The sequence below is a fragment of the Paenibacillus sp. FSL k6-2145 genome, assembly GCF_037976585.1.
Classification (GTDB): domain Bacteria; phylum Bacillota; class Bacilli; order Paenibacillales; family Paenibacillaceae; genus Paenibacillus.
Genome location: NZ_CP150267.1, coordinates 6,516,648 through 6,574,318, shown reverse-complemented (window position 1 = coordinate 6,574,318; position 57,671 = coordinate 6,516,648). Strand labels below are relative to the sequence as shown.

Here is a 57,671-nt window from a genome sequence, read left to right as displayed (position 1 = left end):
CACGCAGTAGGCCATGTGTTTGGCCTGTTTAGAGTACGCGCCAATGGCTGGAATAAGGGTAACTCCACGATCCATATCCCGTGTGATCTGGTCGGCAATCTCGGGTGCATGGTCACTAATGATCATAAATGCCCGGGCAGAATATGCACCTTCCTGAATAAAGTCGATGACTTTGGAGGCTATGAATACAGCTACGAGCGTATACAGAATTTTTTCTTTGGGGATGTAGATGAGAGAGAGCCCGATAATGACGAAGTCGATGCCCAGTAATACTCGGCCCATACTCCATCCATACTTGCGGTTGAGAATACGGGCAATGATGTCCGAACCGCCCGTCGTTCCGCCCCAACGAAATACAATGCCAAGGCCGGCTCCTAGGGTGACACCTGCATATAGGGCTGCGAGCAGGAGGTCATTCTCGGTATGTAATGGTTCAATCCACCCCAGATGAATCAACTTCTCAAACAACCATAGAAAAACGGTCAGTGCCCCGATTCCGATACCCGTATAGATCATCTGTCTGCCGCCCAAAATTTTGAGCCCGATCAGAAAGAGAGGAACATTCAGAATTAAGGTTGTAAGTGAAGGTGAGATGCCAAAAGCGTAATTGATCAGCACCGTAACCCCGGTGAGGCCACCTTCCATAAGCTGGTTGGGGATTATGAAATAGAGGAGCCCAAAGGCATATAAGGCTGTACCCAGCACGATGGGAAGAACCAGTTTAACTTGAATCCAGGTTTTGGCAGTGCTCATAAGATCCCTCGCTGTAGATAAATTAGAATGAAGAAGCAATCATTCCCATCTAGTATACCTGTTTATTGATTCTTTAAAAATGATTTGTCGCTGATGATGGTGGAAGTGAATCTAAATAACTGATATTATTAGGAACAAATACGACATCATTTCTAAAGGAGAATCCGTTCTCATGGAGAAAAGCATCGCAGAAATGCAGCGTGAGGTTGATCAGTATATCTCCCAGTTCAAGGAGGGGTATTTCAGTCCTCTGGCCATGTTGGCCCGGATGTCTGAAGAGGTTGGAGAGCTCGCCAGGGAAGTGAATCATGAGTTCGGCGAAAAGCCGAAGAAATCTTCCGAAGCAGCCAATTCCATTGAACTTGAGCTTGGAGATATTTTATTTATCACGATTTGTTTTGCGAACTCACTGGGAATTGATCTGGCTGAGGCGCACGATAAAGTCATGCATAAATTTAACACCCGCGATGCCAATCGGTGGACTCCCAAAAACACCGATTAGGCGTAGATTACATATGCTGTACCATCACCCGATCGGGGAGGGTCAGCTTAATGATGAAACCGGAAGAATATATGCAGCAGGCTTACCGCTGTATATTGCAAAATGATTTTGAGCAGGCGATTCGTTGGTTCGAGTCAGCCATTCGCGCTCATCCAAAACATGCGGAGTTATATTATCGCTGTTCCATTACACACGCCCGCAGCAAACATCTGGTTCCAGCGCTTGAATATGCACGTAAGGCGGTTGAATTGTCGCCAGGAACAGAAGAGTATATCTTGCATCTGCAGACGTTGGAAGCAAAAGAGTTGACCTCCAGAGCGAAGTTGCTGTTGGAGCAGGCGGGTATTGCAACACAGGAGCGGTATGTGGAAGCGTCTACGCTTCTGCAAGAAGCGGTCAAACTTGATCCGCTCTCAGTGGAAGCTCATGTTATGCTTGCCCTGGCTTACAGTGATTTGAATGAATTTGAATATGCAATTCAGGCGCTGCGTGAGGCAATTTTGCTGGACCCGCAGAATGGGCAACTGCATCAGATGTTACAGGAAATCAAGCAACGTATGAAATCCATTCAATAAGAATTCATTTTACAAAGATTTCTTTCGAGTTGAAATGGATTCTACGATATGATCCAACATAGCGAGGAGATGCAGTCAATATGAGTGAAGTAATCAGAGTTGCCGTGATCGGAGCGGCTGGCCGTATGGGCCGTGAAGTTGTGAAATTGGTACTTCAGGACCCGGAATTGGAGCTTGCAGCGGCTGTCAACCGCTCCGGAGCAGGCACGGATGCAGGAACCCTTGTTGGTTTACCAGAGTGTGGGGTGCTGGTGACTGATGATATCGAAATGGCTTTTGCCGAAACAAAACCGCAGGTTATGGTTGATTTTACAGTGCCGCAATATGCTTTTACACATACCGAGATCGCGATCCGTCATGGAGTCAGACCTGTCATGGGTGTTACCGGCTTTACGCCGGAGCAGATTGAACAGTTGGACAAGCAATGTCAGGACAAAGGAATTGGAGGGCTTATTGCCCCTAACTTCTCGATCGGTGCCATTTTGATGATGCGATTCGCAGCACAGGCTGCCAAACATATGCCAAATGTGGAGATTATCGAATATCACGGGGATCAGAAGCTGGATGCTCCTTCTGGAACAGCGATCAAAACTGCTGAACTGATTGCTGCCAATCGGGAAGAACTTCGTCAGGGTAACCCGAATGAGGAAGAAACCATTGAAGGATCACGCGGCGGTTATTACAACGGCTTCCGAATTCACAGTGTACGATTGCCTGGCGTATTCGCGCAGCAGGAAGTTGTTTTCGGAGACTATGGACAGTCACTCAAAATTCGGCATGACTCCTATGAGCGCGCAGGTTATATGCCTGGTGTTAAGATTGGTGTGCAAAAGGTTATGGAATATACAGGAATGATCTACGGATTTGACCACTTTATCGACTAAAGGAGATTGTCATGTTGAAAATAGCATTTATCGCCCATGATCGTAAAAAAGAAGAGATGGTTAACTTCGTGACGGCATATGAGCCTGTTTTTACGGACCATCAATTGTATTCTACAGGAACAACAGGCCTTCGTATTATGGAAGGAACGTCGCTGAAGATTCATCGATTCGAATCAGGCCCACTGGGCGGAGATCAGCAGATTGGAGCTTTGGTTGCGCAAAATGAGATGGATCTGATTATTTTCTTGCGTGATCCACTGATGGCACAACCTCACGAGCCGGATATTAATGCGTTGCTGCGTCTTTGTGATGTGCAGGGAATTCCACTTGCCACCAATATCGCAACCGCTGAGATTCTGGTTAAGGCTCTGGATCGTGGTGATTTTGCCTGGAGAGAGCTGGTACATAAATACAAGCCGGAGGCTGGATTGAATTCGGGTGATACCGAATGAGTCTGGATATTCTCATCTTTGGAGCACATGCAGACGATGCGGAGATTGGTATGGGTGGAACGATTGCCAAACATACCGCTGCTGGCTTGAAAGTAGGCGTGTGTGATCTGACTCGTGCTGAGATGTCTTCCAACGGAACAGTAGAGCGCAGAACCGAGGAAGCGGAGCAAGCCTCCCGCGTCCTCGGTCTTTCGTGTCGAACGAATCTGGGGCTTCCTGATCGTGGCTTGTATCTTACGCCTGACCATGTACAGGCGGTGACGGCTGAGATACGGCGTCATGCCCCTCGGATGGTGTTTGCTCCGTATTGGGAAGATCGTCATCCGGATCACGTCAATTGCAGTAAGCTTGTGCAGGAGGCTGTATTTAACGCCAAGCTTCGCAACTATATGCCGGACATGCCTGCCGTGCAGGTGAAGGAACTTTATTTTTACTTTATTAATGACATCGGGCCTACGGATTTGATTGTCGATATTACGGAACACTATGAGCAAAAAGAAGCCTCATTGCTCTCTTATCGTTCCCAATTCGAACTGGGAGACGGAGCGGTCTCGACGCCATTGAATCAAGGGTATATCGAACGTGTAAGAGCCCGTGATTCCTTGCTCGGACAACGCAGTCTCATCCCGTTTGCAGAAGGTTTTGCTACAATTACACCTTACGTGGTTCATCAATTTGGCTCGGGTGCCCAATAAACGTTTAATGAAACGAAGGGTTTCATTATTCCATTGCATTATATCAACCTGCATGAAGCGGGAGATCAAAGGAGCGTCCACAGGATGGATAAAAAGCTAAAAATCGGCATCACCTGTTATCCGTCCCTCGGCGGGTCTGGCGTTGTCGCAACGGAGCTGGGCAAATTACTTGCCGAACAGGGGCATCAGGTTCATTTTATTGCCAACAGTATCCCGTTCAGACTGGGTACGTTCCAGAAAAATATTTTTTATCACGAAGTTGAAGTAAATGATTATTATGTTTTCCGTTACCCTCCGTATGACCTGTCACTGGCAACAAAGATGGCTCAGGTGGCTAAGTCACAGCAGCTCGATCTGCTGCATGTTCACTATGCCGTGCCACACGCAGTATGCGCCTTTCTTGCGAAACAAATGGTAGGGGACGGCCTTAAAGTGGTTACCACGTTACATGGAACGGATATTACGGTTCTGGCTCAGGATGAATCTCTGAAGGATCTGATCCGTCTAGCCATTAATGAAAGTGACGCGGTTACTGCCGTATCACAAGATTTGATTCGAGAAACGGTCGAACTGCTGGATATTCAGCGCCCAATCGATCTAACCTATAATTTTATTGACAAACGAATATATTATCCGCGGGATGCTGCCAGTCTGCGAAGAGACTTCGCTGCGCCCGACGAAAAAATATTAATGCACATCTCCAATTTCCGACCGGTGAAGAGAACTCAGGATGTGGTAGAGGTCTTCCGTCAGGTACAGGAGCAGGTTCCTGCCAAACTGTTATTTGTTGGTGAAGGACCTGATTTGCCGAAGATGCAATGGAAAATTAATGATCTCGGGTTGAATGATAAAGTTCATTTCCTTGGCAAACAGGATGACATTGCTCAGGTCATTTCCATGGCAGACGTGTTGATGCTTCCATCGGAGAAGGAAAGTTTCGGACTTGTGGCGCTCGAAGCAATGGCTTGTGGCGTACCCACGATCGGTTCACAGGCCGGAGGAATTCCGGAACTGGTATTACACGGTAAGACGGGATTCTTATCCGCGATCGGGGATACACAATCCATGGCCGAGAACACAATCCGTTTGTTAACAGATGATCGTTTGGCTGCGGAGTTCAGGGAAGCGTGTCTTCAACGCGCACATCACGACTTTTGCAATGATGCCATTCGGCATGAATATGAACAGATTTATTACCGGGTGCTGGGAAGGGAAGTTCCGAACTTGAAGCCGGTTTGCGGTTAATCAATTTGTTTGACGAAATTATACTGTGCATACCACAACAGGCAAGAGAAGAGGTGATATGTGGTGGTTCAATGGACACAGGTAGATCGTGAAATGGCAATTCAAAGTGAGAATGTACTCACAACATTAAACAAACATGGCTACAAGGCATATTGGGTAGGTGGTTGCGTTCGTGACGAATTGCTGGAACGAGTTGTAGACGATATGGATATCACGACATCTGCTTCTCCTCAGCAAGTCATGGAACTGTTTGACGATTGTATTCCTACAGGTTTGCAACACGGTACGGTTACCGTTCGTTCAGGCGGTTATTATTTTGAAGTGACCACCTTTCGAACAGAATCCGAGTATCAGGATAACCGCAGACCAGCTGCGGTTCAATTTGTTCAGGATATCAAGGAAGACTTACAACGGCGTGACTTCACGATGAACGCTCTTGCTATGGACGTCACTGGGACAATCGTTGACCCGTTTGGTGGACAGGCAGATATCAAGGAAGAGCGAGTCAGGTGTGTGGGTTCTGCGATGGAACGATTTGGTGAAGATGCACTGCGGATGCTCCGCTGTGTCCGGTTTGCTTCCGTATTTGATTTCAAAATTGCCCATAACACGTGGAAGGGCCTTGTAAGGCAGAAAGACCTGCTTCAACATATAGCGATGGAACGAGTACGCACCGAGATGGTAAAAATGATGTCGGGACCCCATCCATTAAAAGGATTGGAGCTGTTATACAGAAGTGATGCGCTTGCGCACATCAAAGCGCCAGTTAGCTCGGCGCGTTTTAACAAGACGTTGTTATCCGATCTGGAACAATTGTCAGGTCAGCATGTGTTGCTTCGTTGGTCACTCATCCTGATTGCTGGCGGTTATAGTAAGGATGAAGCAGATGTATTATTACGTCAGTGGACATTCTCCAATGAACATCGTTCTCGAATAACAGGGGTCCTTCAGGTGGAACAGTTGATTCATACTTCCGTTCAGGAGCAGAAGGATACGGTCAGTCTCCGTTCCGATTGGATCGTTACTGTTCTGGCTTGTGGTGTTCAGGCGGCGGATGATTGGCTTCAAATACAGTCTACACTGCCAGCAGGATGGCGGAATCAGTCCGAACAGGCAGCAATGCAGGTTGTTTTGGTTCAAGAACTTGCAGCCAAATGGAGTCAATCGATCCCTGTGCATGACTTGAAAGAGCTGGATATCACAGGGGAACAAGTGTTACAAATGGTGCAGCGCAAAGGCGGGCCTTGGCTGGGTCAACTGATGAAACATTTGTTACGAGAAACAGCGATTGGAACGATAGAGAATCAGCATGCAGCACTAAGTGCAGAAGTGAAGCGGGTGGTTCAAGATGACCAAACATGAAGATCTGTTACATATGTTATTAAATGCAGAAGGACGATTCGTATCAGGTGAAGAGATCAGCCGTAATCTGTCCATCAGTCGGACCGCTGTGTGGAAACATGTGAACAAGTTACGAGACATGGGTTATGAGTTTGAAGCTGTATCCCGCAAAGGATACCGTCTGGTAACGAAGCCGGATAGCATTGACGCTACTGGCCTCCAATTGGCTCTGGATACAACCGTTTTTGGCCGTAAGGCTGTTTTGTTGACTTCGACCCTGTCTACGCAAGGGGATGTTCTCAAGCTAGCTGAGCAAGGGCAGGCAGAAGGTGCTGTGGTCATTGCGGAAGAACAAACAGGAGGAAGAGGACGTTTCGGTCGACAGTGGTTCTCTCCTCCGGGTAAAGGAATCTGGATGAGTGTCCTGTTACGCCCTGATCTACCACTTCAGCATACGCCGCAGTTAACTTTATTAACAGGAGTGGCTGTATGTCGTGCCGTTCGAGCTTGTTCAGGAGCTGATGCAGGCATCAAATGGCCAAATGATTTATTGATTGATGGGCGCAAGGTATGCGGCATATTGCTTGAATCCACGGTGGAAGATCATGAAGTCAGATATTGTATTGCAGGTATAGGCGTTGACGTGAATTTTGATCCCGAGGATTATCCGGAAGATCTGACCACAATCGCTACTTCGCTCAAGATGGAGACGGGTCAATCCGTTGATCGTACCAAACTAACGGCTGCCATTCTGACGGAGCTTGAACAGTTGTATTTTTTGTATCAAAAAGAAGGATTTGGTGTGATCTCAGCTCTATGGGAGGCACTGTCCGTATCGATGAATCGAGAGATTACAGTGACGAATCCTCATGGTGTCATTGAAGGGAAGGCAATTGGTCTTGACCCTTCTGGAGCACTTATCGTGGAGAAGCACGATGGAGAACATACACTAATCATCTCTGGTGAGATTTCTTGGAAATCATAAACAATTTGTCGAATTTTCACTGGTAAAATGAACATAAGACGTGAAGTTTGAGCAGAACTTTGGTATACTGTGTTCGTGAGGCGATATCGGCTAATGCAGACCGAATTGCACTCCCGTAACAGTAACCTTTGTTCTGCTTTGATGTGTTTTATATAAGCAGACCACAGTGCAAGAATGAAATACGTTTAAGTGAGTTGTTGGATTCTGCTCTGAGCCGAAGAGGACCGAGACAGAAGGGACGATCGCAAGTGACTCTTTTTTGACTTTTCGGGACTTTTTAGTGGAAAACTAAAAGGTTTTTTTGTTGCGTTTATTTGAAAAGAAGAAAGGAGCCATGAGAGAAAATGGCGAACAAACAAGCGTTGAATATTGTGAAAATGAAAAAATATAAGCAGGATGGCGTGCCGCTTAGTATGATCACGGCTTACGATTATCCAACAGCGCTCCTCGCAGAGGAAGCAGGTATCGATCTGATCCTGGTTGGTGATTCACTCGGCAATGTAGTACTGGGTTATAACTCGACGCTTCCGGTGACCATCGACGACATGGTGTACCACACACGTTCCGTAGTGCGCGGTGCTGAGAAGACGTTTATTGTGGCTGATATGCCTTTTATGACCTATCATGGCAGCGTGGATGAGACGCTTAAGGGTGTACGTCGACTGATGCAAGAGGGGCATGCCCATGCGGTTAAAATGGAAGGCGGAGTCGAGATTGCGGACACCGTTAGAGCAGTCGTGCAAGCAGGCGTACCTGTTCTTGGGCATATCGGACTGACACCTCAATCGGTTAATCAGATTGGTGGTTACCGCATTCAGGGCAAGGATGCAGCGGATGCGAAACGTTTAATGGACGAAGCCAAAGCCCTGGAAGCTGCTGGTGCGTTTGGTATCGTGCTTGAACTGGTTACGGAAGAAGTTGCACGGGCGATCTCGGAGGAACTGTCCATCCCTACCATTGGAATTGGAGCAGGTCGAGGCTGTGATGGTCAGGTACTGGTATTCCACGATGTGGTTCAATACGCCTCTCCGTATACGCCCAAACGATTTGTCAAAACCTATGGAGATGTGGGTACATTAATCAGAACGAGCATCGAAGCTTACGTGAAAGAAGTTAAAGATCGTTCGTTCCCGGCCGAAGAGCATGTATTTAATGCTGCGGATGGTGTTCTGGATCAACTGTACGGCGGACAACGCAAGGAAAAGGTGGGGAGTAACTCATGAAAGTATTACGGACAATCGCAGAGTTAAGACAGGAACTAAGCTTGAAGCGTCAAGCGATTCGGTCCAGTGCGTCCGTTGTAGGTCTGGTACCGACAATGGGTTATCTGCATCAAGGTCATGCAAGCTTGATGCAGGCAGCCAGACAACAGAGCGATATCGTGGTATTAAGCATATTCGTTAATCCGATTCAATTTGGCCCTAATGAAGATTTTGACAGTTATCCGCGGGATGAAGCCAGAGATGTGGAAACAGCACGCTCACAAGGAGTGGATATCGTATTTATTCCCTCTGTTGAAGAGATGTATCCACAGGCAACGCAAACGACGGTATCTGTCTCAAAACTGACGGAGCGCTTATGTGGCGCTTCACGTCCAGGACATTTTGACGGAGTAACAACTGTAGTCTCCAAGCTCTTCAACATCGTACAGCCGCAGCGTGCATTTTTTGGAATGAAAGACGCTCAGCAGGTTGCGGTCATTCAACAGATGGTGAATGATTTGAATATGCCTGTAGAGATTGTACCTTGTCCGATTGTTCGCGAAGAGGATGGTCTTGCCCTCAGTTCACGTAATGTCTATCTTAGCGCTGAACAGCGTACACAGGCGTTAGTTCTGTCGAAGGCACTGCGTGCAGCTCAGGATGCCGCAGATACAGGTGCAGCTACAAACGCCGCAGATATCCGTCGTATTCTGCGCGAGCAGATTGCAAGCTCACCGCTTGCCGTTATCGACTACGCCGAGATTCAGGCTTTTCCAAGTCTGGAGCCACTCGCAGATCAGGAGGAAGTTCAAGGACGTGATGATCTGCTCATCGCACTTGCGGTGAAATTCGGAAAAACAAGATTGATTGACAATATAAGGCTGCAAAAATCGGAGGTACTGTCCCATGTTTAGAACACTGATGAAATCCAAAATTCACCGGGCTACGGTAACGGAAGCCAACTTGAACTATGTGGGTAGCATTACCATAGATGAAGACTTGATGGAAACATCCGACTTGATGGAAAACGAAAAAGTGCAAATTGTGAACAACAACAATGGTGCACGTCTGGAAACTTATGTGATTCCAGGACCACGCGGAAGCGGGGTCATATGTCTTAACGGCGCAGCTGCACGTCTGGTGCAGCCTGGAGATAACGTCATTATCATTTCTTACGCCATGATGTCGCAAGAAGAGGCAAATACTCACAAACCAACCGTTGTATTTGTAGATGGACAGAATAAACCTGTACAAACGATGAAACAGGAAGTCCACGCAACAATTATGTAATCGACTGGTAAGGAGAATGAAATCGGCCCTTGAAGCAAAAAATGAGTACAGGTCACTGCACTAATCCATTTTTTCAAGGGTGGGGATGCATCGATGTTCCAGCATGTTTTCGCAGAAATGAACGACATGTTAGATGAAATTATCAAGAGCTATCCTTCCGCTGAAGGCCTGAACAAACAGGAATTGCTGCAAAAGTGGAACTTGCTTAAGCGGATGAGTGACGGAATGCTGGATGAATGGCTGATGTTTGAAGAAAAAATGAGCCAGGTGAGGGAGCGGGAGATGGATAAGCCTGCTTCCCTTGAACCGGAACAGGAAGCTGTTACCGCTCTGCCTGAACTCCATCTGGAATGTTTCAGTCGAGGTCAGGGCTATTTCAAATTACAGATGTATCCGCAGGCGATCATGCAGTTCTCCCGGGTTGTGACCGATCATCCGGAGAGTGCATTGACTCGTTTTTACCTGGCGCTCGCGTATCTGAATTTGGAACAAATGGCGGAAGCCGGGACACATTTGCAGCAGATCATGTACCTTAAGGGTTCACCTCGCTTGAAAGGGCTTGTATGTAACGCCCTGGGCTGTATTCAAGCCAAGCTTGCGAATCCCGAAGCTGCATGTTCACTCTTTGCACAGGCCCTTCAGTATGACCCGACATTGACCGAACCACTGTACAACATGGAAGCTTGCAGGTTGAACAGGGGAAAATTGCAATATGCTAATCAGCTGACGACCCTTCATTAAGCGGGAATTCGGCGACAAAAAACGGTGTTCCCTCCTTTGGCATAGCGGCGGGGACACCGCTTTTTTGTCAGTTAATTTTCAAATCCCCTTTTTTTTGCTATGCTGTAACATAGACTGGAATGGAAGGGACCGTACATTGCAATGAAATTTGCCGTATTGGATTTCGAAACAACCGGCACGCAGTCCGACGGTGAGATTATACAGGCCGGACTTGCCATCATAGATCATGACTACAGCATAACTCAAATATATAGTTCTTATGTGAACCCTGGTGTACCGATTCCCCCGTTTATTTCGGGGTTGACGGGTATTACCGATGCAGATGTGGCGGACGCTCCTTCACTCGAAGAGATGATGATGGAGATGGTTCCGCTACTTAATGATGTGGTGCTTGTTGGACACAACGTCGCTTTTGATTTTCACTTTTTGCAGAATGCTCTTGACCGTTGCGGTTATTTGCCGTTCACTGGCCGCATTCTGGACACGATTGATTTTCTGAAGATCACATTCCCATCACTGGGTTCTTATCAACTCGGTTATGTGTCTTCCGAATTTGGATTTCAACATGATCGCCCTCACCAGGCAGACAGTGATGCACTGGCGACAGCCTATGTGCTGCTCAAGTGCCTGGATGAGTTAAAGGAATTACCGCTCATAACGATTCAGCGCCTCAGTGACCTGTTTGCACCAGAAGACAGTGACTTGGGCTGGTTCTTGGACGGAATGCGCAGTGAGAAGGAAGCAGAGCCGATTCAGGATCTGGACGGACATACCTATTATCGTCAGCTTGCTCTTAATGTAAGTGATTGGACCGATATTGGTGCACCACGCGATGAGCGGGAGGCTAACCCCCTTGATGGTGTAAGCTTCGAACAGTTTATGGACCAGGTTCGGGAGAACCTGAAGGATACGCTGGATCATTACGAAGAGCGTGAAGCGCAGACTCAGATGTTCAGCAGTGTAAGGCAAGCCCTGGATGAAGAGAAACATCTCTTGATCGAAGCAGGAACAGGCACCGGTAAATCTCTGGGTTATCTCTTGCCTGCTATTTACGAAAGTGTGAAGCAGGAACAGAAAGTTATGGTCAGCACGCATACGATCAATCTGCAGGAGCAATTGAGAGAGCGGGACATTCCGATGCTGACTCAAGTGGTTCCGTTCCCGTTTAAGGCTGCTGTATTCAAAGGACGTGGACATTACCTGTGCCTGCGCAAATTTGAACACAAAATCAATAAACGTGAATTCGCTACACCCAAAGAGGATTATTTCACAGCTGCTCAGATGATTGTCTGGCTCACGCAGACCGAAACCGGAGATGATGAGGAACTTAACCTTAGCGGACGCGGAGGGGACTTCTGGGAGACGGTACAGAGCGAATCCGAGTCCTGTCTGGGAAGATCATGTCCATGGTTCCGCAAATGTTTCTACCATCGTGCCAAACATGAGGCCGGGTTGTCTGATATTGTAATCACCAATCACTCCAAATTATTTACGGATGTGAAAGCCGCGCATCAGCTGCTGCCAGCCTATGAGAGTCTTGTGATCGATGAGGCACATCATCTGGAGGATGTCGCTGGTAAACATCTTGGAATGCATATGAAATATTTCACCTTGGTTCATACACTGACCCGCCTGTTTAAAGACAGTCGTAATGGTCAGCTGCCTATGCTTCGTTCCCAGTTATCCGGGCATGAAAATTCGGTTCAATGGGGCTCCATGGTGGATCAGATGTTCCCGCTGGCTGTTGAGGTCAAGGAACTGTGGGATCGTATGAGCGATGCCTTGTTCGGTTTGTTGCCTGAACGAAGTGATGCTTCACCGGGAGAGACGGGGCAATTTTCACTGCGTCTGAAAGCTTCTCAGAAACCTGCAAAATGGCAGGAGTTGCAGGATCTGGAGAACCAGATCTATGTGACTCTGGGCGATTTGGTTCGCAAAGGGGACAAATTGCTGCTTGAGGTGAAAGAGGATCAGGATGATTATCAATCGGATAGTCTGATCACGGACATTACAGGATTGCTGAAAGATCTGACCACATTGAAGGAGAATCTACGTTTCTTCATGCGTATGGATGATGCCAAAACGGTGTACTGGATGGAAGCCAGCGGTCAGTTCCGAAGTAAATCTCTTCAGCTGTATGCTGTACCTGTAGATGTCAGTGCACAACTTAAGGATTTATTTTTTGATAAAAAGAAAAGTGTTGTACTTACATCGGCTACGCTTTCGGTAGATAAGTCATTCCAGTTCATGATTGAACAACTTGGCTTGCAGGAAGCTTCCGAGAATAATCGGTTGTTAACTTCGATGCTGCCATCACCTTTCAACTATCGCGATCAGGCACTTCTGGTGATTCCGCGTGATTTCCCGAGTGTGAAGGGCAGTGTGGGTGATGCGCACTTTGTTAATATGCTGGTGCGATCACTCGCAGAGACGGCAATTGCCACGCGTGGACGCATGATGGTTCTGTTTACTTCATACAAGATGTTGCGACAGGTCTATGATCCGCTGAAGGAAGCACTGTCTGGTAACGACATCTCGTTGCTTGGGCAAGGCGTTGACAGTGGAAGCCGCTCCAAGCTGACTCGCAGGTTCCAAGATGCCAAAGCTACGGTACTTCTGGGTACAAGCAGCTTCTGGGAGGGTGTAGATATCCCGGGAGAGGCGCTAACCTGTCTCGCTATTGTGCGACTGCCTTTCCAGCCACCGAATCATCCGTTGGTGGAAGCCAAGAGTGAGCTGCTTCAGGAACAGAAGAAAAATCCGTTCATGAAACTGTCCGTGCCGCAAGCGGTCATTCGTTTCAAGCAGGGATTTGGCCGGTTGGTGCGTACAGCGAAGGACAGAGGAATTGTTATTGTTTATGATACACGGGTGATTGAAGCGTACTATGGTAAATTCTTTTTATATTCTTTACCTGGTCCCAAAATGGAACACATGCTCACGGAGCAGATGGTTCCACGAATTACCGAGTGGTTGGAAAAACCTGCTAATGAACAAAAATAATGGTTGTTTTGTTCGTTATATTATTGCATGACACTATCGTTTGGCGTTAAACTTTATTAGATATTTCCGTATCCGATTAAAGCAGTTGCACGTAAGAACTTATAACCTAAATTACAAGGAGCATTCTGTATAAAATGTCACGTTTATCTTTGAGTTTATACAGGATGCTCATCTTTTCATCTATTATTTTATCGTGGCCTTGGTAAGGGGGAGCAAGAATGAAATCGGATAAAATTTCGGAAGCGGTGGTACGCCGTCTGCCTGTATACTTGCGTTATTTGAACGAGTTGCATCAGCGTGAGGTGGCTACTGTTTCTTCTCAAGAGCTTGGACAGAGGCTGGATCTGAATCCGGCCCAAATTCGTAAAGACCTGGCTTACTTCGGTGATTTTGGTCGTAAAGGGATCGGGTATGATGTATCTTATTTGATTGAGAAAATTCGTCACATTCTCAAAATCGATCAGCAAATTAATGTAGCTCTGGTAGGCGCGGGTAATCTCGGTCAAGCCTTGTCCAACTACAACGCATATCTGAAAGACAACATGAAGATTGTTGCTGTATTTGATGCATATGGACCGAAAATTGGTAGCCAAATCAACAGTTTGACGGTAAAACCAATGAATGAATTGACGGAAGCGGTTAAAACGGAAAACATCCGCATCGGTATTATCACGGTTCCGGATACGGAAGCCCAAAATGTTGCGGATCAGCTTATTGAATCAGGAATTGAAGCGATCCTTAATTTTGCACCAACAATTCTAAAAACACCGCCGCATATCCGCATTCACCATGCTGACTTTACAACGGATCTGCTTAGTTTGGCCTATTACTTGGAGACTGGAAAGGACGACGAGGAAGATGACAACAAATAGATGGGTAATTCACAACGGCAAATTTGCCGTTAATGAAGGCGGCACAACATGGAACGTGGTTCAAGGATACATGGTTGTCGAGGATGACAAGATTGTGCATATTGGTGAGACATTGCCGGATGGAGACAAAAATTGTACCAAAGTGGATGGAAAAGGACTGTTCTTCCTGCCGGGTCTGATCAATACGCATGGTCATGCAGCAATGTCGTTGCTCAGAGGGCACGGAGACGATCTTGCGTTGCAAGTATGGTTGCAGGAAAAAATGTGGCCGATGGAAGCAAAAATGACTTCAGAAGATGTATATTGGGGAACTTCCCTGTCGGTGCTTGAAATGTTGAAAGGCGGAACTACAGCTTTCCTGGACATGTACGATCACATGGATCAAGTTGCCAAAGTTGTGGAGCAATCAGGCGTTAGAGCAGCACTGGCACGTGGTGTAATCGGGCTGTGCTCGGAAGAAGAGCAACTGCGGAAGCTGGAGGAGTCGGCAGCGTTTGCACGTGAGTGGAATGGACAGGCAGATGGTCGCATTACAACCGTAATCTCGCCACATGCACCATATACATGCCCTCCTGACTACATAGAGAAGCTTGTGCAGGTTGCGAACGACCTGAACCTTCCTCTCCATACACATATGTCTGAAACGCTTCGTGAAGTGGAGCAGAACGTGGCTGATTATGGACTGCGTCCTGTGGCACATCTGGAGAAACTGGGCTTTTTCTCCCGTCCATCCCTGGTTGCACATGCGGTGCATCTGAATGACGAAGAGATTGAAATTTTGGCCCGTCATGATGTGGCTGTATCCCATAACCCGGGAAGTAACCTGAAACTCGCTTCAGGTGTTGCGCGGGTTCCTGCGTTACTGAAAGCAGGAGTTACCGTGTCACTCGGAACAGACGGACCGGCAAGCAACAACAACCTGGATATGTTCGAGGAAATGAGACTGGCTGCATTGATCCACAAAGGTGTATCTGGTGACCCGACGGCAGTGCCAGCAGGCGAAGCGTTACTCCTCGGAACGTCATACGGTGCCAAATCCATCTTCTTGAACAATACCGGAGCACTCCAGGTTGGCATGAAGGCTGATTTTATCGCTTTGGACATTGAACAGGCACATTTCTATCCACATACAGACCTGATCTCGCATACCATCTACTCGGCTTCTGCCAAAGATGTAGAGCACGTATGGGTGGATGGAAAACAAGTGGTGAAACACGGCGAATGTCTGACGCTGGATGAAGAGCGCATTTTGCGTGAGTCTCAATTGGCATTTGATGGTCTGCTTGCTCGTTAATTGCAGGACAGAGCATCATAGGGAAAGGAAGTTCGGCTTTTGAAGAAAAAAAAGAAGTGGATATGGATTTCGCTGCTTGCACTGGTTCTGATTCTGTTTGGACTTCAGCGTTATTACGTCTATGTCACACAGGACCAACGTAAGGAAGAAGCGCTCGCCATACAAGCAGCACAGAAGCAACTGGGCATTACATCCTATGATGAATTGCGCAAGTACATCTGGGGAGACAAAGAAGGCTCTGACAACATCTACTGGACCCTGATCGGTAAAAATAAGGATAACCAGGATGTTATGGTCTGGGTTAAATTCGATGCAAACAATCAACCGGCTAAGGGTGCAAACGCTGTACACAGTGAGCTGCTGCAGAATGGCATGTCCGAAGCGCAGATCCGCAATCGCTTCAGTTCTGAAGTTCCTGCCGGCGAGATTAAGCGAATCATGCCCGGAGTTGTGAATGGAATATATGTGTGGCAAGTGTATTATAAAGACGGTACGCATAACCACTATCGCTTTTATCGTTTTAGCAACGGAGAACAGGTGGACCTGGTCTACACCCTCCCGAACAGCTAGAACAAATAGAGTGACATAACTAGAGAATTAGAGAAATGAAAGAACCGGCAGACGGATATCCGACTGAACCGGTTCTTTGTGTTGTCTGTAAACATTTTTGATTTAAATAGTTAAAATTAATAATTTATTCATATTTTCGCCTTCGAAAATGTATATACGATGTGATATACTCAGATATGTACTCAAAGTTACATTCAAAAACAAATAATCCTGTCAAAATTCTCGCAGGAGTCAATGTGCACATATTCGTATATACCAATAAGCCAGTAGGTTAGGCCAAAATCTGGGAGGGGTAATTCACTTGAAGCTAAAAGTATTGCCTATTGCTTTAACTGCCGTCATTTCAGCCGTTGTGTTGTTTGGAGGTTGGTTTGTATATCGTCAGGTGGCCGTGCAGAATCCGATTGAAAAGATGGTTACCCAGTACGATGGAGTCAATGACGTTCAATTAACTATTAACCGCAATGACGTACAATTGAAACTGGATCTGCAACCTGATGTTGATTTGGGCAGACTGGTACAATATATTCACAAAGAAGGACAGACGTTAATTGGAACACGTTCACTAAAGTTGGATGTTGTGGATCATTCCAGTGAAGCACTGGAAAGTTGGTGGGGGGATGCGATGTTTACCGTAGCTCAGGCGATGGAGAACAAGCAATACACCGAGATTACACCAACGTTGTCAAAGATGGCGACGAATGGAATTAAGGTAAATACAGCGATGGATGACAACAACGTATATGTCAGTCTCAGAGACGGAGATGCCAGCAAGTTTATTATTCTGCCGCGTGTGCCCGGTCAGATAGGAGTGTGGCCTAATGCCTAAGTGGACAAAAGAAGTTGCCATCGGATTTTTTCCCGTATTGATTATTTTTCTTGCTTTTACTGGTGTTAATATTGTTCCGATTCTGATTGCAGCGGTGTTTGTCGGAGCTTTGCTGTTCATGATGCAAATGCGTGGCGGAATTACAGTAGGCGCTGCACAGGAACGTAAACGGAAGAAAAAAGGACCTTCCAAGCTTACTTTTGAAGAAATTGGCGGACAGGACAGTGCCAAGCAGGAATTGCGTGAAGCGCTTGACTTTCTCATCAAACATGAAGAAATTCGGAAGTTCGGGATTCGTCCGTTAAAAGGGATCTTGCTGACGGGCCCTCCAGGGACAGGGAAAACGTTGATGGCCAAGGCTGCTGCCCATTACACCGATTCTGTTTTTGTAGCAGCATCGGGTAGTGAGTTCGTGGAAATGTATGTTGGTGTGGGTGCCAGCAGAATTCGGGATTTGTTCAAGGACGCAAGAACCCGTGCCACCAAGGAAAATAAGGAAAACGCTATTATCTTTATCGATGAAATTGATGTCATTGGGGGTAAACGTGAAGGTGGTCAACAGCGTGAATATGATCAGACCTTGAATCAACTCCTGACGGAAATGGATGGAATCTATTCTTCTGATACGCCAAGAATCCTTGTTATCGCTGCAACAAACCGCAAAGAGATGCTGGATAGCGCCCTGACGCGACCGGGACGTTTTGACCGCCACATTCAAGTGGACTTGCCTGACAAAAAGGGCAGAAAGCATATTTTGGAACTGCATGCGGTGAATAAACCTCTGATGAAGGAAGTTAATCTGGAGAAAACAGCTGAAGAATCGTATGGTTTCTCCGGTGCACAGCTCGAAAGTGTGATGAACGAAGCAGCAATATACGCCATGCGGGACGGGCTGTTGAACATCGAACAGCGGCACTTGTCCCTGGCTATTGATAAAGTCATGATGGGTGAGAAGACAGACCGTGAGTCCAGTGTGGAAGAGAAGAAAAGGGTCGCCATTCATGAATTGGGACATGCCATTATGGCAGAACTTGTTCGTCCAGGCAGTGTTAGTCAAGTGGCACTTAGTCCGCGTGGTCAGGCGCTGGGATATGTACGTCATAACCCGCAACAGGAACAGTTCCTCTATACGAAGCGCTTCCTGGAAGAGCAGATTATGATTGCACTCGGAGGAGCAGCTGCGGAGGAAATGTACTACGGTGGTCGTTCCACAGGGTCACGCAATGACTTTGATCAGGCAACCAATGTGGTACAGACCATGATGGCTTCGGGGTTGACTTCACTTGGGATTGTGAACATGGATATGGTCACAACCGAGGAACTTATGCGAGAGAATAAATTAATTCTGCAAGAACTGATGGAACAGACAAAGCGGTTGCTTGAAGAACAACGGACAATTTTCGACAATTCACTCGACATCTTGATTCGTGAGGAAGTTTTGTCTGGCGAACAATTTCGTTGTCAATTTCGTGACAGTGCCCTTCTACCAGCATAATTTATTTATGCTGGTTATTTTTTTTTACATTTCACTCGTGCTAAGATATTATTATATGTTGGGTCGAAATTTGTAATTTTCGGCGAACAGGGTACAATAGAGAAATAGAGAACCGAAAGGATGGAGCAGAACCATGTTTTTCAAAAAAATAGGAGTTGTCGGCGGCGGTACGATGGGGCAAGGTATTTCCCAGATGCTCGCAGCCAAAGGACTTGATGTGCTTCTCGTGGAGCATACAACACAAAAGCTGGATCATGCATATGACATGATCGAAACCAATCTGGATAAACAACTGGAGAAATGGGCGATTACAAAAGCGGAGAAGAAATTGATTCTTTCCCGCATTACCAAGGTAGCTCATTTAGCTGAACTTGGAACTTGCGACATGGTCATTGAGACGATTTCAGAAGATCTGGATGCGAAAAAAGCAGTATTCAGCCAACTGGACCAAGTTTGTCCAAGCAATGTCATTCTGGCAAGTAATACATCCACGCTGAGTTTGACCGAGCTTGCAAGCTCGACCAAATACCCAGAGCGTGTTATTGGTATGCACTTTATTCACCCGGTATCCCGGGTTGATCTTGTAGAGATTATTCGTGGACTGAAAACTTCGGATACAACTTTCGAAGAGACCAGACGTTTTGTTGAAGAAGTAGCGGACAAAAAAGGAGTCATGATCTATGAATCACCTGGATTCGTAACTTCCCGCTTGATCTGCCTGCTGATTAACGAAGCGTTGCATGTATTGCAAGAAGGTGTTGCATCTGCTGAAGATATCGATGATGCAATGCGTATCGGATATAACTTCCAGCATGGACCACTCGAAATGGCTGACCGTTTTGGATTGGATTCTGTTGAAGCTGCACTCGAAAGAATGTTCCGTGAATTCGGAGAATTGAAATATCGTCCTTCTACAGTCCTGAAGAAAATGGTGCGTGCAGGACACCTGGGTGCCAAAACAGGCGAAGGATTCTTCAAGTACGACAAGGATGGTGACCGACTGTGAAAGTACTCGTAATTAATGCGGGGAGTTCCTCGCTCAAATATCAACTGTATAATATGACTGACGAATCTGTACTGGCTAAAGGTTTGGTAGAACGGATCGGAATGGATTCCTCCATTCTGACACATAAACCGACAGGCCGTGAGGATGTTACAGAAGTTAGTGAAATTCTGGAGCATACAACAGCGATCCGTAAAGTCATTGATATTTTGACTCACAAAGAAAATGGTGTACTGGATTCTGTAAGTGAAATTCAAGCTGTTGGACACCGTGTTGTTCACGGTGGTGAAGCATTTAAAGAATCTGCATTGGTAGATGATGCTGCCAAAGCTGAAATTCGTCGTTTGTTCGACTTGGCTCCACTTCATAACCCTGCAGCAATGATGGGTATTCGTGCAGCTGAAGCCAATATGCCTGGTGTGCCACAGGTGATGGTCTTTGATACAGCGTTCCATCAAACGATGCCTGAAAAAGCCTATTTGTATGCCATTCCGCGTGTACTTTACAAAAAATATAAAGTACGTCGCTACGGCGCACATGGTACTTCCCATGATTTCGTAAGCAAGGCAGCTGCTGAATACTTGGATCGTCCAGTGGAAGATCTGAAAATTATCACTTGTCACGTCGGTAACGGTGGTAGTGTAACAGCAGTTAAAGGTGGCGTATCCGTGGATACTTCGATGGGTATGACTCCGCTTGAAGGACTGATGATGGGAACGCGTTCTGGTGACCTTGACCCAGCCATCGTACCTTATGTAATGAACAAGGAAGAACTGAGCGTAAGCGAAGTGAACTCCATGTTGAACAAACACAGTGGATTGCTTGCGATCTCCGGAATCAGCAGTGACATGCGTGAGATTACGGAAGGTATGGAGAATGGCGATGCCAACTCCACGCTTGCTTTTGAGATGTACGAATACCGTCTGCGTAAATACATCGGTTCATATGCAGCTGCAATGAACGGTGTAGACGTGATCGTCTTTACGGCTGGTGTAGGTGAGAACTCTGTTGTACTTCGCCAAAAAGTATGTGAGCAGCTCACTTATCTGGGTGTTGAACTGGATGAAGCGTTGAATGCCATTCGTTCTGGCGAACCGCGCCGGATCACAACAGCGAATTCCAAAGTGGAAGTTCTCGTTGTGCCAACTAACGAAGAATTGGTAATTGCACGTGATACACACCGAATCGTATTGAATTCTCAGTAATCTAACTGTAAAGTAAATATAGAATGACAAGGAAGTGCAGAGGACAGGCATAAGCCTGCCCGCTGCATTTTCAAATTCAGGAACCAAGGGGAGATATGGGCATGAATACGAATTGTGTAATTCGTAATGTGAACGAGCATGTGGGCGAAACCGTAACAATCGGTGCCTGGATTAACAACAAACGTTCCAGCGGTAAAATTCAGTTTTTACAGCTGCGTGATGGAACCGGATATATCCAAGGGGTTGTTGTAAAAAGTGAAGTTAGTGAAGAAATCTGGAACAATGCCAAGAGCCTGACCCAAGAAAGCTCTTTGTATGTTACAGGTATTATTCGTGAAGAACCTCGCAGTGCGTCCGGTTACGAGATGACTGTTACAGGGGTTGAGATCATTCACCTGACTGAAAACTATCCAATTACGCCTAAAGAGCATGGTGTGGATTTCTTGATGGACCATCGTCATCTGTGGCTTCGTTCTACGAAGCAACGTGCGGTTATGGTGATTCGTGCAGAGATTATTCGCGCTGTTCAACAGTTCTTTGATGGTAACGGATTCACACAAGTTGATCCTCCGATTTTGACACCATCGTCTGCGGAAGGAACAACGAACCTGTTCCACATCAAATACTTTGATGAAGATGCTTATCTGACACAAAGTGGTCAATTGTATATGGAAGCCGCAGCCATGGCGCTGGGCAAGGTATATTCCTTCGGTCCAACATTCCGCGCAGAGAAGTCCAAAACACGTCGTCACTTGATTGAGTTCTGGATGATTGAGCCGGAAATGGCATTTGTAGATCACGAGGAAAGTCTGCGCGTACAAGAGAAATTTATTGCTCATGTCGTTCAATCCGTGGTGAAAAACTGCCGTGCAGAACTGGAATCTATCGGTCGTGACGTATCCAAACTCGAAGGTATCGTAGCTCCATTCCCACGAATTACGTATGATGAAGCGATTGAATTCCTGCATGGACAAGGCTTTGATATTCCTTGGGGAGAAGACTTTGGTGCACCGCACGAAACAGCAATTGCTGAGAAGTACAATACACCCGTCTTTATCACGCATTACCCTGCTGGAATCAAGGCATTCTACATGAAACCAGATCCGAATCGTCCAGAAGTTGTTCTCTGTGCTGATATGATTGCACCAGAAGGCTACGGAGAGATTATTGGCGGTTCGCAGCGTATCGATGATCCGGAATTGATGCAACAACGTTTTGAGGAGCACAATCTCTCGGATGAAGCTTACCAATGGTATCTGGATTTGCGTAAATACGGATCGGTTCCTCACTCCGGTTTCGGTCTGGGATTGGAGCGGACGGTAGCATGGATCTGTGGATTGGATCATGTACGTGAAACAATCGCATTCCCACGTATGCTCTATCGTCTGTACCCTTAATGCTTAACCGAGGAGCGTCTATGGAAGACACCACATCCAAAGCTTGGTTGGATGGAGCAGCTTATGGCATGACTTCGGGTACAGCCCATCTGCCGTATGCCTTGTTACGTTTTTATCACCAGCTTGGTCTATCAGATGCAGAAGTGCTTCTTCTGATTCAACTGTTAGGGTTCCGTCAGGCAGAGTTCAATGAGTTTCCCACGCTTGAAGAGCTTGCGGCGCGCATGGGACTTGCACCTGAAGGCATTGCCAGAATGTTGCAACGTCTGATGAGGGATGGGTATATTGCTATTGACGAGCACCGTGACGAAGAACGGGACATCCAGTACGAGCGATATGATTTACATGGATTATATGCCAAACTTGCAGCGTGCACTGCTGAAGAAGTAGCCGCATTCCGTGCGGAGCAGCATAGTAGCAATACAGCACGTCAAGATTCGAACAGTGTTCAAAAAGAAGAGGAAGAACGGAACATGTTCTCCATCTTTGAAAAAGAATTTGGACGTCCGCTCTCTCCAATGGAGTGCGAAACGATATCCGGCTGGTTGGATCAGGACCGTTATCAAGAGGAATTGATTCTAATGGCTCTGAAGGAAGCAGTTTTTGCAGGCAAAGTACATTTCCGGTATATCGATCGAATACTGCTTGAGTGGAGTCGCAATCGTGTCAAGACCGTTCAAGATGCAAAGGCGTACACACAGCGGTTTCGTAATGGTGGACGTTAATTCCAGCGTAGGCGGGACAAGAAACAGGCCAGAAGTCATTCTGTGCCTGTTTTTTTTGGATTATAGATTGGATGAGTGATCAGCAACATCAACCTTTCAGGCAATGATTTCACTTTGTTTTACAAAAATTTGATAGATCACGCAGGGGTTAACGCACAAGCTGTCGTCTATTGTATTGGAGAGGAGGGGAGAGTTATTGATGAAGCGCGTGTAATCGAACAAATCCGTCAAGGAGATACATCCCAGATGCGTACTCTGATTGATAAATATAGCCAGCATGTATACCATGTGGCCTATTCCGTACTCAGGAACGATCAGGAAGCACAGGATGCAGCTCAGGAGGCGTTCATACAGATGTATAAGTCTCTCCCCGACTACCGTTCTGAAGGTTTCAAGACGTGGTTAACCCGAATTGCCTTTCACAAAGCGATTGATGCCAAACGCAAGCTGGGCAGACGAACTGCTGAGGATCTGGGTGGAGAAGAAAAAATAATCAATATTCCCGGACGGGATGAAGACGTTCTTACCCGTCTCGTTCGTGAAGAGCGTCAGGATAAACTTCGCGAACGAATTAATCAGTTGCCTGCTCAGCATCGTGACATTATCACTGCGTATTATCTAAGCGAAAAAAATTATGAGCAGATTGCCAGTGATGCACAGGTGGCTGTGAAGACTGTGGAATCCCGCTTGTATCGTGCCCGGCAGTGGATTCGAAAACATTGGAAGGAGGATGAATGGCGTGAGTAAACAGGAGAAATATACCACTGCGCAATGGACTGATTATATTGAAGGCCATATGAGTGAAACTCAAGCGAACCAAATGGAACAGCTTTTGCTGGAAGACCCGGATGCGATGGACAGTTATTTGGAAGCACTCGGTATCCATGGGGAACTACCTCCGCTACATGACCCAACAGGGTTTGCGGATTCAGTCATGCATCGGATTGAGGGCATTCAATCACCCAAGGTACAACGCAAATCCCTTGCTGGACGAAACCGGCGCTGGCTTGATCATAAAGTGTTCCATTACGCGGTAGCAGCCTGTTTGACATTGATCTTCCTCTCGTCTGGACTTTTTGACAAGGTAGCACCATATCACAAGTTCCAGGATGGCGACCACAGAGGGTCTTTTACCGAGAAATGGACGGAGGCAGCCACTTCATGGCTGGATAACCTCAAGCCTAAACCATAAATAGCTTCGCATTGCCTGAAAAGAAAGGATGACGACTGTGCACTCAGATCGTAACAAATTACTCGCATTTCTATTAAACCTGATACCCGGTCTTGGTTTTATGTATTGGGGACGGGCCGCAAGGGCTGTGATTTATCCATTGCTTTTCTTCGGAACAGCTGTTGGCTCATTCATGTTAGCAATGGTCACTAATGAACAAGATTTAATGATTTTCGGTGCACTTTTTGCTGCTTTCTTCTGGGGGATCAGCATGCTGGACATGGTTATTGTTCTGCTCCGTGCGCCTTCCGGCCGAGATGCTCATTACAGGGGATATGGAGCACATTACGGACCGCAACATCCAGGAGCAGCCTATCAGGGAGCACACATGGGCCATCAAGGGCCTATGGAACATATGAATGAAGATGAGCTGCATCAGCATCCTGGTAGTGAATATGCTCACGCTGAAGGGACCTATGGTCAACCCATGTATCGAAAAGGCAGTGAGGGTGAACGCTTCTTCACCATTTTACTCTCATTTGTTCCAGGATTGGGACATCTTCATCTGGGATTGTTGCATCGTGGGTTGTCCTTCCTGATGGCGTTCTTTGGTTCATTTGCCATGATGGTTTTTGTGGCGTCGATCACCAATGAATCGGTATTTTTAATGTTCCTGCTCATACTGCCTGTAATATGGGTATACTGCATGTTTGATGCGGTGCAGCATGTCCACCGTAAGCAGGCTGGTGAGGTGTTGCAGGATCGGACATTATTTGAGGAATTGGAGATGGGCAGAGTAGCCGGACGACGTAGCAAAGTGCTTGCAACGCTGCTATCCGCTTTTCCAGGTGCAGGTCATCTATATCTTGGATTGCAGAAAAGAGGCATGCAATTGATGTTCCTGTTCCTGGGCAGCATCTATGTTCTGGACCTGCTTCATTTATCGGTGTTTCTGTTCATGATTCCACTGGTCTGGTTCTACAGCTTCTTTGACGGACTACAGTGCTCCAGTCGCTATGGACGCGAGCCATTGATTGATCAACCGATCTTCAAGGACTGGGCCCGCCATCAGCGTCTGATTGGATTCGGGATTGCCGCGCTGGGTCTATATTACCTGACGATCCGTCTTGTCATTCCACAGCTAAATGAGCTCTTCCCTAATGCATTTATGACGTATGAGATCCGTTCCTATCTAAACACCGTCATCGTATCCTTGCTGCTCATTTTTGGCGGCTTGAAACTGCTGTTTGGCAAGCAACGGGGGACGGGTATCCAAAGTGCTGCTCATCGAAATGAAGAGGGAGCAGACAGTCTCTTTTTATTCAAGGATAGGGATGATCGACTGTAATTTACGATCCAAGTTGAATTAAAGATTGTTTACACTGACACTACGATGCACAGAGCAACCTTTCAATCGCTGTTATCCCTACAACATAAAAACACGCCAAGGGCTATGTATATCAGCCTCTGGCGTGTTTTTGGGTTGAACAACTTTGATTTCGAATAAATGATTGCTATTTCGTAGCACCCTTCAACAGAAGTTGACGGTACATCACTTCGAACAGGAACTCGAACGCTTCCAGATGACGTTTTGCTTCAAAAGCATCTTTGCCCCACGCATATATACCGTGGTTCCGAAGCAAGATCCCTGGTACGTTGGCATCAAGTACACCTGGCACCAATTCAGCGATAGATGGAATATCTGCAAAGTTAGGCAGGACGGGTACACGAATCTCCGCATTTTCTTCCCAAATGTTGAAAGCCTTGATCAATTCGATTCCTTGAATCGGTACGTGTCCATCTGCTCCAAAGAATTCGCTAATCAGGTTGTTAAACACGGTATGCACGTGGAATACAGCGCCACAGCCGGTCAAACGATAGATTTCGCAATGAATCAACGTTTCAGCACTGGGTTTCAACGTTGTTGTTTCGATCGCTTTGCCGTGTTTGTCTACAAAAAGGAAGTCTTCCGGTGTGCGCAGAGATTTGTCTTTGCCTGAAGCGGTAACCGCAAAATAAAATTGCTCCGGGTCAAAATCTCCTACACGCATCGACAGATTGCCACTTGTTCCAGGGAACCAGTTACGACTTGCAAACAATGCTTTAATATCAGCCAGTTCTTCAAGGACCTGTCGTTTGTGTTCCAATGTAATCTTTTCAAAGCCCATCGTTTACAGCACTCCTTGTGTTTGCTTCTGTTTCATATCTTCGATGATATCGTAAAAGGTAGCGAATGGCACATGGTCCACACCCAGCTCAATACATTTGTCCGTTAAAATGGAGCGGGAGTAGACGAGATCGGCAATTTTGGCACCTTCAAAATCCGTCAGACTGTCTCCAATGAGAATTCGATTATATTGATCTTCCGGGAAAGTACGAATCACGGTTGTTTTACACATGCCGCAGCCGTTCTCACAAGGAGGCTGGCAAGGATTCGGCCATTCAATCTTAATGGTTTCACCCGAGAAGTCAGCTCCGTTGCAATAGACATGATCCTGCGGGATATGAAATGGTGCGAGTAACGGTTCGATAAAAAAGTCCATACCACCGCTGGTCACATTGAATTCAATCCCTTCGCTGCGAACGTAGTCAAGAAACTCGGTGAATCCTTCACGGATCCCCGCTTGTCCAAGCACAAATTCCACAATTTCATCTTTCTGCGATGCAGGCAACAGAGCAAACATGGCTCCAACGCCTTCACGCAGCGAGATGTTTTGCTCAATCGTATCTTTCATAATCGCTTCAATGCCCTCAGGTTTGAAATGTTTCATGATCGCTACGATGTTGTCCGAGAGGGTAATCGTACCGTCAAAGTCACAGAAAATGACTGTTTTCTTATCACTTCTCATCGTTCGCCACCCCACAGGTCCAATGCGCTTTTCAGCTCCGGATGCTCGGTTGCATATTGCGCGAGTGGAATGGAACGCTGAGCTGCCTCAATGGCTTGCAGGAATGCACGTCCGCCTGCCTCAGTGCCCATAGGATGTCCATGAATACCGCCACCAGCATTAACGATGACATCTGTACCAAAGTCGCGCAAAATGAGCGGTACAAGGCCTGGATGGATGCCGGCTGAAGGCACTGGCATACTGGTTCGTACTGGCAGATCAGCTGTCAGTAATTGCTCCGTGATCGCCATATTTTCTTCCTTCGGCATCGTTACCGATCCATAAGGAGAAGGGAAGAGCACCAGATCGGCCCCCGCTAGACGCATCAGCTGGCCAAGTACAACCGAAGCCGACATGCCGTAATGTGGTGAAGGATACAGTGCGCCTGCAAGTGCAGGGTGCGCCATAATTGGCACATCAATATCAGGATCACTGCTGAGTTCATGGAGGACATCATATCCGTAGGACAAGACGTTGAACAACAAGGCATTGGCTCCTGCGCCGATGGCACGTTCAGCTTGCTCTTTCAGACGAGATGTAGGCCCTGTGAGATTGGTTGCATACAGAAGTTTCTTGCCGGTCTCCTGGCGTGCCTGTTCGGCAGCTTTCATGCAGACCTCGACTCTTTTTTCGATGGGTGTCAATTTATTCTCGAACAGAATCTCATCGTCCTTGATAAGATCAACGCCCCCAAGGGCCTGACGAATAAATTGTTCACGCAGTTCATCTGCATTCAGCCCAATAACTGACTTGAAGATACTCATTAACAGTGGACGGTCGTGTACACCAAGCAGATCACGAACACCAGTCAGTCCAAACTTGGGTCCAGGGAATGCACTGAGGAAGCCATCCGAGAAACCAAGCTTTGTCAATTTGATTCGGCCATCCATTGAGATTTTGCCAAAGACCGTCACGAGCAGGGCAGGGATGTCACGACTGAAGTTCACATCAGGATATCCAATAGTAATATCGGCGTAACGCTCACCCGCAGCCATTCCATCAGCTTCATGTACTTCTACGCTTATTACTTCACCCAGATGTTTCTGCATCGCTTCACGTTGGGCTTGCGGTAACTCCGTCCAGCTGCCCACGGTCATGCCAATCGCGATGGACTGAGCTTTCTTGCGAAAGTCTGCATGGTCATCATGCAGACGATATGTGGCTGTACACATATTATTCATTTTAAATCCCCTTCCAAAGCAGCTCCCATCTCCCTTGAGCGCTCTGCACAGCGGTTGACGGCTGCGATTACATTTTCAAAGAAATCTCCTTCGTCCAGCGTTTTCAGTGCTGCCTGGGTTGCCCCTCCCGGGGATGTCACATCACTACGAAGCTTCATCGGTTCCAAACCGGTTTGTTGTACCATTCGTGACGCGCCCAGCACCGTCTGAACAGTGAGATCACGAGATTGCTGGCTGGATAAGCCACCACGAATACCTGCGGCAATCATGGCCTCCATTAAATAGTATACATAAGCAGGGCCGCTTCCGGAAATCCCTGTGAGCACTTCGAGTTTATCTTCAGGCACGATGGTCACGATACCAACCGCTTCAAACATGGTCATCACCGTACTGCGCTGATCATCCGTAATTTCCGCAGAGAAGGCAAGACCGGTTGCACCAAGTCCAATGGTACTGGATGTATTTGGCATGGTTCTCGCGATTGGCTGTTTACGACCAAGCAAGGACTGCATCGTGCGGATTGATAATCCGGCAATGACAGATACGATCAGTTGATCAGGTGATAACAATGGACCGAGTTCGCGCAGCGCTGCGGCAGCATCTTTGGGTTTCATACAGAGTACAATGACCGGAGTGGAGGCAAGATGATCCAAAGATTGTGAGGCCGTTCCGGTATGTACTGCATAACGGGTACTGAGCTCCTCCTGACGTTTCTGGTTGCTGCGGTTCAGCATCGTAATATCCTGAGGACGAACGACTAGGCGGGAGATCAGTCCGCGCACGATGGCTTCAGCCATCGCGCCTGCTCCGTGGAAAGTAATCTTCTGTTGTAGTAACGTCTGTTGCTCTTGACTCATATTTATCGTTCCTCCTATATAACTGGTGCTGGGATATTATTGACGAATCTGTCCATTGCCTGTAATACGATATTTGGTTGATGTCAGTGCTGGCAGTCCCATCGGTCCACGTGCATGCAGTTTCTGGGTACTGATTCCGATTTCGGCTCCATAGCCAAATTCAAATCCGTCGGTGAAACGAGTGGACGCATTGTGATAGACGGCTGCTGCATCCACATCATGCATGAAGCGCTCTGCATGGGCTGTATCCCGCGTTACAATACATTCGGAATGTTTGGTTCCATAATGTGCGATGTGCTGCATTGCTTCGTCCAGGTTCTCGACCACACGGATATTTAAAATATAATCGTTATACTCGGTCGCATAGTCTTCCTCGGTTGCCTCAAGGGCAGACGGAACAAGACGACGCACCGTGTTGCAACCTTTCAAGACCACATTGGCCTCACGGAATTGCTCGGCAAGAGCAGGCAGATGCTCTTCTGCATATGCGGCATGCAGCAGCAACGTTTCCATGGAGTTACATACGGATGGACGTTGTGCCTTGGCATTGATGGCAATTTCGGCTGCCATAACTGGATCGGCTGATTCATCCACATAGGTATGGCAAATGCCCGCCCCAGTTTCGATAACAGGTACGGTTGCATTGGCAACCACATTACGAATGAGGGAAGCCCCTCCGCGTGGAATGATGACGTCCAGCAGTCCGTTCAACTTGAGCATTTCATCTACGGAAGCACGATCCGCATCCTCAACCAGTTGCAGAGCATTAGCAGGCATGTCTGTCGTTGTGAGTGCCTGATGCAGCACCTCCACAATTTTACGATTGGAGGACAGGGCAGAGGAGCCGCCGCGCAGAAGCACTGCATTACCTGTTTTGAGACATAATCCGGCTGCGTCTACAGTTACATTCGGACGAGCTTCGTAGATGATGCCAATCAGGCCAATCGGCACTCTTAATTTTTCAACATGCAATCCGTTAGGACGGGTGAATGTCTCCAATACTTCACCGACTGGATCAGGCAGATCTGCAATCTGACGTAATCCTTCAGCAATGCCAGCAATGCGCTCCTTATTAAGTGCGAGCCGATCCAGCATGGATTCCGGCGTACCTTGTTCTCTGCCGCGTTCCAGATCCTCAGCGTTTGCCGTAATAATGGAATTCGTCTCCTTAATCAAAGCATCTGCCATGACACGCAGGGCCGTATTTTTCTGTTCTGTATTCAATCGGTTCAGCTGTGGAACCGTGGCTTGAGCTTTGATGGCTTTTTCTCTGACTTCACTCATCGTAATTCCTCCTCATATATATAAAGTTGAGTATTCCAACCACATGTTAAACTAAAGATTATTCACACAGACACTACGATGACAGAATAACCTTCCAATCGCTGTTATCCCCAGATTTTTTCGATTCCCTTTTCTAAAGGGAAAAATCCGGAGATAAGCGTATGCTTCCGATGTAGCTTTCTTTCAGAAAGCTTTTAGGCGAACGCTCCGCTTTTTCAGGTTTTTTCTGTCCTCTCCGTTACGTGTAAATGATTAGTTTAACTTTAATATAACTTCTTGTTTACTTTAAAGTAATCCATTCGTCTCTATGAATAACCTCAAGCCTATGGATGCTAGCGAGTTGTTTCATCACTTCGCCACTGGGAAGTCCGGCAATAAGTCGAAGCTGGTCATCATCATAATTGACAATACCGCGACCAAGCAAGGTTTCATCCATTCCGATGACCTCTACAACGTCTCCTGCATGAAACGTTCCCAGTACCCGCTTGACTCCTACAGGTAAAAGGCTGTGGCCCCCATGGACAAGTGCTTCTTCAGCACCATCATCCACAACGACAGTTCCCAGTGGAGTAGACATGAAGCCGAGCCACTGCTTTTTACGGGATAACGAAGCGAGTCGTGTCTCAAAGTAAGTTCCTTTACCGGTGCCATCAACCGCTTTCTGCATATCTCCGTGTTCTTTCACACTTCCCACGAATACAGGTACGCCTCCACGTGTAGCAACCTTTGCTGCATCAACTTTGGATCGCATTCCGCCTGTACCAACCGTTGATCCTGAGCCGCCGGCAAAAGCGTAGATCTCAGCCGTTATCTCGGGGATACGGTCGTAACGTACGGCAGAAGGATCTTTACGCGGGTCTGCGGTGTACAGGCCGTTGGTATCGGTAAGAATGATCAGATGCTGTGCCTTCACCAGGTTTGCAACCAATGCGGACAACAGATCGTTATCACCAAACTTCAATTCGTCTACCGATACCGTATCATTCTCATTGAAAATCGGAATCACTCGCTGTTTAAGCAGCTCTTCTACGGTCATACCTGCGTTACCCATGCGTTTACGACTGTGAAAGTCTGTACGAGTTAACAGAATTTGCGCCGTAGTAACGCGGTGCGCTGCAAAAGCCTGTTGATATGCCTGCATCAGTAATGCCTGACCAACGGCCGCTGCGGCTTGTTTCTCATGTAGCAGTTTGGGGCGCTGAGGATAACCGATCTCCCGGAATCCGGCCGCTACCGCTCCTGAGGTGACCAAGAGTACTTCATGGCCCTGATCAGCCAGTGCTGCAATTTCTCCGGCAAAAAAAGTGATCGAACTGCGATCCAGACCGCCTTCTTCCGTGGTAAGCGAGCTGCTTCCAATCTTAACTACAATACGTGAAGTCATGGTTTCACTTCCTTAAACATGATTAATAAGTGCTTCTGGAGCAGGCTATAGCGGGTACAAAAAAAACTCCCGCCCTTTAGTTAAAAAGGACGAAAGTTTGTTACTTCCGCGGTACCACCTTTATTGATGATTAGATCATCCGGCTTCATGCCCTGTAACAGAAGGCACTGTCCTGCACGTAACAGGCCGCTCAGGGGTAGGTTTCAGAGAAGAGCCGCGGTAAATTCTTTCAGCAGGGTGGAATTTACTCTCTGGGCGCGACTGATATTCTCTTACTGGTCCCGTCATCACGTTTCGTTCAATATTTCTTATAACATACCATGGAAACTTGGCATATGCAAAGGGGTTATGGTCCTGTAAATTACTTGAATAAATTCAGCTTGCCAATCCGCTCTACAGCTTCGCGTAATCGGTTTTCATCACTTAGCAGTCCCGCGCGCACATAGCTTTCGCCATGTGAACCAAAACCAATACCTGGGGCTACGGCCACCTTGGCTTCTCGCAGTAACAAGTCTGCAAATGAAGCAGAGGTATAACCTGCAGGTACAGGTAACCAGCTGAAGAATGAACCTGCGGGTTTCGAAGCTTGCCAGCCAATCGAGGAAAGAGCGTCATAAAACGCATTGCGACGGGATTCGTAACGTGAAACCAGCGAGGCAACACATTCCTGGGAGCCAGTCAGTGCTTCCGTTGCCGCAGCTTGAATCCCACCGAAGAGACTGACATAGATATGATCCTGAAGCAGATTGATTTTAGAGACAATCTCTGCATTACCTAGCGCAAATCCAACACGCCATCCAGCCATATTGTACGTTTTTGATAACGTATAGAACTCAATGCCCACTTCTTTGGCACCAGGGGCTTGTAGGAAACTTACTGGACGATGTCCGTCAAATCCAATCGCGCCGTAAGCAAAGTCGCTGGCAACGACGATTTGATTTTGAATGGCAAACTCAACCGTATCTTCGTAGAACGAAAGTGGAGCCGTTGCCGACGTTGGATTGTTGGGATAGTTCAGGAACATCAGCTTGGCCTTCTCCCGATCTTCCGCAGTAACGGCTTCGTAATCCGGCAGGAATGCATTGGACTCGAGCAAAGGCATAAATGACATGTTTGCTTTGGCGAGTGCAACACCAGACCAGTAATCCGGGTAGCCTGGATCGGGAACAAGAACGGTGTCACCGGGGTTAAGCAGGATCTGAGGTAACTGAACCAGTCCTGTTTTGCCTCCGAACAGAATGGCTACTTCAGTCTCGGGATCCAGATCAACGTTGTAATCTTCCTTATAACGTTTGGCGACAGCTTCCTTCAGGAAAGAGTACCCTCTAAAAGGGGAGTATTTATGGTAGAGAGGATTTTCAGCTGACTCTTGCAGTGTTTTCACAATATGGGGTGGTGTAGGTGTATCCGGGTTCCCCTGACCCAGATTGATCACGTCATGTCCACTTGCGATTTCACGATTTACATTTTGAACAAGGGTAGCAAAAAATTGCGTTGGCAGCTGTGTTATCACATCAGAAGTTGGTATCTTAAAGGCTGAACGAGCGGATGTATGGTCTGAATGGGTCATTATCTTCATCACTCCGGTTATTAAAAATGGCAAATAGTTCTCATTAATTTATCACGCCAATCCCGAGCTGTATAGAGGGAAATCCACTTGATTAGGGAGTACATAGAAGTAAAGAGCGGAGGATTGTACAAAACTGAAAGTGCCCATATAGTTTTGTCCATTGAGCTGAGAGAAGCCTTGTTTTATGATAATATCCGATAATGATAATCAATATCATTAAATTTTATTGCACAACGCACATGATATAGGGGGAGAAATAGCAATGAAAAAGGGCATACGAAATACGGCAGTACTATTTACGATTACGTGGTTATCCATTCTGCTGCTGGCTTGTGGAAATCAGGCTACAACACCTGCTGCTGGCGCAGAGGATTCCAAAGCAGCCATAGAAACCACAGAAACCACAGAGACCACGACTGCAGCAGAAGAGACAAATGAGGGGGAGACCCGGGTATTCAAAGATTGGACTGGCCATGAAGTAGAGGTCCCTGTAAATCCGAAACGAGTCATCTATCATGGAGAAGTTACCGGGGATCTGCTGGCGCTTGGTGTTGTTCCTGTAGGCATACTTCGTCAGGATGGAACTGTATACGATGATCAGGTTGCTCAGGCAGAGGATGTAGGATTTCCGATCAGTGTGGAAAAGGCGCTAGCCTTAAATCCCGATCTGATCATTTTCTCGAACAGTGATGAGACACAATACGATCAGATCGCGAAGGTTGCACCCACGGTTACATTTGATTCGTTCGGGTCAATAGAAGATCGTATGCGTATCCTTGGCGACTTGTTGAACAAAAAGCAAGAAGCGGAGGATTGGATTACGAATCATCAAAAAGCAACAGAAGAGATGTGGAAGCAACTTCATGAGAACGGATTGAAAGAAGGGGAGACCGCTTCGGTATTCACCATGTATCCCGGGAATCGTCTGTTTGTTATGGCGGGTGCAGGATTGCCACAGTTGTTATATGGTAAAGACGGGCTGAAGCCAACCGCGGAAATTCAGAAAGTATTGGATGAAGACATGGGATTTGTAGAGATTTCGACTGAAAAATTATCTGAATTTGCCGGTGATCGGATATTTATTCTGGATCCTGTGACCGACGATGCGAAACAATCCACCAAGGAATTGCTGGATAGTTCAATCTGGAAGAACCTGCCTGCGGTGAAAGAAGGAAAAGTATATCGTTTTAATATCGTAAAAGCTTCAAGTGATGCCCTTTCCAGGGAGTGGCTGTTACAAGAGCTGCCAAAACAGATGATTCAATAATGATGACGAGCTAGTGAGGCAGCAGTAACACCTTTGAGTAATGCAGTTATAAAAAAGTAAAAGGGGCCTTCAACATTTCGTTGAACGCTCTTTTTTGCTGATAAAGTCATATCTGGATTATTAACCATCGCTCGCTTATAATCAGACCATACAGAATGATTGATAATTATTCTCATTTTAGAAAAACGAGGTGAACCGACATGCAGGCTTTGGATGCCGATGGGGGAGCGTTGTTCTTTTCAGCATTCATGTTTCGGCTGGATCATCTGGTACGACGAATTGAACCACCTGAACAGGTGATGCTGGAAGTTGCTTGCGAGAAACATGCGTTCCTGATCTGCGAAGAAGGGGATGGGCGTTTATATATTGGACATGAACAGTTTCCGTTTACTACGGGATGTGTCTATCCGCTTTCTCCGGGAGAGGGGTACCAGATTGAACATCGTAATAACTCGGAATTGAAATATTTCGTAATGGCTTTTGATGTTATTCATGTGTTGACGGGTGATCCCGAACTCTTTACCCGCCCTGTATTTGAGCACAAAAACCAATTGAATGGTTATCCCTATGCTCCGTTAAGTGGGATGCTTGAGCAAATGTATGCCATTCGAAACTATAAAACAGATGCAGAATACAGTCATTTGAATGCGCAATTCCAAAAATGGATGGAGATGATCATTACCCGGTACACTTCTCCAAAGACGGAACAGAGTATGGAAGCAAGACTATATAGTACGATTCAGTATGTGGACGACCATTATGCTGAAGAAATCACTGTACAGAAACTGGCACGTCTTGTGGAGATCAGACCTGTACAATATACGACCCTTTTCAGACAACTCACGGGTCACAAGCCACTCGATTATGTGAATCATGTACGCATTAAACATGCCAAGGACTGGCTTCGCAAATCGAATGAACCACTTCGGGATATAGCGAACCGCGTGGGCTTTAAGGATGAGTATTATTTCAGCAGGCGTTTTCGCCAAATGACCGGATTATCTCCTCGTCAATATGAAAGATCGATTCAGCAGCAGACGTTAGTACAAGATTGGTTGGGCCATGATGTGAATATTCCAGTAAACCCGGAACGAATTATGTATTACGGAGACTCCGCTGGGGATCTGCTGATGCTGGGCATTCAGATATTGGGAGATCAGACCTATGACGCGGTTGCTCCGGTTAATGTGGAAGCAGCTGTTATCATGAAGCCGGATTTGATTATTTTTGATAGCAGCAATGAACAGCAATATGAACAACTTTACCGGATTGCACCGACGCTTGCTTACAATTCACATGCCACGTTGGAAGAACGAATGCACAGATTGGGCAGCTGGTTTGGCAGACAACCGCAGGCTGAACAATGGCTAACCTCCTATGCGGAGCGTACTGAGCAGATGTGGGCGAAGATCCATACTGTGATTGAAGAGGGGGAAACGGCATCCGTATTTACATACCATCGGGGTGCAAGATTATTTGTTATGGGAAATATCGGTCTGGCGCCTATGTTATATCATCCAATGGGATTCAGGCCAGTGACCAAAGTGAAGGAAGCACTTGCGGCAGGCAGAGCCTATAAGGAAATTTCGGCTGAAGCGGTACGTCAGTACGCGGGAGATCATGTGTTTGTTATGCTGCCTGAGGAAGTTGTGGCAAGACAGGCTACAGAGATGCTGATGAAAAGTCCCAGTTGGCAGGCCCTTCCGGCTGTACAGATTGGACGGGTATACCCTGTGGAGGAGTCAATTTGGAATCTAGGTGACGCGCTCACGAGTGATCGATTGTTGACCCTGCTCCCTGAGTTGTTGTGTGTAAGTTCATAACAAAAACAGGCTTGCAGTCCTCAAGAGGATCAAGCTATGATAGCAGGTATTACGGTTCAGAGGAGTGCTTGTCATGACAGAAAAACAACAGGGAGAAATGCGTGTAGCCCTGATTCAGGGCGATATTCAACTTGGAGACCCTGAGGCCAATCATAAACATATGCAGACGTTGCTTGAGCGTGCGGTAAAACAATATCCGGATCTGGGGCTGGCTGTGTTACCTGAGATGTGGAATACCGGATACGCTTTGACTCAAATTCATGAACTCGCTGACCCGGATGGCCAGAAATCTCGGGAATGGCTGTCTGCTTTTGCTCAAAAACATCAAATTTCCATCGTTGGCGGTTCAATTGCTGAGAAACGGGATGGTCAAATATACAATACAATGTACGCTTATGATCGTGAAGGAAAACAGGTAACACGATACGATAAATTACATTTGTTCCGTCTAATGGACGAGGAGAAATATTTACAGCCAGGTGCGGAACCTGAAATTTTTGAATTGCAGAACGGTCTTACAGCGGGTGCTTCGATCTGTTATGACATCCGGTTTCCGGAACTTGCCCGCACCCTTGCTCTCAACGGGGCCAAGGCATTAATTGTACCGGCCGAATGGCCGAACCCTCGTTTGCACCACTGGCGTACGTTGCTTACAGCACGAGCGATTGAGAATCAGATGTATGCGATCGCCTGTAACCGTGTAGGTAAAGGGGGAGAAACCGAATTTTTCGGACATTCCCTTATCATTGATCCTTGGGGTGAGATTGTGGCTGAAGGTGGCGAAGGGGAAGAGATCGTGACCGGAATTATTCGTCCATCTCTGGTAGATGAGGTTCGCGGGCGTATTCCCGTATTTGAAGACCGTCGACCTGGCGTTTATTTTGGCAAAAAATAAAAACTGAAATAAAATTCTTCAGAAAAAGTGTTTATTCTTCCAGGGCACGGGTAATGATAACTATCCCGTCACCAAGGAGGATGATCAATCAATGGACAACCATGTGAAAGATACGCTCAGGAGACTGGAACAGGATAACACAAGGGAAGATCACTTAAGGGCATTCTTAGAGAATGGAGCAGGAGGGCTATCACCCCCTGATTCAACTGTTCAGGACGAAGGCCGTGTAATGAATCAGCAAAACAGGCTGACAAGCGATCGTAATTTGCGTAAATAAACCGCCAGACATGAAGTTTTCTTATGTACGTTTCTACGTTAACATTATAAATTAGCATTGAAGCTAAACAACTTAACAAGCAACATTGTACTGTAACCAGTTACTGTGATTGCAAAGTAAGAACTTTATCCTGCGGATGCGGGAAACGAGTATATGACAAAGGCTTGGCCCATAAGGGTCAAGCCTTTGTTTTGGTTCAGTATGAAATGTACCTAAAGAAATGTACCTATACCACAGAGCAATTTCTTAGTCTCCCTTTGACAGTTCGGCCACGGTTTGTTGAAACGTATGGATGAATGCCTCGGCTGCCTTCGACAGCACTCTGCCTTGACGATAAGCCACAACAAGTGTTCTGCTGGGAGTAGGCTCAGCAAGTGGAACATACACAGGCACGAACTCACTGCGCGGCGCACGGGCAATAAAGCGTGGAACCAGTGTAATACCCATACCTGTGGCGACCAGCGACTGAACAGTCTCAATATTTGTGCTCTCAAACACAACTTTGGGATCAAAACCGGCTTGCTCACAGAGATCAAATGTAAGTTTGCGGAAACCCTGTCCTTTTTTCAATACAACAAAGGGTTCATCCCGAAGTTCTTCAATTCGCACAGGAAGCGGATGTTCCGGATCTGCCCTGCGTGCCAGAGGGTGATTCGGGGGAACCGCCAGATCAATTCGTTCTTCTCCAATGGTTACATAAGACAAGCTTGGCTCTTGTAAAGGAAGAGATAACAGACTCAGATCAGCTTTACCGCTTGCTGTCAATTTCTCAAGTGTAAGCCCGGAGTCTTCCAATAAGGTGACTTCAATCTCGGGATACGCTTGTTGGAACGCAGGAAGCACGTGTGGTAGCAGGTGTGAGCCTGTGATTGGCATGCTGCCCACAACGACTTTACCTTTACGAAGCTGGGAGATGTCTGACATTTCCTGACGCAATAGCTCCACGGCATCTACGATCTTTTGGGCTTGTTCGACAAACGTAACACCCGCATGAGTTAACTCCACGGTACTTGTATTCCGCTGAAACAGCAGTACTCCCAATTCTTTTTCCAATTTGGATAATTGCTGGCTTAATGAAGGTTGGGCAATGTGCAGCTTCTCTGCTGCCCGGGAGAAATTGCGTTCGGCCGCGATTTGCAACGTATATTGAAGTTGTCTGAATTCCATTGTCATTGGTCATTCCTTTCGTTATGCCACCATTATATCATTACAAATGAAGAAATCATTCTCTTTGCCGGAACTACCGGTAAATTCAAATATCAGGAGAGTGCTTCTTTATTTTGTATAAAAGCATTGACAGCGAAGCAGCGGAAACGTAGTATAAGACTTATCTGATAATGATAATTGTTATCAATTGAAACCTCTGCGATGAGCAGTGGTTTATTTGTCCTTATCTCATTATAGGTTAAACCTATTACATCTATAGATATTATATCTTGGAACAATGAAGGACAGGGTGATATATTTATGTCATTCAAGAGCTTCACTTTTTAAAGGAAACACGAGGCTCTTCCAAGGACCGAACTTATAATGAGGTGAAAATGATGAGTAAAAAAACGATGTTTGAGAAAATTTGGGAAAACCACGTGATTCATCAAGAAGAAGGCAAACCAAGCATTCTGTATATCGATCTGCATCTGGTGCACGAAGTAACTTCTCCACAGGCATTTGAAGGTCTTCGTCTGAGCGGACGTAAAGTTCGTCGCCCTGAGCTGACATTTGCAACAATGGACCACAACGTTCCAACCAAAGACCGCTTCAACATTACAGATCCAATCTCCAAACAACAAATTGATACACTTTCGCAAAACTGCCGTGATTTCGGCGTGAAATTGTATGATCTGGACACGATTGATCAAGGCGTTGTGCACGTTATGGGACCTGAACTCGGTCTGACTCACCCGGGTAAAACGATTGTATGTGGTGACAGTCATACGTCCACACACGGTGCGTTTGGCGCACTGGCATTCGGAATCGGAACAAGTGAAGTTGAGCACGTTATGGCAACGCAATGTTTGCAACAAGCAAAAGCCAAAACGATGGAAGTTCGTTTTGTCGGTAAACGTAACCCGGGTGTAACCGCGAAAGATATGATCCTCGCAGTCATCGCCAAATACGGTACAGACTTTGCAACAGGTTATGTTATTGAGTACACAGGCGAATCCATCCGTGAGTTGAGCATGGAAGAGCGTATGACGGTCTGCAACATGTCCATCGAAGGTGGAGCAAGAGCCGGATTGATCGCTCCGGACGAAACAACATTCGAATATCTGCGTGGACGTGAATACGTACCAGCGGATGCGAAGTTCGATGAAGCTGTAGAGGGTTGGAAACAACTTGTAACCGATGAAGGTGCGGAGTTCGACCATGTGGTTGAAATCGATGTGGAAACATTGATCCCGCAAGTAACTTGGGGAACAAGCCCAGGCATGGGAACCGATATCTCTTCGAAAGTTCCTGTTCCGGCTGAATTGCCTACAGAAAACGAACGCAAAGCGGCTGAAAAAGCCCTTGAATATATGGGACTTGAACCGGGAACACCAATCGCCGAAATTCCGATTGATTATGTATTTATCGGTTCTTGCACGAATGGTCGGATCGAAGATCTGCGTGCAGCAGCAAAAGTGGCTAAAGGTCACACGGTATCCAGTCAGGTTACAGCAATTGTTGTACCAGGTTCAGGACGTGTTAAAATTCAGGCTGAACAAGAAGGTCTGGATAAAATCTTTACAGAAGCTGGATTTGAATGGCGTGATGCGGGATGCAGCATGTGTCTGGCGATGAACCCGGATGTATTGAAGCCAGGACAACGTTGTGCTTCGACGTCCAACCGTAACTTTGAAGGACGCCAAGGACGCGGAGGACGTACGCACCTGGTATCTCCGGCAATGGCAGCAGCAGCAGCGGTTAAGGGTCACTTTGTGGACGTACGGGACTGGAATTTCAAAACAGAAGCAGCGATCTAATCTATAACAGACAGAAGGGAGAACGTTTAATATGGAAGAATTCAAAACATTACAAGGCATCGTTGCACCGGTAGACCGGGTCAATGTAGATACAGACGCAATCATTCCGAAACAGTTTTTGAAACGGATTGAACGTACCGGATTTGGACAATTTTTGTTCTATGAATGGCGTTTCGATGAAGAGGGCAACAATAATGCTTCCTTCGAAATGAATAAACCTCGTTATGAAGGGGCATCCATCCTGATTTCACGTGCCAACTTTGGCTGTGGATCTTCCCGTGAGCATGCGCCATGGGCAATTATGGACTATGGATTCCGTTGTGTGATCGCTCCATCTTTTGCAGACATTTTCTATAATAACTGCTTTAAGAACGGAATCTTGCCAATCAAGTTGTCAGAAGAGCAAGTTGAAGACTTGTTCCAACGTACAGCGACACATGAAGGCTACGAGATGAATGTAAATCTGGAGAACAAAACGATTACTGATGCATACGGACTGCATATCGATTTTGATCTGGATGAGCACCGTCGTCAATTCCTGTTGCAAGGATTGGATGATATCGGTCTGACTCTTCAACATGATGATGAAATCGCTGCTTACGAACAACGCCACGCGGCAAAACTTTTCGGTTAATTATTAAAGTATCGTATAGCAGGAAGCTTCTGCCTTGCCAAAGGGACTTTGTTCCCATCGGTGAGACAGAAGCTTTTTTTAATATCAGAAGCTAAATTAGCTTAATAAGTCAGCTATACATAGAAGTCCTGATCCTTCTTGGTGGAATATTTCAACATGTAATCTTCGCCATTATTCAGTTCTAGGGAAGCAATTTTGATTGGAGTATAATCCAAACGCGTCTATCTTTGAGCACACTCGTGTGAGTATCCGTTTCCATCTTAAAGAGTACGTTGATCTAATGATCCGTTTTTTTGTAATACTTACTATTCCAATATATGTATACTTTAAAGTTACATTAATAGATGGAATTTCATCAATTTATGACATCACTGATACGAAATCGATACACATTCATGTAAAAGAGATTATGTTCTTAAATGTGATCTGCTTTTTTATCTTATTTCCGACTGAATATGACAACGTTGTAACCGGATGAAGGGACAATATCTGATAAACTGATTAGTAGATTATGGAAGGTTACATAGGCTCATTGATGTTATGCTGTGCAGAGAATCAGGTCGGATGTTCAAAAGACAAAAAGAATGGTGGATGAGGTATGAAAAAATGGTCGGCAGCAGTCGTTTTTCTTCTGTTCCTATGTTTATTCCCAGTCATGGCCCATGCAGACACCACTCCCTCGATTGTCCTCGACGGTGTAACCATTAACCAGCAGACGGGTGCACCTGCAGAGAATATCGGGAAAACGGTCATGGTTCCAATTCGAATTGTATCCGAGAACCTGGGTTATAAGGTGAAGTGGGAGAAGGAAACTCAGTCAGTCCAGGTTCAAAAAGGAAACAGCATAATCCAAATGACGGCTGGCAAAGATGCAGCTACAGTGAATGGAAACGTGGTGAACTTGGATTCGCCCCCACTGATCAAACAGGGAACTACGCTTGTTCCGTTACGCTTTGTTGGGGAAGGCATGGGTCTGCGTGTTGGCTGGGACAATGGAACCAAGACAGTAAGCCTATTTAGTATTCCTCCCGTAGTTGAAACGGAAAGTGACAGTGACCCCGTCGAGGCACCAGTCCCGGATGGTTTGACAGAACTTCAAGGCATCAGCTTCAGCGGAGATCGCTTGATTGTAGCAACAAACGGTAATATTAGCCCCAAAGTATCCAGTATTGGTGGGCCAGACCGAATTATTGTTGATCTGCCTTCAGCGACATTCTCTCAGGAATTCATTCAGGGACAAGCCTCTAATCCGGATGGCAGTGGACAGATTCTCGTTACGGATTCATCAATAGTTTCCAAAGTCCGTTATGCCATGTTCAGTAAATCGCCTTCTACCGTGCGTGTCGTTCTGGATCTGAGTCAGACGGCTACAGCCAAATGGTCTGTTGGAGATAACAATGTCTTGCTCGTTGACCTGACAGCCACGAGTGGAGAACCGACAAGCCAACCGGCAGTACCTACGAATGATGGTAAAACGATTGTGGTCATTGATCCGGGACATGGTGGTCGTCAATCGGGTGCAGTGAGTTTGTCAGGAGCTTATGAGAAGGATTTCAATCTGGCTGTAGGGCTGAAGGTACAGGCAATCCTTCAACAATACAAAAATATTCAAACGGTAATTACACGCCAGGATGATACAGAACTTTCGCTCAAACAGCGTGTGGATATTGCTGAATTGAATCAGGCAGATGTTTTTGTATCCATTCATGGAAACAAATTCACTACACCGGTACCAAACGGCATTGAAACGCTCTACAGTCGTAAAGAAAGCAAGACTTTGGCTGACACTCTTCACAAATATGTGTTGCCGGTGACAGGACTCAAGGATCGTGGGGTTAAAACGGCTAGTCTGCATGTGACGCGTGAAACAACCATGCCTGCTGTGTTACTTGAACTTGGTTTTTTAAGTAACCCTACAGATGAAGCGGTTATGCTCACGGAAGAGTACCAGGACAAATGTGCACAGGCGATTGTGGACGGAATTGTTGAATTTTTGGGACTGTAAATTGAATTGTGCGCAAATATGAAGGTTAGGGTAGTACGTTGTTTAGAGATGTGTATTTGATAAATAAGGAAAAAAGAAGACATTAAAATGTAAAAAAAGCTTGATCTGACAACGTTTTTTTTCTGTTATGTTGGAATATATTCGCAACTTTTGAGAGCGAGGGGCGTCTAATAGGTGTCTGGTAATGCCCAAGCGGTCAGTCGGAGTTGGAAAATGACAACATGCGGCAAAAAAATATGAGAATGGTAGGGGTGAAGGATGAAGAAGTTCGGTTTTTTGGTACTGTTATTTGTCTTTGGGCTCGTATTCCCGGGCTATAGTCACGCAGCAACAGACACGAAAATTATCCTAGACGGAAAAGAAATCGTACAGCCATCGGACACAAAAGCGGAAATTATCAACAGCAAGGTGATGGTTCCGATCCGGGTTGTGTCTGAAAATCTTGGATATAGCGTGGAGTGGAAGCAGCAAACGCAAACGGTGACTATTAGCAAAGACAACACTGCCATGCAGATGATTGTTGGACAGAAGACGGCAACGGTGAACGGCAGTAACGTAAACCTGGATGCCCCGCCACTCGTGAAAAATGGTACTACGCTCGTACCTCTTCGATTTATTGGTGAGGAAATGGGTCTTAAGGTGGGTTGGAACAATACCACGAAGACGGTAACATTAGTTACCCAGAATTCAGGTTCCGGAAACGGGACAACCACACCTCCGAACTCTGGCAATGAAGGCGGAGGATCGGATCAAGAAGGTCTTGTACTGGTGAACGGCATCAGCTTCAGCGACAACCGTTTCATGATTGCAACAAGCGGAAGTACGAAGCCGAACGTCTTCACGATGACAGGACCAGATCGAATCGTTATAGACTTGCCGAATACCGCATTTGCTGATTCGTTCAGTGAAGGACAGGCTCTAGACAGCAACCAGAATGGACAACTCGTCGTTAGCGGCTATCCGGATGTGTCGAAGATTCGTTACTCGTTATACAGCAACAGTCCATCTACAATTCGTTTTGTAATAGATCTGTCCAGTTCAAAAGGGTACAGTGTGCAAAATGATTCCGGACTGGTTATGATTAACCTCGACAATCAAAGTGGTACACCTGCTCCTCCGGTTGGTAATAATGGCAAAAAAGTTGTCGTTATCGATGCAGGTCACGGAGATCATGATCCTGGGGCAATCGGTGTAACTGGTAAACGTGAAAAAGACTTCAATCTGGCAATGGCTCTGAAAGTGGAAGCCTTGTTGAAAAAAGAATCCAAAATTGACGTTGTGTTAACGCGCAGCGATGATACATTTTTGGCATTAAAAGAACGTGTGAAGATTGCACAAGACATAAAAGCGGATATCTTCATCTCCATTCATGCTAACAGTGGCCCTGCTGCTGCGAACGGTGTAGAGACATTTTATACACGCTCCAACAGCAAAGCACTTGCTACAGTGATGCACAAGTATCTTTTACAGTCTTCCGGACTGAAGGATCGTGGAGTGAAAACGGCAAGTCTCCATGTGACCCGTGAAACGACAATGCCAGCAGTTCTGCTGGAAGGTGGATTCCTTAGCAATAAGAGCGACGAAGCAGCCCTGTTCACTGAGAGTTTCCAGAACAGTGTTGCCAAAGGGATTGTTGCAGGAATCAAGGAGTATCTGGGAATTAAATAAGGGACAAGCCCTTATGTTGAGGAGGCGGAGTTAGAATGAACAAGAAAATATGGATTGCAGCCTTGCTGGTAACGGTTATGGCAGTTGCTGCTGGATGTGGAAGCAAGCCAACAGCTGCTCCGAATCAGACGCAAGGCGCAGGAACTGAAAACAATGTAACCGAGGTTGAAGGTGAAACAATTACCGAACCGGTAACTGCTGAGCCTGAAGAGAATACAACGCCTACAGAATCCACGGAGGAAGGCAGCTCAGAGGAAGCGACTACAACTACTCCGCCAAGCGAAACGTCTACGGAGAAGCCGGCAACTTCCGAAAGTAATGAAAAGAAAACGATCACTGTATTCTATACGGATGAAGAAGAACTGGAGTTGCACAAAGCTTCGGCAGAGATTTCATACGCATCGGATGATGCCAAATATAAAGCTGCCTTTGAATCACTGCAACAGAGCAAAGACGCTAAACTGGTTCCGCTGTGGTCTAAAGAAATTGAATTAAAGTCTGTTCAGTTCAAGGATGGAGCTCTTACGCTGGATATTCATATGCCAGATACGGCACGTCTTGGAGCAGGTGGAGAATCTTATGCGCTGGATGCTCTAAAACAAACGTTCTTCCAGTTTGATGAAGTAAAATCACTTGATTTACTGGTGGATGGTCAGCAGACTGAGAGTCTGATGGGCCATGTGGATCTTGAACATCCAATGACAAGATCCGAATAGGCTGTACAGCATGCTGTTGTACCGTGAATCCACGGAATATGGGTCGTTTTACATGAGAGAGGGGAATCATAGGTGACTTTTAAATATAACAATCCATCACACTCTAAAAAAGTAGTATCAGCCGTGCTTGCAGGCATGATGGCCCTTAGCGCCGGCGGAGCTGCCATGGCAGCAGAATCAACAGAAACGGGGCAGGGTCAGACTGCTGCAATAACAAATACGGCTGCACCAACTGGTTTGTTCAGTGACATCAAGGTCGGATACTGGGCTGAGAAACATGTGTACAAACTGGCATATCAAGGTATTCTTCTCGGTAACAACGGCCTGTTCCGTCCAGGAGACGCGGTAACACAGCAAGAAGCTGTAACGATGGCAATCCGTTTTATGAATCAAGAGGGGCAGTTGAATACCGACACGGCTGCGGCATTACCGACAAACATGGAAGTGGGAAATTATTTCAAGCCATATGTCGCGCTGGCACTTCAACTGGGACTAATTGACAAAACGGAAGAATCATCGGTGGATGTATCCAAGACCTCCTGGGGTCAAAAGCCGGCTTCACGGGAATGGATTACGAAATTGTTAATCCGTTCATTGGACAAGGATGCTGAAGCGAAGGCACAAAATAATCAATCTACCGGATTTGCTGATAATGCAAGTATTTCCGAAAGTGGTAAAGGTTATGTCAATCTGGCTGTTAGCCTGGATCTGGCCAAAGGTGTGGAAGGCAACAAATTCAATCCAACCGGTTCCGTAACCCGTGCTCAACTGGCTACCTTCTTCAGTCGTGGTGAATCGTTAACGGATACAACGTACCCGAACACATCCACGGGTTATGTGACAGGATTGAAAGATGGGCAGATCACGCTGGTTGTGGACGGCAAAGCCGTTAACTTCGCAGTGAACAGCAGTACGCCTTACTTTACGAAAGACAGTGAAACTCGTGCTTCCGCCACAGATGTGAAGCTATATACGAAAGTTATGGTTGTAGGTTCGGCAGGTGGGGCTTCCTATGTGGAAGTTGTTGATGCTACACCGCAGGTGGAAAGTGTTGAAGGTACATTTGCACGTTCATTGTCTGGTAATAAAATAGGTATCTTTGTGGGCGAGAATTACGAAACGTACAGTTATGATGAGGCAACTGCATTCATCGATCAGAATGGTAATGCAATCAAACTGTCCGATATTACGGCAGATAGCATCATCGAAGTACAGCGTGAGACGTTCTCGGCTGACAAAAAAACAGTCGCTATTCGTGTGAAATCCGGCATTGTTAACAAGAGTGACAATGGCGTAATTGCTGAAGTATCCACTTCTGGCAAAACGATTAAACTTGTCAATACAGCGGGTGCTACAGAACAGTTTGCGTACAATGACAATCTGCTTATCACATATCAAAACCGTATCATGTCAGTGGCTGATCTCAAAGCCGGCAGTGCCGTGAAATACACCGTAAAGGACAGTGTTTTGCAAACTATCACATTGTCTCAAGGTGTGGAGCAATCTGTGCGCGGAACATTGGTTGAGATCGGTGGCAACCAGTCCACGTTAACGTTCAAACGTGAAGGGGGTTCCCTTGAGGCGAAATTGCTGATTGAAAAGCCGGAAGTCATCATTAATGGCATTCAGGATGCAACGTTGAATGATCTCATCACAGATGCAACGAACGGGGATCAGGTTGAGTTGTCATTAAACGCTGACGATCAGGTTACGCGTATTCAGGTGATTGGACGTCAAATGGAACCTATGAACGGGGTAACGGTTGTATCTTACAACAGCAAAACAAAGGTACTTACCGTACTGGACAACAACAAAAAACCGTTTGTATTTACATTGGACGAAAAAACCAAACTGGACTACAATACGACCAAACCTACACTCGCTGGTCTGGAGTCGATTTTAAATGATGGTCGCAAATTGGATCTGACCTATGTGGGAACACGTGCGTTGTCCGTTAAAGTGATTTACAAGTACGAAGGTACGATCAGCAACATTGACACATCGGGTAGAAAAATCAGTTTGTTGTCTGGTAATCAGACGATTACAGTGCCTTATACTACCTTACCTACGGTTGAGATCTATAACAAATCGGGCGCAAGTCTGGGAGATTTGAAGATTGGTGACAAAGTGACCGTAACGCTTGGAGCAAATCAGGATGTAGTGCAGAAGGTTGCACTGAACACTGTGGCTCAATTCGAAGTGGTTGCCTTGGAAGCAAATAGTCGTATTCGAGTAAAATCCGATCTGCTGACAAGTCAGTTCTACGTGGATCAAGCGGTACTGACAGGAGAGAGTGGTCAGACGATCACGCCTTCACAACTGACAGCAGGCAACCTGATTAATGTAACGTTTGAAGGAGCTACGCCAAAAGCGGTTCAAGTCGTGAAGCGTACGCTGGCTGAAGTTACAGCGGTGGATGCTTCATCTGTAACGCTCAAGCAGTTTAATAACGGCCAGACTGAAACCGTACCTGTTAGCGGTTCTGTTAAAGTCGTAAAATCTGGCTCCACATTAACTTCATTGACTAGTCTTACGGTCGGAGATCGTGTGGAAATGACAAAAGATACGGATAATTCCACACGCTTCAGAGTATTAACTGTCATGAGCAAACAATTCTGGTCTTATGATGGCGTTGGTAACCAGATTTTGGTTAAACGGGAAACGACAGCAGACACGAACTATCGTTTTGCACTCGGATCAAGTGTATTTGTTCACCAGGGTGACAATACTTTAAGCGTGCAATCTCTCAGAGATAATGATAATATTGTATTGTATCTCCTGAACAATGTTATTCTGGAGATTCAAAAACAGTAATCGTTTCTTTTCGAGGATCAAAAGAATGACCGTCTTGATACGGGATCTTTCCCGCATCAAGACGTTTTTTTTGCAAGCTTTTTGAGGTCCCCGCAAAGTACTCGGATGAAGCTTCGAAGTAAGGCTCCGCAGCGTGGAGTCATTTTGTGGGAGGTAGCTCTTCATGAATGCAGCGACAGTTAGACATATACTCGAAACTATGGAAGCAATGTTTCCTGATGCACATTGCGAATTAAATCACAGCAATGCATTTGAATTGACGGTAGCTGTCCTTTTGTCTGCCCAGTGCACCGATGAAACGGTGAACAAGGTAACCGCAGATTTGTTCCAGAAGTACAGAAGCCCAGCAGATTATCTGGCGGTTCCTCTCGAAGAGTTGGAACAGGATATTCGGCGAATCGGTTTGTACCGGAACAAGGCCAAGCATATTCAGAACATGTGCCGAATTTTAATAGAGCAGTATGGCGGTGATGTACCGCAGGAACATGATCAGCTTGTGACGCTACCAGGTGTCGGGCGGAAAACCGCGAATGTAGTTGTTTCCAATGCGTTTGGAGTACCGGCAATTGCGGTAGATACTCATGTTGAACGTGTATCCAAGCGGCTGGCGCTTGCAGGTTGGGATGACTCCGTACTTGAAGTCGAAAAGAAACTAATGAAGCGCGTACCCCGGGACGAGTGGACTTTAACTCACCACCGGTTTATATTTTTTGGACGCTACCATTGCAAGGCACAGAACCCTGCGTGTCATATCTGTCCATTGCTGGACATATGCAGGGAAGGGAAAAAACGCATGAAAACGTCCCAAATCAGGAAAGATAAGGAACGTGTCACCACCCGAAAACGAAAAATAAATTAATGAGCAGAAAAGGATGAATAATCATGAAATGCATTTCCGTGTACACTGACAATTTTGAGGCCTTCTCCGATATCTTTGAACAAATCGTTGAACAGGAAATGGCTGAAAATGAAGAAAAAGAAGTAGAAGGCATCACAGTAAGCCACTCTGGCGACGTGCCTGAACATTATCTGGAGCGTATGTCCGTTAAACCAGAAGTTGTTGTTATGAGAGACAAAGGCAGAGACATTACAATTCTGCAACATGGACAAGTATTTGAAATCTTGCTGCCTTCCATGGAGAACGCAGTTTCATAAGAAGTGATTACACTATGGGTTCTGTTGTATTAATGTCATGAGGATCGTTGTGGTTAAGATGATCGCATCGCATTCATGCAACAGACACTTGGCGTAAGCATTTGCTAAATACCGAGTATAAAACGTATTACAGATAAAACCGACTTGTTCGGTTTTATTTTTTTTAGATTATAGATTTATACGTTCATTTATGTATATTCAATTCCAACCGTTCAAATTCAAACTTGATAATGTTAAAATAAATGTTGTAAAAGAGATAGACGTCGAAACGGATGTCAAATTAGAGGAGCCAGGGGGAAGGCCAGTCATGTCCAGAACAGATTACCCAAAAGAAATGGCCAAACCTCTGCTTCCGCTGCGTGAAGCGATGGAGCAGACAGGGGACCATACGGCTGTACAGGCTTTAACGGATTTAATCAGCAAGGCGGAAATGAAACATCTGACGATTGCGTTCTGTGGTCATTTCTCTGCAGGCAAATCGAGTCTCATCAACAGTTTATGCGGTAAGCGGGTGTTGCCTTCAAGTCCCGTGCCAACAAGTGCAAATGTGGTATCCATACGTAATGGTAAGCCAAGAGCGCTTATTTATACTACTCCAAACGTAAGCGCTGACAATGGAGCAGGAACACTTGAAGTTTCTCCAGAGGAACTGGAGGCGTATTGCAAAAATGGTGGAGCGTACAGCTCGATTGAGGTGTGGGATGATATTCCTTTGCTGAAAGATGATGCTGTCCTGCTGGATACACCAGGTGTGGATTCAACAGATCGCGGACATAGTCTCGCAACCCATTCCGCGCTTCATCTGGCCGATGTGGTCTTCTATGTCATGGACTATAATCATGTTCAGTCCGAGACAAACCTTTCATTTGCCAAGAGTCTGTCGGATTGGGGCAAACCGTTGTTTTTGATCGTGAACCAGATCGACAAGCATCGGGAGCGTGAGCTCTCTTTTGACCAATATACCGAAGGTGTCGAAGCTATATTTGCGGCCTGGGAAGTCAGATATGACGGACTGTTGTTTACTTCCCTCCGCGACAAGCAGCATCGCTACAACCAGTGGGATGTGCTTCCGGAACTCATTGGACATATGATGCAAGAGAAGGAAGCGTTAATTACGCACAGTTTGGCAAGTTCGGCCAGTCATGTAACGGAGCAACATCTGACACGAGAAGCGGAGAAACGTGAAGACGAAGAGAATTCCCTGCTGGATGAGATTGGTGGCAAGGAAGGAATTGAACGCTTGGAACGAGAGCTGGAGCTTCTTGATCAACAAGCAGCAGACATTCGTACCGGGCCTTCGCGAGTGCGTGAGAAATTCCGGGCAGAGCTGGAACCTCTTCTGGCGAATGCAAATCTTACTCCTGCGGATATTCGTACGTCTGCTGCTGCCTATTTGGAGAGCCGCAAACCGGGCTTCAGGGTAGGTTTATTGTTCTCAGGTGGCAAAACCGAGCAGGAGAAACAACGCCGTGTTTCTGAGCTGGTAAGACTGTTACAGGATCAGGCTTCCGGACAAGTTGAGGTACATATTCGTACGATGCTTAGACAGCTGGGTGAATCCCATCAGCTATGGGGAGCGGAGTGGGAGCAAGCGCTTAATACGGAGCTGCCTGCTGTAGATGAAGCACTATTGGAGATGAAACGTAGTGCGAGTGCAGAGGTATCTCCAGAGTATGTGATTCAGTTCAGTAAAGATGTGCGGGGCGAGATTGAGGCCCGCTATCGCAAGTCGGCCATGATGCTGGCCGACCGCATGCTGGAGGCGCTGGGCGCGCGAGGCGAAGCCGCGCTCCAGGCGCTGGACGCCAGCCGCGCAGCGCTGCTGGCGCAATCCGTGGCGGCGGCGCGCTACACGGCGCTCCAGCGCAGCGCCGCCGCAGAGGCAGCAGGGCTGCGCAGCCTGCTGCCCGATGCGGGCCCCCTCCCCTCCGGGCTATTGCCGGAGGTGAAGGGCCCGCACGTGCCCGCGGTGCCTGAACCGGGCGAAACTCCCGGTTCGCATGCGGGCACGTCAACGTCTGTGGCTGCGCAGCCACAGACGCCAGAGGCACCGCCGCCGCAGCGCGCAGCCGCAGCGGCAGTGCCTGGGCCATCGGCGGCGGCTGGTGCTGAACGCCGCCGACGCCTGGACGCAGCAGCGGCACGGCTTGAAGCCGCTGCTGCGCTGGTGGAGCCGTACCCCGCCATGGGGTCGGCGGTACGGGATCTGCGTGCACGCGCGGCTTCGCTTGCGGGCGGCACGTTCACTCTGGCGCTGTTCGGAGCATTCAGCGCCGGCAAATCCTCCTTCGCCAACGCGTTGCTGGGCGAAGCTGTACTACCCGTCTCGCCGCATCCAACAACAGCGGCGATTAACCGGATTATGGCTCCTGCCGGGGGCGCGGAGCATGGTACAGCCCGGGTCCGTATGAAGACCCGTGACGCTTTCCAGAAAGATCTCGCCTATTCCTTCCGATTGCTCGGACTGGGTGAGCCTGGAGCAGAGTGGCAGAAGCGAGTACGTTCCCTATCGCCACAGGATGTACATCCGGCGGGGCGCCCGCATTACAGCTTTTTGCAGGCAGCGGCAGCTGGTTGGGAAGAAACAGCGGACCAGCTAGGGCAGGATGTGCTGGTGGATCTGGACGGTTATCGTAACTTTGTCGCAAACGAGAAGAAGTCCTGTTTTGTAGACAGTATCGATCTGTATTACAGTTGCGATGTGACTGAACAAGGCATTGTATTGGTGGACACACCAGGAGCGGACTCCGTGAATGCTCGTCATACGGGTGTAACCTTCAATTATATGAAGAATGCGGATGCCCTCATTTTTGTAACGTATTACAACCATGCTTTCTCACAAGGTGATCGCCAGTTCCTGAACCAGTTGGGACGTGTCAAAGATAGTTCTGCCATGGATCAGATGTTCTTTGTTGTCAATGCCAGTGACCTGTCTTCCTCTGAGGAAGAGCTGGAGCAGGTTCTCGATCATGTGAGCACCCAATTGCGCAGTAATGGAATTCGGGCACCACGACTCTTCCCGGTATCCAGTATACTGGCGATGGAAGGCAAGATGGCAGGTGATTCGAAGCTGCTGGAGCAATCCGGTTTTATCCGTTTTGAGGAAGAGTTCAACCAATTTGCGGGCAGAGAATTAGCCGATCTTGCCGTAGGTGGCGCTTCCGAAGAGATGGGACGTGTCATTCAGCGGCTGAAGAAGCGTGCGGAGGATGCGGCTCAAGGGGAGGAAGCTTTGCAGCAGCGGCGGGATGAACTGGAGACCATTCAGGGACAGTCACGCCAGCGCATACAGCTACTTGCAGAGCGATCCATGAAGGAAGAATTGTCACAGGAAACAGCAGAATTACTCTTCCATGTGCGGCAGCGACTTGCCTATCGCCTTGGTTTATTCATGGCAGAAGCATTCCATCCATCCGTACTTCGGGAGGATCGGGGCAATCTGAAGACGGCTTTTGCAGCCTGTGGACGTGAACTGTTACGCATGATTGCCATTGAACTGGAGCAGGAACTCCTTGCTACCACCCTCAGACTTGAACAGGCAGGTCAGACCTGGCTGATGAAGCAAGTTACGGATTGTATAGATGAGGTGAGACAGTTATCAGGGGGCGTGGATGTGTCACTGCCACTGAACGAACGCTGGAGTACACCTGTGCTTGAAGAAGTTCGTCTGGAAGAACCGTCTGGATGGAAAAGCTATTTGAATTATTTCCGCAATCCGAAACAGTTCTTCGAAGGAGATGGACGTCAGCGATTACAAGAGGCACTTGATCCTGTCCTCAAACAGATGATCATTGAAGTTCTTCCTGCTGCGCAAGACAAACTGATTCAGTTTTATGACAACCAGATTTGTCAATCATTGCAACACCAATCCCGTCAGTTGGAAGAACGTCTGGACGAGGCGGTGAGTGGAATTCAAGATACACTGGAGAGCGGAATTCCGGCGGAGCAATGGACCAGCTTGTCTAACCAACTAGAACAGATTGAACGAAGTTAGAATCACGGCATAACACGTATTCTCTGGAAGTCTTTGTAAAACAAAATGAATGATACAGCAACACATTGAAAATGTTGCGAAAACCAACCCAAAAAGGCCCCTGCCGAAAAGGCATATAGGGAGCCTTTTTTTGGTACGAACAACCTGAAATAAAGAGAATATTCAAACATTTGATTGAAAGGTGGGTATTTACCTCCGTTAATGCGTCAATAAGCTGAAAGCAGGCAGAATATGGTCTGTTATTCGCTTTGCCGCGAATGGGGTACGGTGATAAACTTCATAAATGTTCATAGTATTTTTGAACGACATAAGAGGAGGAGAAACATGGATGTTCTTAGGCAACTGCAAATCTTTTTTTGGGAAAAGCGAACGTATTTATTTGTATCAATCTTGTTCCTCGCCTTAGCGACCGCACTTGGGTTGGTGTATCCGTACATGCTGAGGATACTGATTGATGACATCATTGTTCCGCGAACTTTTGAAGACGTTCCCATAATTGCCTTGACAGTGTTAGGTGTAGTTATTTTGAAAGCGGGAATGCAGTTTTTACATGGCTTTTTTGGAGGACGCTTGGGTAACTTCCTGGCGTACAGACTTCGTAACGCATGTTATGAAAAGCTTCAATTTTTATCCTTCCGTTATTATGATACGGCCAAGACAGGTGATCTGATGTCCCGCCTCACGGGAGATTTGGAAGCCATCCGTAACTTTATCGGATTTGGTTTCGCCCAGATTCTCAACATGGTTTTGATGGTCGTATTCGGCGCAATCATGATGATGACCATGAGTTGGCAGCTTACACTGTTCACACTCATATGCATCCCATTACTTGCCTTCGTTGCGCTGAGATTCGAATCCAAAATTCACCCTGCGTTTCAGGAGATGCGGCTGGCGCTCAGTTCACTGACAACAGCGGTACAGGAGAATATCACTGGCGTACGTACGGTAAAATCCTTTGCACGTGAGCCTTATGAAGTGGAGAAATTCTCTACACGTAATGAACGTTACAAGACAAATCAGATTCATGCTGCAACATTGTGGAGTCGTTATTTTCCGATCATGGAGATTCTTGCTTCGGTGAGTATCGTGCTGTTGCTGGTGATTGGTGGAAGAATGGTTATACAGAAGACGCTGACACTCGGTGAACTCGTTGCCTTTTTCAGTTTGATCTGGTACATAATCGGTCCAATGTGGAACCTTGGGTTCCATATCAACAATTATACGCAATCCAAAGCTTCAGGTGAACGGGTGCTCGAACTGCTCAATACGCCAGTGGACGTGGAAGAAACGCAAGATCCGGTCATTGTGGAGGCAGACCAGGTGAACGGCCATGTGACATTTGAATCCGTTACCTTTGCCTACGGCAACAAGATGCCAGCGGTAACCGATATTAATTTTGATGCTGCACCCGGTTCTGTAATCGGTTTCCTCGGGGGGACAGGGTCAGGTAAATCAACCATCATTCAGCTTCTGATGCGTGCATATAACGTCAACTCGGGTACGATCAAGCTGGATGGCAAAAACATCAAAGATATAGGCATTCGCAGTTTGCGGAGTCAGATCGCTTCTGTTTTCCAGGAAACATTCCTGTTCTCATCCAGCATTCGTAATAATATTTCCTACGGACTTAAGAACGTCACCATGGATGAGATTATCCGTGCAGCCAAGCTGGCCAAGGCTCATGACTTCATTATGGAATTCCCGGACGGATATGACACGGTGGTTGGTGAGCGCGGTATGGGTTTATCGGGTGGACAGAAACAGCGGATTGCGATCGCAAGGGCTTTGCTGAAAAATCCGAAAATTCTGGTACTTGATGACGCAACAAGCGCCGTGGACATGGAGACAGAACACGAGATTCAATCCGGTTTCCAGGAAGTTATGCGCGGCAGAACGACATTTATTATTGCACACCGTATTTCTTCACTACGACATGCAGATGAGATTCTGGTGCTCGATGAAGGTCGCGTGGTACAACGTGGCAAACATACCGAACTCATTGAAGTGCCTGGACCATATCAGGATGTTTATAAAATTCAATATGCAGATTATATTGCCCGCGGTAAGCGGGAGGCTGGGGAGCAGGTGAATTCATGAGTGCCGAAACGATAGCAGACAGGCGCGAGGCCAAAGGGGCCTCTGAGAAGAAACTGAATGAACGATTTGTGTATCAGGATGATGAAATTATTGAAAAACCGTTTAACTGGAAAGAGTTCGGACGTTTATTTGCATACATGAAACCTTATGCGAAACAACTGTTACCACTTGTTATTCTAATGATGATTTTGGGTACCATTACGAAATTGTCCGTACCTTTTCTCATCAGTCTGGCGATTGACCGTGCCATCGCACCGGCAACGGGGTTGCCAAGCATGACTATGCTGTATCTTATCGCAGGCTCCATATTTGTGTTGTATCTCATTCAATGGGCTGCCAATACGTACCGGATCAAACTGACAAACATTATCGGACAGCGCGTTATTTATGATCTTCGCTCGGATCTGTTCAAGCATATCCAGAAGCTGTCCTTTAACTTTTTTGACAAAAGGCCGGCAGGTTCCGTACTGGTACGTGTTACGAATGATATTAACTCCCTTCAGGATCTATTCACGAACGGTGCAGTTAACGTCATGATCGACTGCGTACAGCTGCTCGGGATCATTGTGATCTTGCTGTTGATTAACTGGAAACTGGGCCTTGCCGTAATCATTACGGTGCCAATCATGTTTATCATCTCGACCAAACTGCGGGTGCTGATCCGTCGTGCTTGGCAGGATGTGCGCATGAAGAACTCTCGGATTAACTCCCACTTGAATGAATCCATTCAAGGAATTCGAGTGACTCAGGCCTATACCCAGGAAAAAGAGAACATGAAATACTTTGACAACATGAACCTGTCCAGCAAAAAGTCATGGGATAGAGCATCAGCGATGAACCAGGGCTTTGGACCGCTGATTGAGATTACCGGCGGATTCGGTACATTAATCCTTTTCTGGTTTGGTGCTTATCTGATTCAGGAAGGTCAATTGACTGTGGGATTACTTGTTGCTTTTGCCAACTATGTCGGCAACTTCTGGGACCCAATCAACCGTCTGGGACAGATGTACAATCAGTTGCTGGTTGCGATGGCATCATCGGAGCGTATCTTCGAATTCATGGATGAAAAACCAAGTATTGCAGATAAACCAGGTGCCAAGCCACTTCCTTCTATTAAAGGAGATATCGCATTCGAAAATGTTGTGTTCGAATACGAGAAGGGCAGACAGGCGCTCAAAGGTATCAGCTTCTCGGCGGCTGCGGGACAATCGATTGCACTTGTTGGTCATACGGGCTCAGGTAAAAGTACGATCATTAATCTGATCAGTCGTTTCTATGATATATCTGGCGGACGTCTCACCATTGACGGACAGGATGTGCGGGATGTAACGGTAGAGAGTTTACGCAGCCAGATCAGCATTGTATTACAGGATACCTTCATCTTCTCGGGTACGATTCGTGACAATATCCGATTTGGACGACTGGATGCAACGAATGAAGAGGTGGAGGACGCAGCCAAAGCAGTCAATGCACATGAGTTCATCATGAAGCTGCCTGGCGGATATGATACCGAAGTAGAGGAACGCGGGAACGTATTATCCATGGGACAGCGACAATTGTTATCCTTTGCCCGTGCGCTGCTTGCTGATCCACGCATACTGATTCTGGATGAAGCTACAGCCAGCATTGATACGGAGACAGAGCTTAAAATCCAGGAAGCATTGAAGGTGCTGTTGCAGGGAAGAACGTCCTTTATGGTCGCTCACCGTCTCTCAACCATCCGGAATGCAGATAACATTATCGTCCTGGATCATGGTGAAATTAAAGAAGAGGGTAACCATGAGCAGCTTATCCAAAAACAAGGCGTGTATAATGGATTAATAGAAGCTCAATACAGATTTTTGTGATGAAACCTTCGGACGCCTGTGAAGCGTCTGAACACATATGAACTTATAACATTCTGGCGTTCTTTAGCCTGATCTTTCAATAATAAGTGTATCTTATTCATTGAAGACAGGTTAGAGGAT

Annotated in this window: 49 protein-coding genes and 1 other annotated feature (1 of these 50 only partly in view); of the genes, 40 read left to right on the top strand and 9 right to left on the bottom strand. The window is 46.7% G+C overall.

Going from position 1 to position 57,671, the window contains the following annotated elements; translation table 11 throughout:
• A protein-coding gene (locus tag NZ043_RS29025; RefSeq protein ID WP_036607636.1) for a YitT family protein crosses the window boundary here: on the bottom strand, positions 1-753 show its 5' portion. Its footprint begins 117 nt before the window's first position; 753 of the gene's 870 nt are visible here — the first part of the coding sequence; it begins with the start codon at positions 751-753; the stop codon falls past the left edge of the window.
• A 172-nt stretch (positions 754-925) separates the two neighbouring features.
• Here NZ043_RS29025 and NZ043_RS29020 point away from each other — a divergent pair, with 172 nt between their 5' ends.
• The 25 genes from NZ043_RS29020 to NZ043_RS28900 all read left to right on the top strand — a co-directional run bounded on the left by NZ043_RS29020 (position 926) and on the right by NZ043_RS28900 (position 25,577).
• Positions 926-1,255, top strand: a complete 330-nt coding sequence (locus NZ043_RS29020) for a nucleotide pyrophosphohydrolase (RefSeq protein ID WP_017687732.1) — start codon at positions 926-928, stop codon at positions 1,253-1,255.
• Between the two features lie 50 nt (positions 1,256-1,305).
• On the top strand, positions 1,306-1,830 hold the full coding sequence (locus tag NZ043_RS29015; protein ID WP_339309907.1) for a tetratricopeptide repeat protein: 525 nt from the start codon (positions 1,306-1,308) through the stop codon (positions 1,828-1,830).
• Between the two features lie 80 nt (positions 1,831-1,910).
• Positions 1,911-2,714 (top strand): 4-hydroxy-tetrahydrodipicolinate reductase, encoded by an 804-nt coding sequence (dapB, locus tag NZ043_RS29010; RefSeq protein WP_017687734.1) that lies wholly within the window; start codon positions 1,911-1,913, stop codon positions 2,712-2,714.
• An 11-nt stretch (positions 2,715-2,725) separates the two neighbouring features.
• A complete protein-coding gene (gene mgsA / locus NZ043_RS29005) occupies positions 2,726-3,166 on the top strand; it encodes a methylglyoxal synthase (RefSeq protein ID WP_091028967.1) in 441 nt (146 codons plus the stop codon).
• The gene (bshB1, locus tag NZ043_RS29000) at positions 3,163-3,861 is read left to right on the top strand and encodes a bacillithiol biosynthesis deacetylase BshB1 (protein WP_091028969.1); all 699 of its coding nucleotides are present in this window, start codon (positions 3,163-3,165) and stop codon (positions 3,859-3,861) included. The genes mgsA and bshB1 overlap by 4 nt, the downstream gene beginning before the upstream one ends.
• 84 nt (positions 3,862-3,945) lie before the next feature.
• Positions 3,946-5,106 carry an N-acetyl-alpha-D-glucosaminyl L-malate synthase BshA gene (bshA, locus tag NZ043_RS28995; protein ID WP_036607630.1) on the top strand — a complete coding sequence of 387 codons (1,161 nt, stop codon included), beginning with the start codon at positions 3,946-3,948 and terminating at the stop codon, positions 5,104-5,106.
• A gap of 63 nt (positions 5,107-5,169) precedes the next feature.
• Positions 5,170-6,468 (top strand): CCA tRNA nucleotidyltransferase, encoded by a 1,299-nt coding sequence (locus NZ043_RS28990; protein WP_249912248.1) that lies wholly within the window; start codon positions 5,170-5,172, stop codon positions 6,466-6,468.
• Positions 6,455-7,432 carry a biotin--[acetyl-CoA-carboxylase] ligase gene (locus NZ043_RS28985; RefSeq protein ID WP_133385330.1) on the top strand — a complete coding sequence of 326 codons (978 nt, stop codon included), beginning with the start codon at positions 6,455-6,457 and terminating at the stop codon, positions 7,430-7,432. The genes NZ043_RS28990 and NZ043_RS28985 overlap by 14 nt, the downstream gene beginning before the upstream one ends.
• Positions 7,433-7,776: 344 nt before the next feature.
• Positions 7,777-8,655: a 3-methyl-2-oxobutanoate hydroxymethyltransferase gene (panB, locus tag NZ043_RS28980; protein ID WP_036607625.1), complete on the top strand. Its 879-nt coding sequence runs from the start codon at positions 7,777-7,779 to the stop codon at positions 8,653-8,655.
• Entirely contained in the window at positions 8,652-9,548 is an 897-nt protein-coding gene (gene panC, locus NZ043_RS28975) for a pantoate--beta-alanine ligase (RefSeq protein WP_036607623.1), read from the top strand. Before panB ends, panC begins: the two co-directional genes overlap by 4 nt.
• Positions 9,541-9,924, top strand: coding sequence for an aspartate 1-decarboxylase (gene panD / locus NZ043_RS28970; RefSeq protein WP_017687742.1), 384 nt, complete (start codon positions 9,541-9,543; stop codon positions 9,922-9,924). The genes panC and panD overlap by 8 nt, the downstream gene beginning before the upstream one ends.
• A 93-nt stretch (positions 9,925-10,017) precedes the next feature.
• Positions 10,018-10,665 carry a tetratricopeptide repeat protein gene (locus tag NZ043_RS28965; RefSeq protein WP_036607621.1) on the top strand — a complete coding sequence of 216 codons (648 nt, stop codon included), beginning with the start codon at positions 10,018-10,020 and terminating at the stop codon, positions 10,663-10,665.
• Between the two features lie 141 nt (positions 10,666-10,806).
• Positions 10,807-13,668, top strand: a complete 2,862-nt coding sequence (gene dinG / locus NZ043_RS28960; protein ID WP_036607618.1) for an ATP-dependent DNA helicase DinG — start codon at positions 10,807-10,809, stop codon at positions 13,666-13,668.
• Between the two features lie 218 nt (positions 13,669-13,886).
• Positions 13,887-14,540: a redox-sensing transcriptional repressor Rex gene (locus NZ043_RS28955; RefSeq protein WP_036607616.1), complete on the top strand. Its 654-nt coding sequence runs from the start codon at positions 13,887-13,889 to the stop codon at positions 14,538-14,540.
• Positions 14,527-15,834, top strand: coding sequence for an amidohydrolase (locus NZ043_RS28950; RefSeq protein WP_091028972.1), 1,308 nt, complete (start codon positions 14,527-14,529; stop codon positions 15,832-15,834). Before NZ043_RS28955 ends, NZ043_RS28950 begins: the two co-directional genes overlap by 14 nt.
• 39 nt (positions 15,835-15,873) lie before the next feature.
• On the top strand, positions 15,874-16,404 hold the full coding sequence (locus NZ043_RS28945) for a DUF5590 domain-containing protein (protein ID WP_036607612.1): 531 nt from the start codon (positions 15,874-15,876) through the stop codon (positions 16,402-16,404).
• A 301-nt stretch (positions 16,405-16,705) separates the two neighbouring features.
• Positions 16,706-17,233, top strand: a complete 528-nt coding sequence (locus NZ043_RS28940) for a hypothetical protein (RefSeq protein WP_017687748.1) — start codon at positions 16,706-16,708, stop codon at positions 17,231-17,233.
• Entirely contained in the window at positions 17,226-18,728 is a 1,503-nt protein-coding gene (locus NZ043_RS28935) for an AAA family ATPase (protein ID WP_036607609.1), read from the top strand. Before NZ043_RS28940 ends, NZ043_RS28935 begins: the two co-directional genes overlap by 8 nt.
• A gap of 133 nt (positions 18,729-18,861) precedes the next feature.
• The gene (locus NZ043_RS28930; RefSeq protein WP_017687750.1) at positions 18,862-19,734 is read left to right on the top strand and encodes a 3-hydroxyacyl-CoA dehydrogenase NAD-binding domain-containing protein; all 873 of its coding nucleotides are present in this window, start codon (positions 18,862-18,864) and stop codon (positions 19,732-19,734) included.
• Positions 19,731-20,936: an acetate kinase gene (locus NZ043_RS28925; protein ID WP_036607607.1), complete on the top strand. Its 1,206-nt coding sequence runs from the start codon at positions 19,731-19,733 to the stop codon at positions 20,934-20,936. The genes NZ043_RS28930 and NZ043_RS28925 overlap by 4 nt, the downstream gene beginning before the upstream one ends.
• 101 nt (positions 20,937-21,037) lie before the next feature.
• Positions 21,038-22,333 carry an asparagine--tRNA ligase gene (gene asnS, locus NZ043_RS28920; RefSeq protein ID WP_017687752.1) on the top strand — a complete coding sequence of 432 codons (1,296 nt, stop codon included), beginning with the start codon at positions 21,038-21,040 and terminating at the stop codon, positions 22,331-22,333.
• 20 nt (positions 22,334-22,353) lie between these two features.
• Positions 22,354-23,058, top strand: coding sequence for a DnaD domain-containing protein (locus NZ043_RS28915; protein WP_082219126.1), 705 nt, complete (start codon positions 22,354-22,356; stop codon positions 23,056-23,058).
• 246 nt (positions 23,059-23,304) lie between these two features.
• The gene (locus NZ043_RS28910) at positions 23,305-23,805 is read left to right on the top strand and encodes a sigma-70 family RNA polymerase sigma factor (protein ID WP_235200725.1); all 501 of its coding nucleotides are present in this window, start codon (positions 23,305-23,307) and stop codon (positions 23,803-23,805) included.
• Positions 23,798-24,250, top strand: a complete 453-nt coding sequence (locus NZ043_RS28905; RefSeq protein ID WP_339309906.1) for a hypothetical protein — start codon at positions 23,798-23,800, stop codon at positions 24,248-24,250. Before NZ043_RS28910 ends, NZ043_RS28905 begins: the two co-directional genes overlap by 8 nt.
• A gap of 37 nt (positions 24,251-24,287) precedes the next feature.
• Positions 24,288-25,577: a multi-tm2 domain protein gene (locus NZ043_RS28900; protein WP_339309905.1), complete on the top strand. Its 1,290-nt coding sequence runs from the start codon at positions 24,288-24,290 to the stop codon at positions 25,575-25,577.
• Positions 25,578-25,743: 166 nt separating this feature from the next.
• Here the strand turns inward: NZ043_RS28900 and NZ043_RS28895 are convergent, their stop codons facing one another.
• The 7 genes from NZ043_RS28895 to NZ043_RS28865 form a co-directional block, all read right to left on the bottom strand.
• The gene (locus NZ043_RS28895; protein ID WP_036607600.1) at positions 25,744-26,397 is read right to left on the bottom strand and encodes a methylthioribulose 1-phosphate dehydratase; all 654 of its coding nucleotides are present in this window, start codon (positions 26,395-26,397) and stop codon (positions 25,744-25,746) included.
• Positions 26,398-26,400: 3 nt separating this feature from the next.
• On the bottom strand, positions 26,401-27,078 hold the full coding sequence (locus NZ043_RS28890; protein WP_133385323.1) for a 2-hydroxy-3-keto-5-methylthiopentenyl-1-phosphate phosphatase: 678 nt from the start codon (positions 27,076-27,078) through the stop codon (positions 26,401-26,403).
• Positions 27,075-28,298: a 2,3-diketo-5-methylthiopentyl-1-phosphate enolase gene (locus NZ043_RS28885; protein WP_339309904.1), complete on the bottom strand. Its 1,224-nt coding sequence runs from the start codon at positions 28,296-28,298 to the stop codon at positions 27,075-27,077. The genes NZ043_RS28890 and NZ043_RS28885 overlap by 4 nt, the downstream gene beginning before the upstream one ends.
• Entirely contained in the window at positions 28,295-29,155 is an 861-nt protein-coding gene (gene proC / locus NZ043_RS28880) for a pyrroline-5-carboxylate reductase (protein WP_036607595.1), read from the bottom strand. The genes NZ043_RS28885 and proC overlap by 4 nt, the downstream gene beginning before the upstream one ends.
• A gap of 36 nt (positions 29,156-29,191) precedes the next feature.
• Positions 29,192-30,439: a glutamate-5-semialdehyde dehydrogenase gene (locus NZ043_RS28875; protein ID WP_339309903.1), complete on the bottom strand. Its 1,248-nt coding sequence runs from the start codon at positions 30,437-30,439 to the stop codon at positions 29,192-29,194.
• A 280-nt stretch (positions 30,440-30,719) separates the two neighbouring features.
• Complete coding sequence (proB, locus tag NZ043_RS28870) at positions 30,720-31,823, bottom strand: glutamate 5-kinase (protein ID WP_133385321.1); 1,104 nt, start codon at positions 31,821-31,823, stop codon at positions 30,720-30,722.
• A gap of 82 nt (positions 31,824-31,905) precedes the next feature.
• Positions 31,906-32,120 (bottom strand) — a binding site (T-box leader).
• A gap of 64 nt (positions 32,121-32,184) precedes the next feature.
• Complete coding sequence (locus NZ043_RS28865; protein WP_339309902.1) at positions 32,185-33,393, bottom strand: pyridoxal phosphate-dependent aminotransferase; 1,209 nt, start codon at positions 33,391-33,393, stop codon at positions 32,185-32,187.
• A 262-nt stretch (positions 33,394-33,655) separates the two neighbouring features.
• On the opposite strand from NZ043_RS28865, the gene NZ043_RS28860 reads away from it, so the two are divergent.
• The 4 genes from NZ043_RS28860 to NZ043_RS28845 all read left to right on the top strand — a co-directional run bounded on the left by NZ043_RS28860 (position 33,656) and on the right by NZ043_RS28845 (position 37,655).
• Positions 33,656-34,660 (top strand): ABC transporter substrate-binding protein, encoded by a 1,005-nt coding sequence (locus tag NZ043_RS28860; protein ID WP_339309901.1) that lies wholly within the window; start codon positions 33,656-33,658, stop codon positions 34,658-34,660.
• A 200-nt stretch (positions 34,661-34,860) separates the two neighbouring features.
• On the top strand, positions 34,861-36,483 hold the full coding sequence (locus tag NZ043_RS28855) for an AraC family transcriptional regulator (RefSeq protein ID WP_133385318.1): 1,623 nt from the start codon (positions 34,861-34,863) through the stop codon (positions 36,481-36,483).
• Positions 36,484-36,556: 73 nt separating this feature from the next.
• A complete protein-coding gene (locus tag NZ043_RS28850) occupies positions 36,557-37,378 on the top strand; it encodes a carbon-nitrogen family hydrolase (RefSeq protein ID WP_339309900.1) in 822 nt (273 codons plus the stop codon).
• Between the two features lie 91 nt (positions 37,379-37,469).
• Positions 37,470-37,655 carry a hypothetical protein gene (locus NZ043_RS28845; RefSeq protein ID WP_017687767.1) on the top strand — a complete coding sequence of 62 codons (186 nt, stop codon included), beginning with the start codon at positions 37,470-37,472 and terminating at the stop codon, positions 37,653-37,655.
• A 246-nt stretch (positions 37,656-37,901) separates the two neighbouring features.
• On the opposite strand, the gene NZ043_RS28840 is transcribed toward NZ043_RS28845, so the two are convergent.
• Positions 37,902-38,822 (bottom strand): LysR family transcriptional regulator, encoded by a 921-nt coding sequence (locus NZ043_RS28840; protein WP_091028991.1) that lies wholly within the window; start codon positions 38,820-38,822, stop codon positions 37,902-37,904.
• A gap of 377 nt (positions 38,823-39,199) precedes the next feature.
• Between NZ043_RS28840 and leuC the strand changes: the two genes are divergently transcribed.
• The 11 genes from leuC (at position 39,200) to NZ043_RS28785 (ending at position 57,551) form a co-directional block, all read left to right on the top strand.
• The gene (gene leuC / locus NZ043_RS28835) at positions 39,200-40,621 is read left to right on the top strand and encodes a 3-isopropylmalate dehydratase large subunit (RefSeq protein ID WP_091028993.1); all 1,422 of its coding nucleotides are present in this window, start codon (positions 39,200-39,202) and stop codon (positions 40,619-40,621) included.
• Between the two features lie 31 nt (positions 40,622-40,652).
• Positions 40,653-41,255 (top strand): 3-isopropylmalate dehydratase small subunit, encoded by a 603-nt coding sequence (leuD, locus tag NZ043_RS28830; RefSeq protein ID WP_091028995.1) that lies wholly within the window; start codon positions 40,653-40,655, stop codon positions 41,253-41,255.
• Between the two features lie 598 nt (positions 41,256-41,853).
• Positions 41,854-43,260 (top strand): N-acetylmuramoyl-L-alanine amidase family protein, encoded by a 1,407-nt coding sequence (locus NZ043_RS28825; RefSeq protein WP_339309899.1) that lies wholly within the window; start codon positions 41,854-41,856, stop codon positions 43,258-43,260.
• Positions 43,261-43,518: 258 nt separating this feature from the next.
• Positions 43,519-44,928, top strand: a complete 1,410-nt coding sequence (locus NZ043_RS28820; protein ID WP_036607564.1) for an N-acetylmuramoyl-L-alanine amidase family protein — start codon at positions 43,519-43,521, stop codon at positions 44,926-44,928.
• A 35-nt stretch (positions 44,929-44,963) separates the two neighbouring features.
• Positions 44,964-45,644, top strand: a complete 681-nt coding sequence (locus NZ043_RS28815; protein WP_036671957.1) for a GerMN domain-containing protein — start codon at positions 44,964-44,966, stop codon at positions 45,642-45,644.
• 72 nt (positions 45,645-45,716) lie between these two features.
• On the top strand, positions 45,717-48,458 hold the full coding sequence (locus NZ043_RS28810; RefSeq protein ID WP_091028998.1) for an S-layer homology domain-containing protein: 2,742 nt from the start codon (positions 45,717-45,719) through the stop codon (positions 48,456-48,458).
• Between the two features lie 163 nt (positions 48,459-48,621).
• Positions 48,622-49,317, top strand: coding sequence for an endonuclease III (gene nth, locus NZ043_RS28805; protein ID WP_036607558.1), 696 nt, complete (start codon positions 48,622-48,624; stop codon positions 49,315-49,317).
• Between the two features lie 23 nt (positions 49,318-49,340).
• On the top strand, positions 49,341-49,613 hold the full coding sequence (locus NZ043_RS28800) for a hypothetical protein (protein WP_017687779.1): 273 nt from the start codon (positions 49,341-49,343) through the stop codon (positions 49,611-49,613).
• A 307-nt stretch (positions 49,614-49,920) separates the two neighbouring features.
• The gene (locus NZ043_RS28795; protein WP_339309898.1) at positions 49,921-53,607 is read left to right on the top strand and encodes a dynamin family protein; all 3,687 of its coding nucleotides are present in this window, start codon (positions 49,921-49,923) and stop codon (positions 53,605-53,607) included.
• Between the two features lie 324 nt (positions 53,608-53,931).
• Positions 53,932-55,704 (top strand): ABC transporter ATP-binding protein, encoded by a 1,773-nt coding sequence (locus tag NZ043_RS28790; RefSeq protein ID WP_124116257.1) that lies wholly within the window; start codon positions 53,932-53,934, stop codon positions 55,702-55,704.
• Positions 55,701-57,551: an ABC transporter ATP-binding protein gene (locus tag NZ043_RS28785; protein WP_091017941.1), complete on the top strand. Its 1,851-nt coding sequence runs from the start codon at positions 55,701-55,703 to the stop codon at positions 57,549-57,551. Before NZ043_RS28790 ends, NZ043_RS28785 begins: the two co-directional genes overlap by 4 nt.
• The last annotated feature ends 120 nt before the right edge of the window (positions 57,552-57,671 follow it).

Excerpts from the sequence above, each read along its gene's own strand:
- NZ043_RS29020 (WP_017687732.1), top strand. The coding sequence starts at position 926 with ATGGAGAAAAGCATCGCAGAAATGCAGCGTGAGGTTGATCAGTATATC.
- NZ043_RS29015 (WP_339309907.1), top strand. The coding sequence starts at position 1,306 with ATGATGAAACCGGAAGAATATATGCAGCAGGCTTACCGCTGTATATTG.
- dapB (WP_017687734.1), top strand. The coding sequence starts at position 1,911 with ATGAGTGAAGTAATCAGAGTTGCCGTGATCGGAGCGGCTGGCCGTATG.
- mgsA (WP_091028967.1), top strand. The coding sequence starts at position 2,726 with ATGTTGAAAATAGCATTTATCGCCCATGATCGTAAAAAAGAAGAGATG.
- bshB1 (WP_091028969.1), top strand. The coding sequence starts at position 3,163 with ATGAGTCTGGATATTCTCATCTTTGGAGCACATGCAGACGATGCGGAG.
- bshA (WP_036607630.1), top strand. The coding sequence starts at position 3,946 with ATGGATAAAAAGCTAAAAATCGGCATCACCTGTTATCCGTCCCTCGGC.
- NZ043_RS28985 (WP_133385330.1), top strand. The coding sequence starts at position 6,455 with ATGACCAAACATGAAGATCTGTTACATATGTTATTAAATGCAGAAGGA.
- panB (WP_036607625.1), top strand. The coding sequence starts at position 7,777 with ATGGCGAACAAACAAGCGTTGAATATTGTGAAAATGAAAAAATATAAG.
- panC (WP_036607623.1), top strand. The coding sequence starts at position 8,652 with ATGAAAGTATTACGGACAATCGCAGAGTTAAGACAGGAACTAAGCTTG.
- panD (WP_017687742.1), top strand. The coding sequence starts at position 9,541 with ATGTTTAGAACACTGATGAAATCCAAAATTCACCGGGCTACGGTAACG.
- NZ043_RS28965 (WP_036607621.1), top strand. The coding sequence starts at position 10,018 with ATGTTCCAGCATGTTTTCGCAGAAATGAACGACATGTTAGATGAAATT.
- dinG (WP_036607618.1), top strand. The coding sequence starts at position 10,807 with ATGAAATTTGCCGTATTGGATTTCGAAACAACCGGCACGCAGTCCGAC.
- NZ043_RS28955 (WP_036607616.1), top strand. The coding sequence starts at position 13,887 with ATGAAATCGGATAAAATTTCGGAAGCGGTGGTACGCCGTCTGCCTGTA.
- NZ043_RS28950 (WP_091028972.1), top strand. The coding sequence starts at position 14,527 with ATGACAACAAATAGATGGGTAATTCACAACGGCAAATTTGCCGTTAAT.
- NZ043_RS28935 (WP_036607609.1), top strand. The coding sequence starts at position 17,226 with ATGCCTAAGTGGACAAAAGAAGTTGCCATCGGATTTTTTCCCGTATTG.
- NZ043_RS28930 (WP_017687750.1), top strand. The coding sequence starts at position 18,862 with ATGTTTTTCAAAAAAATAGGAGTTGTCGGCGGCGGTACGATGGGGCAA.
- asnS (WP_017687752.1), top strand. The coding sequence starts at position 21,038 with ATGAATACGAATTGTGTAATTCGTAATGTGAACGAGCATGTGGGCGAA.
- NZ043_RS28915 (WP_082219126.1), top strand. The coding sequence starts at position 22,354 with ATGGAAGACACCACATCCAAAGCTTGGTTGGATGGAGCAGCTTATGGC.
- NZ043_RS28910 (WP_235200725.1), top strand. The coding sequence starts at position 23,305 with ATGCGTACTCTGATTGATAAATATAGCCAGCATGTATACCATGTGGCC.
- NZ043_RS28895 (WP_036607600.1), bottom strand. The coding sequence starts at position 26,397 with ATGGGCTTTGAAAAGATTACATTGGAACACAAACGACAGGTCCTTGAA.
- NZ043_RS28890 (WP_133385323.1), bottom strand. The coding sequence starts at position 27,078 with ATGAGAAGTGATAAGAAAACAGTCATTTTCTGTGACTTTGACGGTACG.
- NZ043_RS28885 (WP_339309904.1), bottom strand. The coding sequence starts at position 28,298 with ATGAATAATATGTGTACAGCCACATATCGTCTGCATGATGACCATGCA.
- proC (WP_036607595.1), bottom strand. The coding sequence starts at position 29,155 with ATGAGTCAAGAGCAACAGACGTTACTACAACAGAAGATTACTTTCCAC.
- NZ043_RS28875 (WP_339309903.1), bottom strand. The coding sequence starts at position 30,439 with ATGAGTGAAGTCAGAGAAAAAGCCATCAAAGCTCAAGCCACGGTTCCA.
- proB (WP_133385321.1), bottom strand. The coding sequence starts at position 31,823 with ATGACTTCACGTATTGTAGTTAAGATTGGAAGCAGCTCGCTTACCACG.
- NZ043_RS28865 (WP_339309902.1), bottom strand. The coding sequence starts at position 33,393 with ATGACCCATTCAGACCATACATCCGCTCGTTCAGCCTTTAAGATACCA.
- NZ043_RS28860 (WP_339309901.1), top strand. The coding sequence starts at position 33,656 with ATGAAAAAGGGCATACGAAATACGGCAGTACTATTTACGATTACGTGG.
- NZ043_RS28855 (WP_133385318.1), top strand. The coding sequence starts at position 34,861 with ATGCAGGCTTTGGATGCCGATGGGGGAGCGTTGTTCTTTTCAGCATTC.
- NZ043_RS28850 (WP_339309900.1), top strand. The coding sequence starts at position 36,557 with ATGACAGAAAAACAACAGGGAGAAATGCGTGTAGCCCTGATTCAGGGC.
- NZ043_RS28845 (WP_017687767.1), top strand. The coding sequence starts at position 37,470 with ATGGACAACCATGTGAAAGATACGCTCAGGAGACTGGAACAGGATAAC.
- NZ043_RS28840 (WP_091028991.1), bottom strand. The coding sequence starts at position 38,822 with ATGGAATTCAGACAACTTCAATATACGTTGCAAATCGCGGCCGAACGC.
- leuC (WP_091028993.1), top strand. The coding sequence starts at position 39,200 with ATGAGTAAAAAAACGATGTTTGAGAAAATTTGGGAAAACCACGTGATT.
- leuD (WP_091028995.1), top strand. The coding sequence starts at position 40,653 with ATGGAAGAATTCAAAACATTACAAGGCATCGTTGCACCGGTAGACCGG.
- NZ043_RS28825 (WP_339309899.1), top strand. The coding sequence starts at position 41,854 with ATGAAAAAATGGTCGGCAGCAGTCGTTTTTCTTCTGTTCCTATGTTTA.
- NZ043_RS28820 (WP_036607564.1), top strand. The coding sequence starts at position 43,519 with ATGAAGAAGTTCGGTTTTTTGGTACTGTTATTTGTCTTTGGGCTCGTA.
- NZ043_RS28815 (WP_036671957.1), top strand. The coding sequence starts at position 44,964 with ATGAACAAGAAAATATGGATTGCAGCCTTGCTGGTAACGGTTATGGCA.
- nth (WP_036607558.1), top strand. The coding sequence starts at position 48,622 with ATGAATGCAGCGACAGTTAGACATATACTCGAAACTATGGAAGCAATG.
- NZ043_RS28800 (WP_017687779.1), top strand. The coding sequence starts at position 49,341 with ATGAAATGCATTTCCGTGTACACTGACAATTTTGAGGCCTTCTCCGAT.
- NZ043_RS28795 (WP_339309898.1), top strand. The coding sequence starts at position 49,921 with ATGTCCAGAACAGATTACCCAAAAGAAATGGCCAAACCTCTGCTTCCG.
- NZ043_RS28790 (WP_124116257.1), top strand. The coding sequence starts at position 53,932 with ATGGATGTTCTTAGGCAACTGCAAATCTTTTTTTGGGAAAAGCGAACG.
- NZ043_RS28785 (WP_091017941.1), top strand. The coding sequence starts at position 55,701 with ATGAGTGCCGAAACGATAGCAGACAGGCGCGAGGCCAAAGGGGCCTCT.